This is a genomic window from Microbacterium sp. NPDC055455 (assembly GCF_053619935.1).
Window position 1 is genome coordinate 55,997 of record NZ_JBSHLB010000009.1, and the last position, 45,384, is coordinate 101,380.

Consider the following 45,384-nt stretch of genomic DNA (forward strand, 5'->3'; position numbering starts at 1 on the left):
CCCGTGCCGGGGCGATGCTGCGTGTGACGGTCCGCACCACCGTCTCACTCCCTCTGGTGCCGCCGGTGCTCGGCCTGGATCGCATCGCCGCGGTTCCCGTCGAGGCGTCGGCCGCCCACAAGGTCTCGCGTTTCTGGAGCGGAGGATGACCGGCCGGTGGCGGGCGGCCCTCGCGATTCGCCGTCGGGCCGGCGACCCCGACGACGAGGGCAGCGTGCTCCTGCTGACGCTGGGCTACGGCGTGCTCGCCATCGCGGTGATCCTCGTGTGCACGGCCGCCACCAGCCTGTATCTCGCGCAGAAGCAGCTGGATGCGGTGGCGGATGCCGCGGTCCTCGCCGCTGCGGACGGCTTCGAGCTGTCGGTGGTCGATGGTGAACCCGTCGCGCTGCTCGACGACGACGGCGTGCGTCGCGAGGCCCAGCTGATGATGGATCAGATCGGCGGGAGTGCGCGGCTGGTGTCGGCGTCGACCCCGGACGGCGTGTCCGCGCGGGTCACCGTGGCCGGGGTGTGGCATCCGCCCCTCATCGCCCCGTTCGTGCCGGACGGCCTCGGGCTGGAGGCCACGGCGACCAGCCGCACGGCGCTCCGCTGACGCGGCGACCCCGGGGCCTCACTCGTCGGCGGTCGCGCCGGCACGCGCGGCCAGCGCGACGGCCTCCACTCGGGAGTGGACCCCCAGCTTGGCCAGGAGGTTCTGCATGTGCGCGCCGACGGTCTTGATGCTGATGCCCATCGCGGCAGCGACCTGCTTTTGACTCAATCCTTCGGTGGTGAGGGTGAGCACTTCGCGCTCTCGACGGCTCAGAGCCGACAGACGGCGGAGGTCGGCGGTGGCGTTGCGCGCGGGTTTCGTGCGCTCGATCAGCCGGCGGACGCGCGCCAGAAACTCCTCGGCGTCCATCGACTCCGCGGCGTAGTCGTCGGCGCCGACCAGGAGCCCTGCCACGACGTCGGCCGGCGTGATGCGGTCGGCCGAGACGAGCACGGCCGGCATGTCGGGTCCGTAGCGATCACGAAGCTCGCGAAGGAAGCTGCACCCCCCGTCCTCGACCTCGAGGATCGCCACGGCGGGCGCCTGCCCGTTCAGCCAGGCAGCCGCGTCCAGAGCCCTCGCGAACGCGGCGGACTGCAGCCCCAGTCTGTGCAGCAGATGCACATAGTCGTCACGCACGTGATCCCCAGCGACCACCAGCGCGAACACCTTTTCATCTTCCTCGCCCACGATTCCTCCCCGAATCGCGCGCCTCTCGCTTGAGACAGACCACCCTAGGGGGTTTCCCCAAACCCGGGTGCGGGTTCACCCGATGGTCGTATCCCCACGCACTTCCTAGCGTAAGGCCCGTAATGGCCTGGGGAAAGGGGACGTCCATGTCCAGGAACAAGCGCCGCGGCATACTCGCGGCCGGAGCGACGAGCTGTCTCGTCTTGGCGATGTTGATCGGTGGCGCAAGTCCTGCGACCGCCGCCGACGGTCCATGGGATATCACCGGCATGCCCACGGATCCCCTCGGCGGGACCATTCCCGACGCCGGTGTCGCCAACAACCTCGATGACGACGAAGGGAATGTTCAGGAGTTGGGACCGCTCAACTCGAACACGACGAAGATCGGCGTGATCCACAAGGACGCCGTGCCGACCCTGGGCACCACGAACCCGAACGCACAGGTGGACCTGCGCCAGGCGTGGCTCGACATCAAGCGTGAGGGCGGCAAGGACTGGCTCTACTTCGCGTGGGAGCGGGACAAGAGCACGGGCAGCGGCTTCATCGCCTACGAGTTCATGCGGAACGCCGCCCCAGCGGCATGCGCCTACGAGACGGCCACCCAGCAGCAGCTGATCGACACCTGCAACCCCTGGGCCAATCGACAGGGAGGCGCGGCAGCGACGGCAACCACGCCCGCCGTTCCCGGCGACTTCATGATCCTCTGGGATCAGCAGGGAGGCGGGCTCGACATGGTGCTCCGGGTCTGGAGCGGCACAGCGCCGAACCTGGTGCTCGGTCCCCCGGTCGCTCTCACCGCCGCGGTGTCGCAAGCCGCCATCAGTGAGGACGGATTCTTCGGCGAAGCGGCGGTCAACCTGACCGACACCATCTTCGGTGGGGTGCTCCAGTGCCTGTCGTTCGCGAACAGCATTCCCAGCACCGTGACCGGCAACTCGGACACCGCCGACTACAAGGACACCATCCTTGAGACGATCCCGCCGATCAGCAACTGCACGACGACCACGATGACCACCCCCATGCTCGCTGATGGCGAGACGCCGGTTCCGGCCACAGGAGCGTCGATCGGGACCAACGGCGTCCTGGCGGTGACCGACTCGGCAACCGTGTCGTTGGTCGGTGCAACCAGCGGCACGCCCGGAGGAACCGTGGCGTTCTCGCTGTGCAAGCTCGACACGGGAACCTGTACGTCCGGGGGCACGTCGATCGGGTCCACGGCCGTCACGGCTACTTCGTACCCGTTCACGGTCGTATCGCCGACCGCATATGTGACCTCCGCCGGTCGATACTGCTGGCGGGCGGTCTATGACGACGGCAACGCGACCAACGGCATCTCCGGATCGAGCGACTCGAGTGCGGGAGAGTGCTTCGTCGTCAACCCGGTCACGCCGACGTTGACCACGAGCGCCGGTGCCGATGTGGTGCTGGGCAACGCGGTCACCGACACCGCGACGTTGTCGGGCACGGCACTTCAGCCGATGAACCCGGTCATCCAGACCGTGCAACCATCGACGACGGTGCCGCCGCGGACAGCAGCGGGCGGCAAGATCACCTTCACCCTCTACACGAAGACGGCCACGAGCTGCGTCGCGGTGGCGGGCAGCGCGACGGAGGTGACGGTCAACGGCGACAGCTCGCCGACCAACGTCTACAGCGTCTCGTTCACGCCGACAGTCGCCGGCACCTACCAGTGGGGAGCGGTCTACTCCGACAGCACGACGAACACCAACGGCACCAGCCACAACAACGGCACGTGCAACGTCTCGGCTGAGGAGGTTGTGGTGAACACCGTCCCGTCGACGATGACCACGGCACAGCGGTGGGTCCCGAACGACTCGGCCACGATCAAGGCGGCTGCGGGCGGCAACCTTGCAGGCAACGCGAGGTTCACGCTGTACAACTCGTCCGACTGCACGGGAACGATCGTCTACGGTCCGGTCGACGTCCCGGTCAGCGGTCCGGGAACCGGGAACGGAACCACGGTGTCGACGTCGAACTCGACAGCTGTGACCGCCAGCGGGTCGTACTCGTGGAGTGTCAGCTATGACAGCACGAACCTGGCGCAGGATGACATCGCCGCCAGCTGCAAGGAGGTCTCGTCGCTGACCATCAACAACAACTTCGTCCAGCCGTAATGCCGGACTGACGAGGTTGCACAGGCCGATCGGCCCCGCTCGTCGGAGCGGGGCCGATCGTCGTGTCAGGGTGCTGCTGGGTGATGCCGTGTCAGCGGGCGCCCTTGGCCGGCGTGGCCTCGAACGCGCGCTCGATCTCCTGCGAGAACGTGTTGCCCTCGGCATCCTTCGCGGTCACCCGCAGGTCGACCCAGCCGCCCCTGTCTGGCACCGGCACCTGGGCGGTGTAGCCGCTGACCCAGGCGCGGGACTCGACGAAGATGCCACCGTCGTGGTCGACGGCGCCGGTCGGGGCATCCGTCTCCGCGGCGGTGAGCGTCACCGGCACCCACTCGCCGCCGGACGTGCGCGCTTCGAGCGTCGCCTCGGTGATCGCGCCGGCCGGAGCCGTGCCCGCCACATGCCCGAGCTCGAGCCCCAGGGGGATGGCGGACCCCTTGCGGCGACCCTCGCCGACGAGGTTGCCTTCGTTGACGTCGACTGCGTAGTACGCCTGGATCATCGGCAGCAGCCGGTAGTCCCAGTCGCCCTGCTGCGTGGACGCACGGAACGTCCAGTCGCTGACCGTCTTCGTCGACCCCGCGAGGTGCGAGCCGTCGTGCGTGGCGGTGTTCACCACACGCCAGTCGTGCTCGCCGTCGGGCAGGTCGAAGACGTTCCCTCCCTGGTGCTCCACCTGGCGGAAGAGCTCCCCGTCGAGGTAGACGTCGGTCAGCTGCTGCACCGTCGACGGCTCGAGCCACGTGTCGAACGCGCCGGTGTGTGCGGAGTCACCGCCGTCGGCCCAGCTCGGAATGTTGATCTGCCCGTAGTCCGACGCGAGGTATGGCACCCAGTAGCCCGTGGCGATGTACGGCCGCACGACGCCGCCGTAGTACTCCGCCTCGGTGCGCTCACCCGGCTCGTAGGTGCGCTTGATGTCGCGCATCGTCCATCCGACCGAGGTGATCATCGCGTCCTGGTACCAGCGCAGTCCGTCGGTACTGACCCATTCCGCCCGCTCGGTGCCGCGCTGGGTGCGCATCGGGAAGCCGCTGCTGAACTCCGCGCCGGGCACGAAGTCGAAGCGGAACTCGCCGATCTCTTCGGGCTGGCCGTGGAAGCGGGTGTCGATCCGCGCCAGGTCGTCCTCGGTGTGCGCGTACGCGAGGTCGGACGGTATCTCGCCGTCGGCGAACTCGGCGATGTCGTAGACGACGTCGGATGTCGGGACGCCGACCGCCGACACGGTCACCTTCTTCGACGCCATGCGGGCCAGCAGGTCGCGACCCTCGACGCCGCTGATCCCCGCGACCGGAATGGAGACGTCGGCGGTGTAGTCCTCCGAGCCGACCCATTCGTTGAACTCGCCGTCTCCGTCATTCACGACGATGAGGAGCCTGGCACCGGCGGCGGCCGCGTTGGCCGCGCGCTGGGATGCCGGAACCTCTGCGGAGCGGGTCACGACGGCGACCTTCCCCGACACGTCCACGGCGGCGAACTCCTGCGCGCTGCCCCTGCCCGCATCCACGGCCTGAGCCTTGAACGAGCCGTCGAGCAGCGTCGACCCGATCTGCTCGATGAGGTCGAGCGACTCCTTGCCGGCCTCGAGCGCGAGGAGCGGCCTCTGCAGGCGCCAGCGCGTCGTGAAGCCGAAATCGGCGTCCTCGACGCTCATCGGCTGCGCCCACAGCTCGTCGATCCACACCGGCATCGTGGCGCTCGCCGCGAAGTCGTCGACCGACACGTCCATGCGGCGGAACACCGGTGCGAGACCGTCCTGCCCGACGTCGACCGTGATCTGCTCGGCGGTGCGCGCGTCGAGCGCAACCGTGCGGTCCTGGTCGAGCGCGAGGGTGGGCTTCCCGACGAGCACGCTTGCGATCGTGTCCGGCGTGCGGCTGAGCTGCATGAACGACATGACGGTGTAGTCGCCCTTCATGAGGCGCAGCGTCGTCTCACCGTCGACGGGCACGGGCTCCGCCCACTGGGTCGCCGGGTCCCACAGCATCGCGTACGCCGTGGTGGGGTTGCCGTCGAAATCGGTCGCCGTGAGGGTGAGGTCGTAGCGCTCGGCCTCGGCGATCGTCCCGAGGGCGGTGCGGGTGACAGGCTCGCCGTCCACCGAACCGACGAGGACGCCCGACAGCTGGGTGCCCGCGGGAACCTTCGCGGGGTCCACCGTCATCGTCGCGGAACGGGTCTGGCCGGCCGGGATCGTGATCGTCTCGGTGTCGAGCGTGAGCGCGCCGAATGCGATGCCGGTCGACAGGGGCTGAGGGACGCCGCTTCCGCCCGGCGTGGTGTCGGAGAGAGTCGCCGTGAGCGAGACCGTGATCTCGGCATCCGTCCGGTTCGTGTAGTCGACGACACGCGTGACGGGGGTCGGCTCATGGCCCCACATGAGCATGCCGAAGTCGCCGGATCCGGACGCGACGACGGGCGCTTCGAGCGCGGCGTCGACGTCGATGACGCCCGAGCCGCCCTGATACGGCGTGTAGCCGACGTCGACCGCCGTGCTGGCCAGGGCCGCCTTGAGCTGCTCGGTCGTGTAGTCCGGGTTCGCGCCGAGGAGGAGGGCGGCCGCACCTGCGACGTGCGGCGTGGCCATGGAGGTGCCGCTCATCGAGATGTAGGCGCCGTCGCCGGCGCTGTCGGCCGAGCGGGCGGCGGTGACGTCATTGCCGGGGCCGGTGACGTCGGGCTTGAGCGCACCCGAGCGCGACAGCGGCCCCTGGCTCGTGAACCACGAGGGCGCGCCCGAAGGGTCGTCGACCGAGCCGACCGTGAACGCCTCGGCGGCGGATCCCGGCGCGCCGATCGTCTCGGCCGCTCCGGCGTTGCCGGCGGCGACGACGAACAGAGCACCGGTCTCCTCGGCGATGCGGTCGAGCGACTCGGCCATCAGGTCCTTGCCGTCGGATGGTGCGGGCGAGCCGAGGCTCATGGAGACGATCGGCGCGTTCTGCCCGGCCCACTCCATCGCCTCGATGATCCACGAGTCCTGACCCCAGCCGCTGGCATCGAGCACCTTGCCGACGAGCAGGTCCGCGCCGTCGGCGACCCCGCGGTGGGTGCCGCCGCTCGCTGCGCCCGTGCCGGCGATCGTGGAGGCGACGTGTGTGCCGTGGCCGTTCGAGTCTGCGGCGACCTCCTCGCCGGGCACGAAGCTCTTCGACGTGTCGAGCACGCGGCCCTGGAGATCGGGGTGGGTGTCGTCGTACCCGGTGTCGAGCACCGCCACGGTGACGCCCTCTCCGGTGTAGCCGTCCGCCCACGCTTCGGGCGCGTCGATGTAGCCGACGCTGCCATCGAGCGTCGCCTGCACCTTGCCGTCGAGGTGGATGGCCTCGATGCCGCCCGCGAGGGCGGGCGCCGTGGAGAAGCTCCGGGCGCTCGGCGCGGTCAGCGACTCCCACGCGCTCGCCGCCTCCTGGTGGCCGAGGGTGGCTGCCGTGCCGCCGATGCTCTCCAGCTCCGCTTGCACCTCGAGTCCCGGAACGGGAGCGGCGAAGGTGCGGACCGAGGACGCATCCTGCTCGACGATGACCGGGGTGGCGTCGACCGAAGCGTCGTCGTACCCGTACTCCACGAGGAGCGAGACGTTGAACAGATCCTGGTCGAGGGCGCCCGAGGCGAGATAGGGAAGCGCCGCATCGGGGATGACGTGCAGGTCGCCGGCGGCCTCGTACGTGCGGACCCCCGCACCGTCGACGGCCGTGTCGACGGAGACCGCGTGGGTGCCGTCCGACAGGTCGGTGACAGTGACGCGGTCGCCCGTGATGAGGGTGACCGTACGGCTGCTGCCGGCGGACGCGGCCGAGGCGGGGGGAACCTCGGCCGCTGGGGATGCGGTCGCCGGCAGGCCGGTGAGACCGACGCCGGCGATCGTGATCGCGACGCCGCTCGTGGCGGCGACGATCGGATGCAGGCGACGGCCGGAGGGCTGGGGTCGTGACATGCGCGAGCCTCTCGGTGTGCGGGGATTGACATCCCCACCTTCTCGGGCGGCGCGCGTAAAGTGGTGGCGGAGAAATGCCATGGCCATCATCCGCCAAGCTCGGCGGGTGACGATGGACAGCATGGGGAAGGCGACCGTGCTCGACGCGCTCGGCCTCGATGAGGCTCACACCGCGGTATATCGATGGGTGCTCCAGCAGCCTTCGGCGTCTGCTGCCGACATCGCGGGGGCGCTGGGCCTGTCGTTGCCGCGCACCGGGCCGATCGTCGCCGAGCTCGAGCGGCTCGGGCTGCTGGCGCGCCAGGCCGCCAGCCGTGACCGCTTCGTGGCGTCCCCGCCGTCGATCTCGCTGCGCCCGCTGCTGCTCGAGCGCGAGCGCGGGCTCACCCGCGCGCACCAGGCGCTCGTCGAGCTGAGCGATCTCTACCGTCATTCGGTCGAGAGGCGCAGTGTCGCCGACGTGATCGATGTCGTCATCGGCGATGACGCCGTGCGGCAGCGGGTCGCGCAGCTACAGGCGGCGTCGGTCGAGCAGGTGCGGGTGCTCGTGCTCAACGAGATCGCCCTGATCAGCGGCGAGGAGAACATCGAGGAGGACAGGGCGCTGGCGCGCGGCGTGCGCTATCGCGTGATCGTCGAGAGCGCGGTCCTCGAGCGCCCCGGCTTCCTCACGGCGGCGCGCGAGATGGCATCGATCGGCGAAGAGATCCGGGTGCTCCCGACGCTGCCGACGCGCATGTTCATCGCCGACGACCAGATGGCGCTCGTGCCCATGCACTCGCAGGACGAAGACCGCGGATTCGGCGCGCTTCTGATCCACCCGAGCGGCCTGCTCGACCTCGTGACGTCGATCTTCGAGGAGTACTGGAAGGCCGCGGCGCCGTTCCTCCCTGTCGCGGCGCCGCCTGCCGCGAGCGAGGCGGTCGACCGTGACCTTCTCCACCTGCTCCTCCTGGGGGTGACGGATGCCGCGGCCGCGACGCAGCTCGGCATCTCGCTGCGCACCGTCCAGCGCCGGGTGGCCGAGCTCATGGACCTCGCCGGCGTGACGACGCGCATGCAGCTCGGTGCCGAGGCGGTGCGCCGCAGCTGGGTGTGATCACCGGCCGGGCTACCAGCCGTGCTCGTTGAACCAGTCGCGTCGACGCCGGGTCTCGGCATCCGTCTCCCCGGTGTCGGTCGTCTCGTGCTCCACAAGCCGGCCGTCGCCGGCGAGGTCGACGAAGCGGAGGCACACCGCGCAGAGCCCGCGGCCGTCGGGGAAGCCGTCGGCGAGTTCTGCGGCGGGCTCGCCCGGCTCGCCGGATCCCGGGCACCGCGGCGGGTCGGCGGCGGCATCCGTCCACATGATCGTGCGGTGCCGGTGCAGGCCGGGATGGTCGAGCGGGCGCGTGCAGCGCCGGCCTTGGTTGCGGCTGCGGCAGAACGCGACGACGTCGGTCATGCGGTCGCCCGCGGGACGTGGCGGGGAACCCAGCGCAGGAATGCCAAGGCGCCGAGAAGGCCGATCCCGCCCATGACGCCGGTCGCGACACTGAGCGATGCCGCGGCGGCGATGCCCGAGACGAGCAGCGGGGCGACGGCGCCACCCGCGTCGGTGAGCGTGCGCCACGAGCCGAGGAAGGCCGCCGGCTCGGTCTTCGGTGCCACGTCGGCGCCGAGCGTGAGCAGGATCCCGCTGGACAGACCGTTGCCGACGCCCAGCACCGCGGCGAACATCGCGAACCACATCGCGGCGTCCGGGAGGTCGTGCGTGAAGGCGAGCGCGACGAAGCCCGCGCCCATGAGCAGCATCGCCGGGAGGGCGGCCCACAGGCGCCCGAAGCGGTCCATCACCTGACCGCTGGCGTAGAACAGCGCGAAGTCGATCGCTCCCGAGATGCCGACGACGAGGGCGATCGTCTGCGCGTCCAGGCCGATCGACACGCCCCACAGCGGCAGGACGACCTGGCGTGCGGAGCGGACGGACGAGAGGGATGCCGCGGCCAGCCCGAGCGTGGAGAGCACACGGCGGTGGCGCCACATGGTGCGCAGCACGCCCGTGCCCGGCCCTGGCGTGCTGCCCGAGCCACCGGTGCGCCGGATCGGGATCGAGCCCGTGACGGGTTCGCCGGTGTCCTCGGTGTCCATGCGCCCGTCGCCCGCGCCGGGCGCTCCGGGGACGAGGAACTTCTTCTCGGGGTCGGGACCCAGCAGCACCAGGAGGATCGTGCCGACGAGGCATCCGCCGAAGAACCAGATTGCGGCGCGCTCGTCGCCGAGCAGCGCCAGCAGCGCGGCGGCGACGAACGGGCCGATGAACATGCCGAGCCGGAAGGTGCCGCCCAGCAGCGACAGGGCGCGCGCCCGGAAGGCGAGCGGCACGCGGGTGGTCATGAAGGAATGTCGTGCGAGTCCGAACGCGGCGGCGCAGAACCCGATGACGAACACCGCGGTCGCGAACAGGCCCAGCGAGGGAGCGAGCGCCATGCCGGCGACACCGGCGAGGGAGAGGAACCCGGCGATAGCCATCGTGAGACGCTCGCCGATGCGGGCGACGGCCCAGCCGGCGGGGAGATTGCCGCACAGTTGCCCGACGACGAGCGCCGAGGCGACGAGGGCGGCGGTGGCGACATCCGCGCCCAGCTGAGCGGCGATCACGGGGATGAGCGGGATGACGGCGCCCTCGCCGAGCGCGAACAGCACCGTGGGGCCGTAGATCATCGGGCCGAACCGCCACAGCACGTCGCGGGCAGTGGGGGCGCCTGCGTGATCGGTCATCGCTTCCACGTTAGTCTGGAGTGTCATGCTCGACTTCGATCCCTCCGCCGACATCCAGGCCCTGCGCTCCACGTTCGCCGACATCAAGGCCGTGGTCGACGTCGAGGCACTCACCGCCGACATCGCCCGCCTCAGCGAGGAGGCCGGCGCGCCCGACCTGTGGGACGACGTCGAGAAGGCCCAGAAGGTCACCAGCGCCCTCAGCCACCGCCAGGCCGAGCTCAAGCGCGTCACCGACGTGGAGCGGCGCCTCGACGACCTCGACGTGCTCGTGGAACTCGCCAACGAGATGGACGACGAGGACTCCGCCGAGGAGGCGCGTCACGAGATCGCCGAGCTCGAGGACATCGTCAGCCAGCTCGAGGTGCAGACGCTCCTGGACGGCGAGTACGACGAGCGCTCCGCGGTCGTCACGATCCGCTCCGGCGCGGGCGGCGACGACGCCACGGACTTCGCCGAGATGCTCATGCGCATGTACCTGCGCTGGGCGGAGCGCCACAAGTACCCCGTCAAGGTGATGGACACGTCGTACGCCGAGGGCGCGGGCATCAAGTCGGCGACGTTCGAGGTCGACGCGCCCTATGCCTATGGGACGCTGTCGGTCGAGGCCGGCACGCACCGCCTCGCGCGCATCAGCCCGTTCGGCTCGGCCGACAAGCGCCAGACGTCGTTCGCCGCGGTCGAGGTCATCCCGGTGATGGAGGAGGCCGTCGAGGTCGACATCCCCGAGGGTGAGATCCGCGTCGACGTCTTCCGCTCGTCCGGTCCCGGCGGCCAGTCGGTCAACACGACGGACTCCGCCGTCCGGCTCACGCACCTCCCCACGGGCATCGTGGTGTCGATGCAGAACGAGAAGTCGCAGATCCAGAACCGCGCTGCCGCCATGCGCGTGCTGCAGACCCGCCTGCTCCTGCTCAAGCGCGAGGAGGAGGCGGCGAAGAAGAAGGAGCTCGCCGGCACCATCACCGCGAGCTGGGGCGACCAGATGCGGTCGTACTTCCTCTACGGGCAGCAGCTCGTGAAGGACCTCCGCACCGGCTACGAGGTCGGCAACCCCGCGATCGTCTTCGACGGCGATCTCGACGGGTTCATCTCGGCGGGCATCCGCTGGCGCAAGCGCAAGGACGACGACGACTGACTCCGCCGGGCACGGGTGACCGCACCGGACGGGCCGACCCGCGCCGGTCGCGGCATCCGCGTCAGAACGGTGCGGCAGGCTCGGCGGCCGATGCGCGGAAGACGGGCACACGCCGCTCGGGCGTGACGAGGTAGCGTCGCCCGGCAGGGGAGGTCCACTGCAGCGCGCCCCCGCCTTCTGCGACCTGTTCGACCCGCCAGCCGCCGTGATGCTTGATCGTATGGTGGCCCTTGCAGAGGGGAGCCAGGTTGTCGAGCGAGGTCTCGCCGCCGTGCTCCCACGCCACGGTGTGATCGATCTCGCATCTGGAGGCCGGGATCCCGCATCCGGGAGCCATGCATCTGTCGGCTCGCCACCGGACCAGCCGCCTCAGCCCCGGCGGCGGACGGTATTGGTCGCGACCGACGGAGAGCACCGCGCCGGTCTCGGGGTGGGTGAGAACCCGCATCCAGCCGTCGGCGCCCCCGCACAGCTCTCGCGCGCGCGACAGCGTGATCGGCCCGACGCCCTCGACCACCGCCGGCGCGTCGGGGGAGTCCCCCGGGCCGGATGCCGCATCCAGCAGTGCGAGAGCCGGCACGGTGACGGTGACGGCGGCCCGGATGCCGCGCGCCTCCGGCACGAGCGCCGCGGTGTCGCCGTCGACGAGCAGGTCGCCGAGCACGTCGGCACGCCGCTGATCGAGCGTGCGCTCCTCATCGGCCGCCGCGCCCAGCACTCTGGCCATGGCCGTGATCCGGCCCTGGATCGCGCGTGCCTCCACTGCAGGGATGAAGGCGTGCAGCCACGCCATCCCGTCGTCGGCGGGCTCGACCACCACGCGGCGCTGTCGAAGAGCGGCCTCGTGACGTTCCGCGAGCGTCGCCGAGCGCTCGCTCTCGATCATTCTGCTGAGCTGTCTGCGGAACGCGCCGACGGGGAGCTCCTCGGCCAACTGTGCCGCGCGCTCGGTGAGTCTGGCGCGCACATCGGGCTCGACGCCGTCGAGCGCGTCGACCAGGATCTCGGCATGCCGCTCGCTGATCCTGGCGCGGTGGAGGGCTTCGAGCACCGCCGGGTACCGGTGCACGAGTGCCTGGGCCATGCCCAGAAGGTGCGCCGCAGCGGCCTCGGTGACGCGCAGCGCCGCCGCGAGCTCCAGCCGCACCGACCTCTCGACGACGGCGGCGATCGCGTCGCCGTAGCGCTCGTCGGCGAGTGCGCGACGCCGCAGGGCGTCGACGCGGACGAAGCGCTCCGAGGCGAAGACCGCCATCATGTCGTCCACCTCGGTCACGAGGTCGAGCTCGTCGGGCACGGCCGCGGCGGCGCCGGCCCACGCGTCTTCATCGACCGGCACGTCGTCCACATGCTCGACGCCCGCGTGCGGGTCGGCGTCGGCCGCGCCGTCCGGTTCCGAGGTGGTCATGCTGTGATATTAGAACATACCTACGACATTCCGTCGGGCGGGCGAGCGGCGCGTGATCCGATGACAGAAGGGGGAGTCCGCGGACGGCGGATGCCTCAGCCTCGGGTGTCGCTGGACCGCACCGGGGGTCATCCGCATAGGCTCGTTAGGCCATGATCCGGTTCGAGAACGTCACGAAGCGCTTTCGCGGCACTGCGAAGCCTGCCCTGAGCGATGTCGACTTCGAAGTGCAGCGCGGGGAATTCGTCTTCCTCGTCGGCGCCTCGGGATCGGGGAAGTCGTCGTGCCTGCGGCTGATCCTCCGCGAAGAGACGCCGAGCGAAGGGCGGGTCGTCGTGCTCGGCCGCGACCTGCGCACGCTGTCGAACCGCAAGGTGCCGTACTTCCGCCGCCATGTCGGCGCCGTGTTCCAGGACTTCCGGCTACTGCCCACCAAGACGGTCTTCCAGAACGTCGCCTTCACCCTGCAGGTGATCGGCTCCTCACGCGGCTTCATCCAGCAGGCCGTGCCCGAGGTGCTCGCCCTCGTCGGACTCGCCGGCAAGGAGAAGCGGTTCCCTCACGAGCTCTCGGGTGGTGAGCAGCAGCGCGTCGCGATCGCCCGCGCCCTGGTCAACCGTCCGCAGATCCTGCTCGCGGACGAGCCCACCGGCAACCTCGACCCCGCGACCTCCATCGACATCATGCAGCTGCTCGCCCGCATCAACGCCGGCGGCACGACGGTGGTCATGGCCACCCACGAGGCCGGCTTCGTCGACCAGATGCAGCGTCGCGTGATCGAGCTCCGCCACGGCGAGATCGTGCGCGACGAGCGGCACGGCGGCTACGGCGACCGCTCGAATCTGCCCAGCCTCACGCCGGAGCCCGAGCGCGGCGCGGCCGCCGTGGCCGCCCTCACCGCGGTGCTCGAGGTCCAGCGCGAGGCCTCGCTCGCCGCCGCGGCGGGCCTCGACCCGACTCTCGTGCGCGGTGACGACGAGCAGGCGAGAGAGACGGATGCCGTGTCTCCCGGTGTCGCCAGCGCGGCCGTCGCGGCCGCCACGGCCGCGACCGCGGCGGCGCTCGCGGCGGACGAGCTGCGGAAGGCCCAGGCGCTCGAGCATGCGGTCGAGGAGCCCGTGGGCGAGGACGCCGCGGCCGGGGAGGCATCCGCTCCTCCCGCCGCGGCCGTGCCGTCGCAGACGCAGACGATGCCCGTCATCGACCAGATCGAGGTGGCGGAGCTGGGGCTCGCCGACCGGCTCGGACTCGGCGAAACCGATCCCGACGACGAAGTGGGGCCCACCTCATGAGGTTCGGACTCATCATGTCGGAGGCGTTCACCGGCCTCCGGCGGAACGTCTCGATGGTCATCTCGGTGATCCTCGTCACGTTCGTGTCGCTGACGTTCGTCGGCGCCGCCATCCTCATGCAGATGCAGATCGTGACGATGCGCGACTTCTGGGTGGACCGCGCGCAGGTCGCGATCTACATGTGCACCGAGATCTCCACGAACGAGGCGACGTGCGCGGACGGGGAGGCGACGCCCGAGCAGATCGAGGAGGTCCGCGGCAAGCTCGAGGGCAGCGCGCTGTCGCCCCTCATCCGCGACATGGTGTTCCTCGACCATCAGCAGGCCTACGAGGAGCTGCTCGACCTGGTGGGGGAGGAGGACGCCAGCGTCGTCACCCCCGAGCAGGTGAACGAGACCTTCCGCATCACGCTCGTCGATCCGGCGCAGTCGGCCGTCATCATCGAGGCGTTCACGGGCACTGCGGGGGTCGAGCAGGTGCAGGACCAGCTGCAGTACCTCGAGCCGCTCTTCTCCGCACTGACGGTGGCGACCTACATCGCTGTCGGCATCGCGGCTCTGATGCTCATCGCGGCCGTCCTCCTCATCGCCACGACGATCCGGCTCTCGGCGTATGCGCGAAGACGGGAGCTCGGCATCATGCGCCTGGTCGGGGCGTCCAACCGGTTCATCCAGACGCCGTTCATCCTCGAGGGCGTGTTCGCAGCGCTGCTGGGATCCGTCCTGGCCAGTGCGGCCGTCATCGCGGGGGTGCACTTCGGCGTGGACAACTATCTGCGCAACCGGGTCGACTTCGTCACGACTTGGGTCGATCTGGCGGATGCCTGGCTCGTGGTGCCCGTTCTCATCCTGGTCGGCATCGGGCTCGCGGCCCTGTCGGCGGGATTCGCGATCCGGCGGTGGCTCCGCGCGTGATCGCGCGGCTCGCTCCGGGGTAGACTGAAAGGCTGCCGTGCGGCCGTCGGTCCTCAGGGACCGCCCGCGGGGCACACTTCGACACGCTCAGCAACCGGCGCATACGCCCAGCAACCGATAAGGAGTCGCCATGCCCAAAGAACGCGGGGAGAAGGTCGTGGCGACCAATCGCCGTGCCCGCCACGAGTACGCCATCGAGAAGACCTACGAGGCGGGCCTCGTGCTGACCGGCACCGAGGTGAAGTCACTGCGCGAAGGCCGCGCGAACCTCACCGACGGCTACGCCTACATCGACGGCGGCGAGGCGTTCCTCGACGCGGTGCACATCCCGGAGTACTCGCAGGGCCACTGGACGAACCACTCCGCCAAGCGCACGCGAAAGCTGCTGCTCCACAAGGACGAGATCATCAAGCTGTCGCACGCCGTCTCCGCGGGCGGCTACACGCTGGTGCCCCTCAAGCTGTACTTCTCGGACGGCCGCGCCAAGGTCGAGATCGCGGTGGCGAAGGGCAAGCGCGAGTTCGAGAAGCGCCAGACGATCCGCGAGCGCGAGGACAAGCGAGAGGCCGAGCGCGCGATGCGCACCCGGAACCGCCTGGGGGACTAGTCCCGGGCCTCACCGTGCGGCGAACCGCGCCTCCACAGCGGCCGAGATGACGATGTCCTCAGGCTGCAGCTGCACGGCGGGGCCGCCGCCCGCGGCATCCGCGGCGAACGACGCCTTCGCGACCATCATGCGCGGCGCCGGCGTCATCTCGGGGCGTTCCTGGCGGTCGAGCAGGCCGACGTCGGCGAGTTCGAGCGCGGCGACGTCGGACAGCCCGAGAGCGCCGGCGTAGGCCGCGGCTCGCGCCACGGCGACCCCGACCGCCTCCGTCGCCACGGAGCGCTCCACGGAGGTCCGGGTCTCAGGGGTCAGCTTCCACTCGATCCAGCCGAGCTGCACTCCCTCGCGCTCGGCGACCTCGCCGGCCCACCAGGAGAGGACGGCGAAGTCGGTGAACGTCACCGAGAAGTCGACGGTGGCGTAGTGCACCGGAGCGAGCCGGCGGCCCTCGTTGTTCCACGGACGCTCGGACCACACCGAGACGCGCTGGCTCGTCCACTCGGCGACGGTGCCGGCGGCCTTGCGCGCCGCCAGGTCGTCGCGTACCGGCTCGGTGAGCGCCGACATCCGCTCCACGACGGCCCCCCTCTCGGGTCCCTCGGCGCGGATGGTCAGGTGCGCGATCGCGCGTTCGGGGGCGATGCGGGTCTCGTGCTCCCCGCGGACGGTGATGACGACGTCGCTCATGACGCCGACTCTACGCACCGCCGCGCCATCGGCCGAGAAATCTTCATTCACCTGCATCCAAACCGGCGTGCCGGCGGGAATCACCTGTCAATGGGCGGCGAACCGGTCGCCCCGACGAAGGAGGACCACCGTGCGAAACAAGATTCTCGCGGGCATCGCCGCCGGGGCCGTCGCAGCCCTCGGTCTGATGGTCGCACCCGCCACCGCCGCCACCGCCGACGGGGCCCAGCTCTCGGTGCTTCACGGCATCCCCGACACGCCCGTGGACGTGTACGTCAACGGGGAGCTCACGATCGACGACTTCCAGCCGGGCGACCTCGCGGGCCCGCTGGACCTGCCCGCCGGATCGTACGAGGTCGCGCTGACGGCGACGGACGCCACCGACGACAGCTCGCCGGTGCTCGGACCAGTCACCCTGACGCTCGAAGGCGGCAAGAACTACACCGCCGTGGCCCACTTGAACGAGGGCGGCGACCCGACCGTGACGCCGTTCACCAACGACACCGCCGCCACCGCGGCGGGTGAAGGTCGCCTGACCGTTCGCCACGTCGCCGCGGCGCCCGCTGTGGATGTGCTCGCGGGCGGCTCTCCGGTGATCGAGGATCTGACGAACCCGAATGAGGCCACGCTGAACCTGCCGGCCGGCACCATCTCGGCATCCGTCGCCGCCGCCGGCACCACCGATCCCGTCCTCGGGCCGACCGACGTCGCGGTCGAGGAGGGCGCCCTCACGATCGTGTACGCGTGGGGAAGCCTCGAGGACGACAACCTGGCCGTCGCTGTCCAGACGATCTCGGGTCTGCACTCGGCTCCTGACGGGGTCCCCTCGGGCAGCGGCGGCCAGCTCGCCGAGCGCGACGCGATGATGCAGTCCCTGTTCGTCTTCGCCGGGCTGGCGATCGCGGCCGCGGCTGCGGCATCCGTCGTCGCCGTCCGCGCCCGCGCGAACCGCTGAGGACGGCCGACGTGGCGAGGGCGACCGCGGGAGCGCTGACGGCTCTGGCGGTCGTCCTCGCGCTGGCGGGGTGCGGCTCGGCCGATGCCGAGTCCGCCCCGCCACCGGCGGCATCGACGGTGACGGCGACTCCCACGCCGATCCCCACTCCCGCCGTCGACGTGCCGATCGCGGCGGCCACCCAGGCGCCCGTGCGGGATCCCCAGCCGCCGGCGCGGGTGGTCGTCGCCTCCGCCGACGTCGATGTGCCGGTCGTCCCGGTCGGCGTCGAGACCGGGGGCTTCATGGAGCTCCCCGTCGATCCGGCCATCGCCGGGTGGTACCGGTTCGGGTCGGACCCCGCCAGCGCCGACGGCAACGTCGTGATCTCGGCGCATGTGGATGCTCCTTCGTACCCGATCGGGCCGTTCAGCCGCCTGCGAGACCTGGCAGCCGGGGAGGTCGTGGAGGTGACGGATGCCGCGGGCTCCGTGCACCGCTATTCCGTCGAGTCGGTCACCTACTACCCGAAGGCCGACCTTCCGGTGGACGATCTGTTCGCCCGCTCCGGCACGAGAGCGCTCGTGCTCATCACGTGCGGGGGCGCGTTCGACCCCACGAGCGGGCGGTACGCCGATAACGTGGTCGCCATCGCGACCCCGATCCCCTGAGCCGGCGACGTCGCCGACCGCGATGAGGATGAGAGGACACAGCGTGGAAGAGGCGCACGAGCGGGAGCTGAGCGATCGCTTCCGCAACGGCGACGAGCGAGCGCTCGAAGAGATCTACCGGCGGTGGTCGCCGGTCGTGTTCACGATGGCGCTGCGCTTCGTCGGCGACCGCGGCGACGCCGAGGACGTCACGCAGAAGGCGTTCGTCTCGGCGTGGACGTCGCGCCGGTCGTACGACCCCGCCAAGGCGAAGCTGTCGACGTGGCTGATCGCGATCACGCGGCGCCGCATCGCCGACACGCTGGAGGCGCGCGCCCGCGTGCGGGCGCTGCAGCAGGAGCTGCAGCGCTTCACCACGCCCGAGGACGTCGTCGGCGCCGAGATCGACCTCGGCGACCGTCTGCTCCTCGCGGACGAGATCGACCGGCTGGAGCCGGATGCGCGCCGCGTGGTGCGGCTCGCCTTCTACGACGACCTCACACACGAGCAGATATCCGAGAGGCTGGGCATGCCGCTCGGTACCGTGAAGAGCCATATCCGGCGAAGTCTCACCCGCCTGCGCAGTCGATTGGAGGTCGGCCATGTCGCATCTTGATCCCGACCGTCTCTCGCTGATCGCACTCGGCGAGACCGCCACGGCGGAGGAGCGCGCGCACCTCGATGTGTGCGACGAGTGCGCGCTCGAACTGGCCGAACTCGAGTACACCGTCGTGGTGGGCCGGTCCACCGTCGCGCTGGGAGACCTGCAGGCGCCGCCCGAGCGGGTCTGGGACCGCATCGCCGCCGAGGTGAAGCTCGGCGCCGCGGAGGGCCCCGCACCGGATGCGGATGACGGGATGCCGGGGGCCGCGGGCGCGGCATCCGCTCTCGTCGAGGACGCGCCCCGCGCGCCGGACGCCGAGAGGCCGGCCACCCGCAGACGCGGCATCCGTCTCCTGTTCGCGCTCGCGGCCAGCCTCGCTCTCATCGTCGCCGTGGTCGGCACCTGGAACTTCGTGCGTCAGCCCGAGCCGGTCGAGCTCGCCTCCGCGACACTCGACGCGTTCCCCGCCCATCCGGGTGCCTCGGGCTCCGCGGTGGTGGTGGAGAAGCCCGACGGCGAACGGCAGGTCGAGGTGGACCTCGACGACGGCGAGCAGGGCGACGGATTCCGCGAGGTCTGGCTGATCAAAGCCGACGCCTCCGCGCTCGTCAGCCTGGGTGTGCTGAAGGGCAGCACCGGCGTGTTCGAGGTTCCCGACGACATCGACCTGCGCGAGTACGTGCTCGTCGACATCTCACTGGAGCCGGAGGACGGCGATCCCGACCACTCCGGGGACTCGATCGTGCGAGGTGAGCTCGGGTTCGCGTGACGGTCGGGGCGCGCACGACCGCAGGGCGGCGTGGCCGCCGCGACTGCCACATGCTCGGCCGCGGCGCAAGCCGCTCCGCACGACCGCCACTGCGGCCTATCGTCGTGCACACGGCAGACCCACGACGACAGGAGCATGGCGATGTCCCGCAACGTGAGGGTGCTCAAGTGCACGCCGGAGGACGTGTTCGAGGTGCTGGGCGACGGCTGGCTGTACCCCGCATGGGTCGTCGGCGCGTCCCGCATGCGAGAGGTCGACGAGCGGTGGCCGCAGGCGGGGTCCGAGGTGCATCACTCGTTCGGCATCTGGCCGGTGCTCCTCGACGACAAGACGGTCGTCGAGGAGTACGTGCCGTCGCAGAAGATGGTGATGCGGGCTCGCGGCTGGCCGATCGGTGAGGCGCGCGTGACGATCGACGTCAAGCCCCGCGGCGAGGAGTGCGTCGTGCGCATCCAGGAAGAGGCGGTCGCCGGTCCCGGGCGGCTGGTGCCGGCGCCGCTGCTCGACATCCCGCTGCACTGGCGCAACGAGGAGACGCTGCATCGGCTGGCGTATCTCGCGGAAGGCCGGGCGACGCGACGCACCTCGGCGTCGACGGCCGAGAAGGAGATGGCAGCGTCGGGGGAGGAGTCGCACGACGCCTCCTCGACGGCCTCGGCCGCGAAACCGGCGGCCGCGAAGCCGACCGCCGCGAAACCGACCGCTGCGAAGTCGTCCAGCGCGACGGCGACCGCCGCGAAGCCGAATGCTGCGAAGCCGACCGCCAGGAAGCCGGCAGCCGCGAAGACTCCGGATGCGGAGGCGTCATCGCCGTGAGCACGCGCGCCCGGCCGGGAGGCGAGGAACTCGATGCCGTGATCGTCGGCGCGGGGCCCAACGGCCTCGCGGCCGCCGTGACTCTCGCTCGCGCAGGACTGCGTGTGCGCGTGTTCGAGCGCGCCGATCAGGCGGGAGGCGGCGCCGCGACCCGCGAGCTCACGATTCCGGGCTTCCTGCACGACGTGTGCTCCGCGGTGCACCCGATGGCGTTCGAGTCGCGGTTCTTCCGCGAGTTCGGCCTGCGCGACCGCGTGGAGTTCGTCACTCCCGAGATCTCGTTCGGCCATCCGCTGGACGGCGGGCGCGCCGGCATCGCGTACCGTGACCTCGCCCGCACGCGCGACAACCTCGGCAGCGACGGCCGCGCCTACGAGCAGCTCATGCGCGGGCTGGTCGCGCGCGCGACCGAGGTCGCCGAATTCACCGGGTCGGCACTGCTGCAGGTGCCGCAGGATCCCGCGACCGCCGTGGCGTTCGGCCTCCGCGCCCTCGAGCAGGGGACACCCGCGTGGAACGCCCGCTTCCGGCAGGACGTCGCTCCCGCCTTGCTCACCGGTGTCGCCGCGCACACGATCCTGCCGCAGCCGAGCGTCGCCGCGGCGGGCGCCGGCCTGGCGCTCACGGCGTACGCACACGCCCGCGGCTGGCCCATCCCCGTCGGCGGCAGCCAGGCGATCATCGACGCGATGGTCGGCGACCTGCGTGCACACGGCGGTGAGGTGGTGCTCGACCACGAGGTCACCTCCTTGGCGGCGCTGCCCGCCGCCCGCGTGACCGTGCTGGACGTCACACCCAAGGCGCTCATGCGGATGGCGGGGGATGCCATGCCCGAGAAGTACCGCAGGGCGCTGCGGCGCTTCCGGTACGGCGACGGCGTGGCGAAGGTGGACTTCGCCCTGAGCGAGCCCGTGCCGTGGTCGCATCCCGAGCTGCGCCACGCCGGCACGGTGCACGTCGGCGGAACGCGCGCCGAGGTGGCGGGGGCCGAGAATGAGGTCAACCGCGGGCGGATGCCGGTGCGGCCGTACGTGCTCGTGTCGCAGCCGACGCTGTTCGACGCCACCCGCGCCCCGGCCGGGATGCACACGCTGTGGACGTACACGCATGTTCCCGCGGGCAGCCCCGTCGACCGGAAGGAAGCGGTCATCCGGCAGATCGAGCGCTTCGCTCCTGGCTTCCGCGACACGATCGTCGCCGCGAGCTCGCGCAGCGCCCGTGAGGTCGAGCGGCACAACCCGAACTACCCCGGGGGCGACATCGCCGCGGGTGCACCGACCTTCCCGCAGATCCTCGGCCGCCCGGTGTTCAGCCCCGACCCGTGGCGCACGCCCATGCCCGGGGTCTACCTCGCCTCGGCGTCGACCGCACCCGGACCCGGCGTGCACGGGCTGCCCGGGTGGTTCGCCGCCCTCAGCGCGCTCCGCCACGACTTCGGCACGCGTGCCTTGCCCGACCTGTCGCCCCGCACCCGCGGCAGCTGAGGCGGACAGCGCGAGTGAAGGTCGTCCCCGGCACCGGCGGGAGCGGCCGCACCGTACGCGGCTGTGGAGAGGGGCCGGGAATGGCGGGGGCGTGGCATCCGTTGTAGACTGATGTGCTCGGATGCTTCGGCACCCGGGTGTTGGCAACTCCACAGTGTGACAGCGGCCCTTCGCGAGAAGGAACCACCTCGATTCGAGGACACGGGGATGATCGGTTTCGACATCGCCTGCGAATCTGCGTGAAGCGGGCCGAGGATGCAGGGTTATCTCGTAAACGCTCCTTGCAAACCAATAACTGCCGAAAAGAAGCAGTCCGCGTTCGCCCTCGCTGCCTGAGCAGCGAGCCCGACGCCGTCAATCCGTGACTGATCCCGTCACGGGTATTGGCGTCATCTAGGGATCTTGCTGCGTGACGTCGCCTGAGCGCCACGCGGGACTCTTATCAGGATGGGCTCGTCGACTTAGGTGTCTGTGACAAAGGTCGGAGCCGAGTAGAACGTCTTCACAGACTGCGCCCGGAGAAACCGCAGTTACTCAGCGATGGACGGGGGTTCGATTCCCCCCATCTCCACCAACCGCTGTCACCGGAATCGAAGGCCCAGGCCCTCGCGATACGTCGCGGGGGCCTGGGCCTTTCCGCGCTCCGAGCGAGGTGCTGTGCGCGGCCCTGCGACGGGTGTATCGTGCGGCTGTGCGCCCCGGCGTGGGGCCGGTGCGCGCGGTCGGTGGGGACTGGGGGTTCGCCATGGCTACGAAGCTGCCGTCGTCCGGAGCGATGCCGGAAGGCCAGCACGCGGGGTGCGACACGTCGGGCCTGATTCTCGTGCACCGGATCTTCCGCTGGCTGTACACGCAGCTGCCGATGCTGGTGCGTGAGGTGCAGGCCGGCGATGTGGAGCGCGCGGCGATCGTCGGTCGGTACGCGAACCTGGACTTCTTCGCGCTGCACATGCATCACGAGACCGAGGACATCGCCCTGTGGGACAGGCTGACGTCCCGCGACCCCGGATGCACTCTGCACGTCGATCAGATGCGCGCCCAGCACGCCGACGTGGCGGCCCAGCTCGCGCGCATCGAGCCGCAGCTGGAGCCGTGGGTCGCCACCGCCGACCCGCGCCTGGGTGCGGCCCTCGCGGCCGACATCGAGGTGCTCCGCGACACGCTGCACGCGCATCTCGCGCAGGAGGAGGACGACATCCTCCCGGTCGCGGGCGCCGTGCTCTCGCAGCAGGAGTGGGACTGGATGGAGGAGCACACCCGCGAGAACCTCGCCGCGCATCGCAAGGAGCTCGGCAAGGACATCATGGCGCTTCAGGTGGGGCTGCTGATCGCGAGCGTCCCGGAGGCGGAGAGGGACGAGTGGATGCACAAGAACATCCCGGCGCCGATCCGACTGCTGTATCTCCTGCTGATGAAGCGCAAGTACGACCGGGCGATGAGGGAGCTGTACCCCGACCGGCCGGTGCCCGCGATGGTGTGAGCGCCATGTGGCGACGCGTCTTCCTCGACGTCCACCTTCCCTTCCCGCCCGAGCGGGTGTTCGCGTACGTCGCCGACCCTGCGCGGTGGCCCGAGTTCGCGCCGGCGGTGGCGTTCCGCCAGCGCATCGGCGACGGGCCGCCGGACGTGGGCAGTCGATGGTGGGCGATCGACCGCATCCTCGGCCCCTTCACCGTGCGGTTCGCTGATGAGCTGGAGGCGATCGATCCACCGCGCAGGGTGGTCTGGCACTCCACCTCGCCGTGGAACTCGCGGGTGGAGTACGTCTGCGTCGCGCAGAGTGGAGGGACGCGGGTGCTCGCCGACTACGAGGGCGACGTCGCCGGCTGGCTGCGGCTGGTGGCCTTGCTGCCCACCTTCGTGCTGGCGAGGATCCTGATGCGGGACTTCCGGGGGCTCGCGCGGGTGCTGGCGGCCGAGGACCGCGACGTTCGGGCAGACGGCGTCGCCACCGCTGCGCGCTGAGCGTCCGCGGTCCCATTGTGGGGAGGCGGGAGGCCTTTACGCGTCGGGCACCCCTGCTGTCCAGTCCCACGCGGCAGCGCACGGGGATGGCAGGCTGGTGGGCACGACCGAAAGGACAGGCGATGAAGCAGCGGACTCTGGCGGGACGGCAGGTTTCGGCGATCGGCCTCGGGGCGATGCCGCTGTCGATGAACAACGACAAGCAGTATCCGTCGTTCGAGGACGCGGTGGCCACGGTGCACGCCGCCCTCGACGCGGGCGTCACGCTCATCGACACCGCCGACGTCTATGCGCCGGCGTGGGACGAGATGGGACACAACGAGCGGATCGTCGCCGAGGCGCTGCGTACGTGGGACGGCGACTCGACCGGCATCTTCGTCGCGACGAAGGGCGGCATCACCCGCAGTGAGGGCGAGGTCTGGGGGCGCGACGGGTCGGAGGCGTACCTGCGGTCCGCCGTCGAGACGTCCCTCGAGATCCTCGGTGTCGACCGGATCGAGCTGTACCAGTACCACCGCCCGGATCGCTCGCGCGTCTACGGGGACGTCATCGCGTCGCTGGCGAAGCTGCAGGAGGACGGCCTCGTGCGCGCAGTGGGTATCTCGAACGCGAGCGTGGAGGAGATCCAGATCGCACTCGATGTGCTCGGGGAGGGGAACCTCGCCAGCGTGCAGAACGAGTTCTCGCCGAAGCATCCCGGCAGCATCGACGAGCTGCGGTTCTGCGCGGACCACGCTGTCGCCTTCCTCCCGTGGAGCCCGCTGGGCGGCACCGGCGGAGGGGCGAGGCGGGTCGGCGAGCGGTTCTCCGTCTTCGGCGACGTCGCCCAGGCGCACGGCGTCAGCCCGCAACAGGTCGTGCTGGCCTGGGAACTCGCCCTCGGCGACCACGTCATCCCCATCCCCGGGGCGCGGCGCGCCGCTTCCATCACCGACTCGGCGCAGGCCGCGGAGCTCGAGCTCAGCGCGGACGAGGTCACCCGGCTGTCGGCGTCGGTCGGCATCTTCGACGACTGAGATGCGGCGAGAGGATGCCTCCGACCGGCCAGGATTCGGGCTCGGCGGCGGGGTGCCTTAGGCTCCCGTCATGCCCTCCGACCTCGCCGTGCGGATCGTCATTCCGTGGCGTCCCGCGCCGTCCCGCCTCGATGCCTTCCACCGTGTGACGGCCTGGTATGAAGCGCATTTCCCGGAGGCGATCGTTCGGACCGTCGACACGGGTGAGGACCCGTTCGTGCTCGCCGCCTGCCGCAACCGCGCGATGGCCGACGCCGCCGAGGACGAGGTCGTCGTGATCGGCGACGCCGACACGATCCCCGAACCCGATGCGCTGCGTGCGGCGATCCGCGCCGCGCGCACCAGCGACAGGGTGCATCTGCCCTACACCGAGTACCGGTGGCTGGGTCGCGCGGGCTCGGCGCAGTACGCCGAAGGCAGGGCGCTCGAGGACTGCGATCACGACCACGTGGTCGGCGCGTGCTCGGGCGTGTACGTCGCCACGCCGCGCACCTGGGCGCGGCACGGCGGGCAGGACGAGCGATTCCGGGGCTGGGGCTTCGAGGACGCCGCGTGGTACCTCGCGCACGAGACCCTCCTCGGAGCCCCGCCGGAGCGCCACCCGGGACGCGTGTACGCGCTGCACCACGTCGGCGAGACGCGGGCCGGCATCCAGTACGACGCGAACGCCGCCCGCATGGAGCGCTACCGGTCGGCCGCCGGCGACCCGGTCGCCATGGCCCAGCTGGTCGGGCTGGCGGACGTGGCCGGCGAAGCGGACATCGAGGAGAGCGCCGCGTAGGCGAGCGTCGGACCCGGCCGCTCGTGCTGGGCCGCCGCTTCTGTACGCAGCGCCTCACGCCCCTGCCAGTCTCCATCTGCGAGTGCGGCGACGGCCTCGGCCAGCTCGTCCACCGTCGCGGTGTTCGGCGCCAGCGACAGGCCCGCACCGGAGCTCTCCACGGCGGCCGCCCCGGCGAACTGGTCGGTCGAGAACGGCAGCACCAGGAGCGGCACGCCCTGCCCGACCGCCTCGGTGACGGAGTTGTTGCCGCCATGGGTGACGGCGAGCGCGGCAGCGCCCAGCAGGCGCACCTGCGGCAGGTACTCACGCACCAGCCAGCCATCGGGCAGCTGCCCGAGCTGGCCCGCCGGGGTGGAGCCCGTCGCGATCGCCGCGCGAAGGCCCGTCCGCGCGATCGCGGCGGCGACCCGTGCCAGGACGTCGCCGCGCACCGACAGGAAGCTCCCGAAGCTCACGTAGACGAACGGCGTGCCGGCGCGGAGGAACTCGTCGACGTCGTGATCGTGTCGCTCGTCGCGCCGGGTCGAGCCGAGGAAGACGTGCGGCGGCAGCGCACGCCCGTCTCCCGCGGCGAGGAGCGCGGGGTAGTTGTACAGCACGACGTCGCCGTGGAGGGCGAACGCATCGGTCACGGCATCCGCTCCGGGGTCGAGCGCGCGAGCCGCCGTGTTCCACTGACCCGCGAAGCGATCGGACACCTCGACGCACAGGCGGCGCAGCTCTGCCAGCTCGGCCGGCTCCGGCTGGAACGTCCGCGGCCAGGCCGACGGGAAGCCGTACACCTCGCCTGGGCCCGGAAGCGCGGACGGGTGGCCCAGCACGACGTCGCCGTAGTCGATGCCGGCGGTGTGGAGGGCCAGGCGCGCGCTGAACGCGAGGTGGTCGACGAGGATCGCGTCGGGACGCACCCGATCGACGACCTCGAGCGTGGCCCTCGCCCGCTCTTCGGGCTGCCACATCAGGTCGGTCAGACGCTCGCGGGCCTGGTAGGCCAGCGTCGGCACCATGCCGTGCCGGGTCGCCTCGAAGAAGCCCTCGAGGGATGCCGCCTCGGCGGCGTCCTGCTCCCTCGTGCGCATGACGCCGGCGTTGGCCCCGCGGCCGAGCGGAAGGTCGACGCGGTCGAAGCCGAAGTCGGCGACGATCGGCGCCGTGGCCGGTCCGGTGGCGACGACGACGTGCTCACCGGCGTCGCGCCAGGCCGTGGCCAGTGCCGCGAGGGGCAGCAGGTGCGAGGCGTAGTCGGGGCTGACGACGAGGAGGGTCATGCGGGCATCCTCGCCGCCCGTGCGAGCTCTGCCTCCTGAGCGACGACCGAGGCGTAGATGGGGGCCAGGGTGGCGGCCATCGCCTGGATCGTGAATCCCTCGGCGACGACGTCCCGCGATCGCCGGGCGCGATGCTCATCGTCGTCCGCCGCGCGATCCAGAGCCGCCGCGACGGCGTCCGTCAAGCGGTCCTGGTCCCACGTCGCCGTGAGGAAGCCGGTGTCGCCGTGGTCGACGTATGTGGCAGGCCCGCCGCCGTCGGGGGCGACCACGACCAGTCCGGTCGCCATCGCCTCGAGCACCGCGAGGCCGAACTCCTCCTTGATGCTCGCGCACACGTAGGCGCCGCCCGCGGCCGCGAGACCCGGCATCCCGAATCTCGCGGCGGCGATCCAGCGCGCGGCGACGTCGTTCGCGCGGTGGCCGGCGAGGATCAGTCCCCGCCGCGCACGCTGGTGCGGAGGGACCACGTCGGCGACGAGGTCGAGCTGCTCCTGCTCGTCGCGCGAGGGCTCGTCGAGGTCGCCGCCGATGACGAGCAGGTTCGCGCGCTCGCTGAGTGACGACTCCGCCCACGCGCCGACGAGCGTCGCCACGCCCTTCACGCGGTGGAGGCGCCCCACGGTGACCAGCAGTGGAAGGCCGCGCCGGTCCTCCGCCAGGTCGCCCAGAAGCGCGGCGAGGTCGCCGAACGCCGCGCCCGCTGCGGCGGCGCCTTCGATGCCGGCGACTCGGGCTTCGGCCACGGCCTGGTCGATCACCTCGAGGTCGACCCCCTCTGCAACCACCGTGTGCCGCTCGCTGCGGGCGTTCATGTCGATGCCGACCAGTTCGCGCATCTCCTGCACCAGATCGGGCCGCGGGAAGAAGACGGTGTGCGACGCGGAGGCGGCGAGGGTCTGCACCAGGCGCGCCCGGAACCAGAAGTGCTCGCGAAGATCCGTCTCACCGAAGCCCTCGCGGGTGAGTGTGCCGGCATCCTCCAGCGACCGGATGACGCTGTGCGGGTCGGGCGCGACCGTGAACACGGTGGGGATGCCGAGCTCGCGGGCCACGTCCGCCGCTGCGAGGCTGCCGACGTCGGCCATGCGCAGGTGCACGACGTCCACGCCGCCTGCCGCACGCAGGACACGGCGGATGCCGCGGCGCGCCGTCACCCGATACGGCCAGGCCGCGGCAGAAGCCACGGGACGGGCAGCGAGAGGGATGCGGCCGTAGACGTGGCCCCTCGATGTCCCGGCCACCCGGAGCAGGTCCTCGGCGCTGTGCTCGAGCGGTCCGCGCGACAGCGTGAGCGCCCGCTGGACGGGACTCGCCTCATCGACCGTCAGCGCGTCGCCCAGCCGCACGAGCAGGGTGGCGATGCCGCCGTTGTCACCGGCGCCGACCGCCGACAGCGAAGGGTCGATGTCGGCGTGGAGGAACAGCTGCGCGACGGTGAGCCCGCGCGCACCGCGGTGAGCGGCAGGTGCCGGGTCGAGGTCGATGAGGGCGAGCCGTGCCGCCGCCGCCAAGCGGCCCCCGGCGGCCACCACCGTGCCGAGGTCGTCGTCGAGTCCCGCGGTGTCACGCCGCTGACCCAGCGCGGCGATCGCCGCCTCGCGGGCCTCGTCCGACTCGCGGGGATCGAGGGCGACCTCGCGGAGGAGCCGGGTGGCGATGGGCTGGCGGATGAGGCCGAGGGTCTCGACCAGGGTCGCCCGGGACGAGGCATCCGTCATGCCCAGCAGCGCGGACTCGATCGCGATCGCGAGGGCCTCGCCCGCGGCGCCCGACCACTTCTCGATGGTGTGCTGCGCGAGCATCCCCGAGAAGCCGCCCTCGGCGACCAGGCCGAGCAGGCGGCCCACCGCCTCGGGCCGGGGCAGGCTCTGGCCGAGCGCCCAGGCGGCGTGCTCGCGGATGAAGGCCCGGGGGTCCGACAGCAGGCCGACGAGCCGGCGGAGCGCTTCTTCGTCGTGCATCTCCGCCAGCGCGTGCACCGAGGCGATCGCGGCGATGTCGTCGCTGCGGGCGAGCGCGGTCAGCAGCACACGCAGGGTGCGCACGCTGGGATCGCGTCCGGCCTCGAACGCCACGTCGTCGGCGGCCCGGAGCGCCTCGACGATCGTCGGCGCGTGGAGAACCTCATCCATCGCGGTCTGGACGCCCACGTGTCACCTGCCTCCCCGCGCAGGGCGGGTCTGCGCTGTCCACAGCGTATGCCGCCGGCCGGGCGGCAAGGCATGCTTGACAACGAGCCCGGATCGGTGCTCGTCACCGACGCCGCGGCACCGCGACCGGCGCGTCCTTCCTGAACGGAGAGCTATGACCGTGCTCACCATCGGCGACATCGGCGTGGTGTCGGGGATGATGCACATCGGCGATGAGGCGATGTTCGAGGCGGCGCGCGACGAGCTCGCCGCGCGCGGGGTCGACATCGTGGGGGTGTCCTCGGCACCCGCCGAGTCCGAACGCCGCTACGGCGTGGCCATGGTGCCCCGCCTCGGGTTCGCGGGCATGGATCGTGCCGCCTCGCAGGCGCGGCTGGAGGAGTTGACGGATGCCGCGGCCGGCCGGGGTCGTCTGGCAGCAGGTGACTCCGCCGAGAGGGTGCTCGCTGCTCTGGATCGCGTCTCGGGCGTCCTGAACGCGGGCGGGGGCAACCTCGCCTCGCGGTGGCCGGTGCACATCTACGAACGCAGCGCGCTGGTCGCGATGGCGCGCGCCCGCGGTCTGCCGGTGGTGGTGACCGGACAGACGTTCGGGCCCGACCTCGAGCACGGCGACGAGGAGCGGGTCGCGAGCCTCGTGCGCGCGGCGGCACTGACGAGCGTGCGCGAATCGGTGTCGGGTGCGCTCGTGCGGTCGTGGGGCCTGCCGGTCGTGGAGGGGGTCGATGACGCGTCGTTCCTCGGCTGGCGGAGTCCGGCGGCGACCGGCGGGACCTCCGGGGCGGTGGTCGTCAGCCTCTCGGGCTGGTTCGCCGGCCGCTCCGCCCCCGACGTCGAGCAGCGGATGGCGGAGCTGGTCGACCACGCCGCGCGCACGGTGGGGCCGGTGGTCTTCCACGGGCACTTCGGCCCCTGGGGGCCGGGGGAGGAGCCGGCCGGCGACGCCGCGCTGCACGAGCGTGTGAGGGCGCGCATGACCGAAACCAGCAGGGTGCTGCCGACGGGCGACTCGGTGCCGGCGGCGGCGCTCGCGCGCTCGGCCCGCCTGCTCATCACGAGCCGCTACCACCCGGCCGTGTTCGCTGCACCCGCCGGAGTGCCGGTGGTGGCGCTCGCGGCCGACGACTACACGCGCATCAAGCTGTCGGGGGCCCTCGCCCACTGGGGCCAGAGCGAGGTGCAAGACCTCGACGCGCTTCCGGCCTCAGCGGTTGACCGTGCGGATGCCGGGCGGGATGCCACGTCCGCGGCCGCGCGCGAGCGCCTCGAGGGGCTCCGCTCGGCGGCCGCCCGGTGGTGGGACGACGTCGCTGGGGTGCTCGCCGGGTGATGCGCTGCCGGCGACGCAGCGCCGTGCCGGGGATGCCAGACTGGCGCGATGACCGCGCCCGCACCGCCCCTGCAGATCGTCCGGATCATCCTGCGGGTCGTGCTCGGCGGATTCCTGGTCTTCATGGGGCTGTCGCACCTGTTCTGGGCCCGCCGCGGCTTCCAGGTGGCGGTGCCGGACTGGGCGGCGCGCGTCAGCGGCCTGGACAAGGACGCGATCGTGGTGGCCTCGGGCGCTGTGGAGGTGCTGCTGGGCGCGGCTCTGGTGTCGCTCCCTCGGGAACGACGCCGCGTCGGTGCGGCGGTCGCGGGGTTCTTCGTCGCGGTCTTCCCCGGCAACGTCCACCACTGGCGCACCGGGACGCCGGTGCCTCTGATGCGCTCCGATCGCGCGAGGTTCGTCCGGCTGTTCCTGCAGCCCGTGCTCATCGCGTGGGCCCTGTGGAGCGCCGGTCCGTGGCGGGCGGGGCGCTGACCGCCTGGCCGGCAGACGTGGCGGGGGCTCTCCGGGTCCTCAGCGTCCCGCGGTGATCTGCTGCGAGCCGATCACCGACAGCAGCTGCAGTCGTTCGTAGCTCTCGGTGCCGGGCGCGGCGGTGAGTACGAGGAGCGTCTGGCCCTGCTCGGGATCGATGAGGAACTGGCACTGCATCTCCATCACGCCGACCTCGGGATGCTGCAGCCGCTTCTCACGGGGATGGGTGCCGCGCACCTCGTGCTCCTGCCAGAGCGCGGCGAACTCCGCACTGGTCGCCAGCAGATCGTCGACCATCACACCCGCGCGCGACCGAGCGCCGAACTTCGCGTACGCCGTGCGGATGTCGGCTGCGAATGCACGGGACAGGCCGTGGTGATCTTCCGCGGGGTACACGTCGCGGGCAGACGGGTCCACGAACCACCGGTAGCCGACGCTGCGCATGCTGCCCTCGAAGCGCGTCTCGTCGCCGAACAGCGCTCGTGCCGCGGGCGTCTGCGCGAGCGTCTCGCCCAGTTCGGTCATCACCTGCGCGGGAGTGTAGGCGAGCCGGTCGAGGATCCGCATGAGGCCGGGGGAGACGTGCTCGCTGCGCAGCGCACGAGCGGGCGCGGTGTGGCCGGCGAGGCGGAAGAGGTGGTCTCGTTCATCCAGCGTCAGCCGCAGGCCGCAGGCCGCGGGCGATGGCGGCGAGCATCTGCTCGGAGGGCTGGGGCCCTCGGGCCTGCTCGAGACGGCTGTAGTAGTCGGTGGACATGTCGCACAGCGCCGCGACCTCTTCGCGACGCAGGCCGGCGGTGCGCCTGCGGGCGCCGCGTCGCAGGCCCACGTCCTCGGGCTGCAGCGCCGCCCGGCGGCGGCGCAGGAAGTCGGCGAGCTGAACCCTGTCCATCACCCGAGTCTCCGGCATCCGTCGCCCCGCAGCCAGGGATCCGCGGTCCCTCCCTGCGCCGAGCCGCGGCGGCGTCAGCTCACGCGCCCGCTCCCCGCGGCCGGGGAGCGGGCGGCGGCGGCACTCTCTTCGCGGCGATGATCGCACCGCGGGGGATGCGCTCGACCCCGCGCTTGCCGTCGACGACGACGGTCTCGGAATCGGCGCTCAGCAGCGGCCCGAGGGCGTCGGTCGCCTGGCCCGTCGGGAGCAGGTAGCGCACGACGACGCGGTGGCCGGGTTCGGGAAGCTCGATCATGAGGGTTCTCAGACGATGCCCTGGGTGCGGATGTCCGTCTCCAGGCTCTTGCCGTTGAGGTCGAGGTAGATGCGCCGCTCGGTGATCGAGACGGTCATCGTGTTGCGCCGCTCGAGCTCGGCGGCCGCGGCGTCGACGAACCCCGGATCGAAGCTGTGGAGGCGGATCTCCTCCGCGCGATGGATCCGCTTGCCGGCCCACGGCGCCGCGACCTTCGCCGGATCGCGATGCGTGTACACCGCGACGCGCGCGGCCTGCATGCTGCCGGAGTGGAGCCGCGCGGCATCCGGCGCACCCACCTCCACCCATGCGGTGAGCGCCCCGGTGAGGTCGCGGGCGAGCACCGCCGGCTCGTCGGTCGCCGAGATGCCCTCGCTGAACGCGATGCCGTCCTCGTACTCCAGGCAGTACGCCAGCACGCGCGTCATCAGGAAGGCGTCGGTCTCGGACGGATGCCGCGCCACACGCACCGACAGATCCTCGTAGACGCCCCGGTCGACGTCGGCCAACTGGATCGCAAAGGTGTACATCGTCGCGCCGACCGCCATAGCGTCCGAGCCTACGCGGTGACGTCGTGACGTCGTGACAGCGTGACGGCCTGACGCCCGTCCCGCAGCTCACGGCGCGACGATTCAGGCGCGCCGCAGCGCCCGCCGGCTCAGTCCCGCGGCCACTCGATGAGCAGAAGGCCCTGCTTGGTGTCGGCGACGGTGACCTGGCCCTCGGCGAAGAGGTACGTGATGCCGTACCCGTTCTCGTCGGGGGCGATGACCGTGTTCGAGCTCTCGGTGACGTAGACCCCCGAGGCGTCCTCTTCTCGGATCCACCCCTGCGAGACGAGCTCGGTCTGCGCGTCGGCGGCCGCGTCGTCGGCGAGGAGCGCCCAGCCGAACATCTGCCCGTGGTCTCCGGCGGGTCCGCTGAAGTCGGCCCACATGCACTGGATGCCGCCTTCGATCTCGGTGCTGCCGATGTAGAGCGGCGACTGCTGCGAGCTCCAGCCGATGCTCTGGAAATCGGCCACGACGGATTCGCCGATGAGCGTCTCGCAGGTCGGAGCCTCGCTCGACGCCGGCTCGGGCTCGCCGGTGGTGGTGGGCTCGGGCGCGTCGCTGGTCGGTGTCGCGGCGTTGCCCGTCTCCTGCGGTGCAGGCTCCTCGGGCGAGCCCGTGCAGGCGGTGAGCACCACCGCGGTGAGGACGAGCGCGGCGGCGGTGCCGAGGATCCGGGGCGCAGGCATGAAGGGTCTCCGTTGGGGGATGGGAGGGCGGAAGGACGTCAGGCGGAGTGGAGCAGATCGAGGAACGCGGAGTGGAGCACGCGGTTGGTCGCCAAGGAGGAGCGCTCGGAGAGGGAGTCGTTGCCGTCGTAGGACGTGAACCTCCCGCCCGCTTCGGTCACGATCGGCACGAGCGCCGCGATGTCGTACTCCTTGACGCCGAACTCGGCGACGAACTCGAGGCGTCCCTCGGCCAGGAGCATGTAGGGCCAGGCGTCACCGTAGCCGCGGTCCCGCCAGACCGACGACGTCAGACGCTCGAGCGCATCGAGCCTTCCGGCCTCACGCCACTGTCCGATGCTCTGGAAGCTGACGCTCGACTCGGCGACGGCGTCGACCCTCGACACCGCGAGGCGCCGCCGCTCGCCCGCCGGGGTGTTCGTCCACGCGCCCAGGCCCGTGGCCGCCCACCACCGGCGGCCGATCGCCGGCTGGCTCGCGACGCCGACGCGCGGTACGCCGTCGACGACGAGGGCGATCAGCGTGGTCCACATCGGGATGCCCTTGAGGTAGTTCGCCGTGCCGTCGATCGGATCGACGATCCACTGGCGGTTCGAGTCGCCGCTGATGCCGTACTCCTCGCCGAAGACGCCGTCGTCGGGCCGTTCGGTCTCGAGGAGTGCGCGGATGGCCCGCTCGGTGGCCAGATCCGCCTCGGTCACATGGCTGGCATCCGCCTTCAGCCGGATGTCGAGATCCGCGGCATCGAAACGGGACATGGATGCCGCGTCCGCCGCGTCGGCGAGGCGCAGCGCAAGGTCGAGGTCCGGCGAGAGATCCCCCTCGAAAGGCGTGTCGAACGACGGCGGCACGAGGGGGGAGGTCACGCGGTCCAGGATACCCGGGGGCCTTCCGCGTTCGATTTCACGTTGCGCGATCGTGATGGTAGCGTTGACCCTCGGTTCGCCACGTTGCGAATCGAGCACCTCTAGCTCAATCGGCAGAGCAACTGACTCTTAATCAGTGGGTTCTGGGTTCGAGTCCCAGGGGGTGCACCATCAAGAAGGGCGGTCCGCGAGGACCGCCCTTCTGCTGTCTCCGCGCTCTTCCGACTTGACCCGCACGGCGTCGTCCGCATAGATTGCAGGAACCTGAATCGGGTCTCATGTATGAGGCGGAGGCCTGATTCCGAATCCTTCCAATGGGGAAAGGCACGCACATGCGGGTTACGAAGAAGTTGCTCCTGGGCTCCGTGGTCGTCACGGCAGCGATCGCCCTGGCGGCCTGCGCGCCGACCGCGGAGACGCCGTCGGGCGAGGCGACCGACGGCGGTGGTCCCGCCGAGGTCACGGTCGGCATCGTCACGAGCGAGTCGGGGCCGCTCGCCGGCTACGGCAAGCAATACCTCGATGCGTTCGAGGCAGGTCTCGACTATGCGACCGACGGCACCGGCGAGATCGACGGCACGACCATCACCATCGAGAACCGCGATGACGCCGGAGACCCCGACAAGGCCGTCACCGCCGTCAAGGAGCTGATCGGCGAGGGCGTCAACATCATCGCCGGCACCGCATCCTCGGGCGTCGCCCTCGCCGTCGCCGAGCAGGCGCAGCAGAACAAGGTGCTCTACATCTCGGGACCGGCCGCGGCTGATGCGATCACCGGCATCAACGACTACACGTTCCGTTCCGGCCGGCAGAGCGCGCAGGACGTCGCGACCGCGGGCACGTTCCTCGACGACATCGAGGGCAAGACGGTCGCTGTGTTCGCGCAGGACAACGCGTTCGGTCAGGGCAACGTCGCGGCCGTGGACGCCATCCTGGGCGGCAAGGGCGCGACGGTGAGCCCCGTGCTCGTCGCCGAGGACGTCACCGAGTTCACGCCGTTCGCGCAGCAGGTGCTCGCGGCTGCTCCCGACCTCGTCTTCGTGGCGTGGGCCGGCGCCACCTCGGGCGCGATGTGGCAGGCGATGAGCCAGCAGGGCGTGCTCGACGAGATCCCGGTGGTCACCGGACTCGGCGATGCCGCGACGTTCGGGGCCTACGGCGAGGCATCCGAGAAGATCAACTTCCTCAACCACTACTTCCCCGGTGGCCCGGACAACGACGTGAACACCGCGATGGTGGAGGCGATCGAGGAAGCCGGCGGAACGCCCGACCTCTTCAGCCCCGACGGGTTCAACGCGGCGATCATGATCGTCCACGCGATCCAGGAGGGCAAGGGCGACGTCGACGCGATGGTCTCGGCGCTGGAGGGCTTCGAGTTCGAGGGACCCAAGGGCGCCATGACCGTCCGTGAGGGCGACCACGCCCTCATCCAGGAGATGTACCAGGTGAAGCTCGTCGCCGACGGCGGCACCTTCGTGCCCGAGCTCATCGACACCGTCGCCGCCGACGAGGTCGCGCCGGCCGAGGCCGAGTGAGCCGGGGCGGCACCGCACGATGAGCACTCCCATCCCGCCCGCGCCCGACGCGGGTGCCGTTCGCCGCGGCTCTCCGCTGAAGGTCGAAGGCCTCGGCCTGCAGATCGGCGGCGCGACGATCCTCGAAGGCGTCGACCTCGACGTCGAGGCCGGCTCCCTCGTCGGAGTCATCGGCCCGAACGGCGCCGGCAAGACCACGCTCTTCAACGTGATCTCCGGGCTCATGAAGCCCACCGCCGGCCGTGTCGTGCTCGACGACCGCGACATCACGACGGCGTCGGTGCCCGCACGGGCGCGGGCGGGACTGGGGCGCACCTTCCAGACCTCGAGCCTCTTCCCGAAGCTGTCCGTGCTCGAGAACGTGCGCCTGGCCGCCCAGGTGTCGCTCGGCGGCTCGGGATCGCTGGTGCGATTCCCTCGGCGAACGGATGCCGCCACCGCGCTGGCTGTGGAGAAGCTCGACATCGTCGGGCTCGGCCACATGCGCGAAGCCATGGCGGGCGACATCTCGCACGGCGACAAGCGCAAGCTCGAGATCGCGGTGCTGCTGGCCACCGAGTCGAGCATCGTGCTGCTCGACGAGCCGATGGCCGGTGTCGCGTCCGGAGACGTGCCCGGCCTCGTGGAGAACATCCGCGTCATGCAGCGCGAGAAGGGCTGCACGCTGCTCATGGTCGAGCACCACATCGATGTGCTCATGGGACTGGTCGAGAAGGTGGCGGTGATGTACTTCGGCACGATCATCGCGTACGACACCCCGCAGCGGATCATGGACAACCCGCTGGTGCAGAGCGCGTACCTCGGCTCCGGCTCCACCGGAACGGAGGCCGCATGACCGCCGAGCCGATCCTCACGGTGCGGAACATGCGCTGCACCATCGCCGGCCAGCAGGTCGTCGAGGATGTGTCCTTCGACGTGCCGGCCACCGGAATCACCGCCGTCCTCGGGCGCAACGGCGTGGGCAAGACGTCGACGCTGCGCGGCATCCTGGGTCTCATCTCGCGGCGCGGCGAGGTCCGCCTCGCCGGGGAGCGCATCGACGGCCTGCCCACGCACCGCATCGTCCGGCGCGGTGTGGGCTATGTGCCGGAGGACCGCGAGGTCTTCTCCAGGCTCACGGTCGCCGAGAACCTGGCGCTGGCGGAGCGGCAGCGCAGCCCCCGGCACCAGTTCGTCGCCGAACTCTTCCCGGATCTGGTCGCACGTCGCGACCAGCAGGCGGGCACGCTCTCGGGCGGGCAGCAGCAGATGGTGTCGGTCGCGCGGGCGCTGCTCAACGACAACAGGCTGCTCCTCGTCGACGAGCCGACCAAGGGCCTCGCCCCGAAGATCGTCACGGAGGTCGCCGACGCACTCGAGGAAGCCTCGAAGACCGTGCCGATCCTCCTCGTCGAGCAGAACCTCGAGGTCGTGCGCCGCCTCGCCGACGACGCCGTCGTGATCGCCGGCGGCCGGGTCGCCCACGTCGGCAAGGCACGCGCGATCCTCGACGACGACGACCTGACCCGCCGCCTCCTGGGCGTCCACGTGGAGCACGCCGTATGAGCACCCTCGTCCTGACCCTGATCACCGGCGTCGGCCTCGGCGCCCTCTACTTCCTCGTCGCGAGCGGGCTCAGCCTGATCTACGGCCTGATGCACGTGCTGAACTTCGCCCACGGCGCCTTCCTCACGCTGAGCGCCTTCATGGGCTTCATGGTCGCCCAGGCTCTGGGCACCGACTCGTGGGGATCGTTCCTGCTGTCGGTGCTCGTCGGCGCGGCGGTGGGCGCGGTGTTCGCGACGCTGACGGAGCTCGTGCTCATCCGCCCGCTGTACGAGCGGCACATCGAGCAGGTGCTGGTCACCGTGGGCCTCTCCTTCGCCGCCGTGGCGCTGTTCGAGGGGATCTGGGGCACCGACCCGATCCACATCTCGGGTCCGGCGTGGCTGAAGCAGACGACGGAGGTGCTCGGCGCCCGCATCCCCAACACGTACTGGGTGCTCATGATCGCGGCCGTACTCGTGCTCGCCGCCCTGGTGCTCTTCCTGCAGAAGACGCGCTACGGCATGATCATCCGGGCCGGCGTCGAGAACCGCTCGATGGTCACCGCGCTGGGCATCGACGTGCGGCGCTCGTTCACCCTCGTCTTCGCGATCGGCGGTGCGGCCGCCGGCATCGGCGGCGTGCTGGCCATGCACTACTCGACGTTCGTGTCGGCCCACCTGGGCCAGACGCTCCTCATCTTCGCGTTCATCGTCACCGTGGTGGGCGGCCTCGGATCGCTGACCGGTGCGGCCGTGGCATCCGTCCTCGTCGCCGTCCTGCAGCAGTTCGCGAACTTCTATCTCGGCGGGACCGGCGACTTCATCGTCGTGATCCTGCTGGCGCTCGTGCTGCTGGTGCGCCCGAGCGGACTCCTGGGGAGGAAGGCATGACCCGTCGACAGCCTCAGGGACCGGGGCAGGGCTTCGCCCTCCGTCGCTTCGCCCCCGCGATCATGGGCGCGGTGCTGGTCGCCTTCATGGCGATGCTTCCGCTGCTCAACCTCTCGCTTCCCGGCATCCTGCCCACGCCGACCTACATGCCGGGCACGCTCGCGCTGCTGTCGCTGTGCATGGTGTTCGCGGCGCTCGCACTGTCCTACAACCTGCTGCTGGGATCGGGCGGGATGCTGTCGTTCGGTCACGCGCTCTACTTCGGCGCCGGCGCCTACGGACTCGGCATCGCCCTCGAGCACTTCGGCGTGCCGCTGTGGCCGGGCATCTTCGTCGCGCTCATCGGCGGCATGGTCATCGCGCTCGTGACCGGTGCGGTGTCGATGCGGGTGTCGGGCATCCCGTTCGCCATGGTGACCCTGGCCTTCGCGCAGGCGGGCTCGGTGCTCGTGCGCCGCAACTCCCAGGTGACGGGGGGCGAGGAGGGCCTGAGCCTAAACACCGAGCAGGTGCCGGACTTCCTCATCGGCGTGATCAATACCCGCAACCTGTACTGGTTCACGCTCGTCGTGCTCGTCGTGGTCTATCTCGTGACACTGTGGGTCGACACCTCGCGTCTGGGCCACCTCGCACGCGCGACCCGTGAGAACGAGCAGCGGGTGCGCGTGCTGGGGCTCTCGCCCTACCGCGTGCGGCTCATCGTGTTCGTCATCGCCGCGGCGCTGGCGGCGCTGGCCGGCGTGGCGTACATGCTGCTGCAGTCGGGCACCGTGCCGCGCGCCGTCTCGGCCGATCTCACCATCACCGTGCTGGTCATGGTCGTGCTGGGTGGCGTCGGGTTCCGGTGGGGTGCCATCGTCGGGGGTGTGCTGTACACGCTCCTCGATCAGCGGCTCACCGTGCTGGCCGGATCCGAAGCGATCGCGGACCTCCCTGACTGGCTGCGCGTGCCGCTGTCGGAGCCGCTGTTCCTCCTCGGCGTGCTCTTCATCGTCGTGGTGATGTTCCTGCCGGGCGGTATCGCCGGCACGATCGACGCCGCCGCCAAGCGCCGCCGCGGCGAGCGGGTGCGCACCTCGCTGCGGAGCCTCGACGACGCCGAGCAGGCGACGGAGGCGGCCGAGGCGCCCGCCGAGGTGCGCTCATGACCTGGGGCCTCGATGCGCACGTCGAGGACGAGCCGCACACCATCGGCCGCTGGATCACCGATCGGGCCGGGCGCTCACCGGAGCGCATCGCGGTGGACGACAGGGGCGTGACGACCGACTACGCGACGCTCGCCGCCCGGGCCGGCGAGCTCGCCGAGAACCTCCGGCGATCGGGCTACGGCCCGGGCGACCGCATCGCGACGGTGTCGGGGAACTCGACCGACCACGTCGTCGCCTTCTTCGCGTGCGCGATCGCGGGGATCGCCTTCGTGCCGCTGTCGTGGCGGCTCACTCCGCGCGAGCTCGCCGACGTCCTCACCCGATCCGCGCCGGCGCTCGTGCTGATCGAGGACGAGCACGCCGCGCTCGCCGGCGAGGCGCTGCGGCTCGCGGACCGGACCGGTCCCACCGCGGCCCTGGGCACCACCGGGATCGAGACATCCGTCCCTCGCGCACGGCACCCGCGCACGCACCGGCCGGTACGCGACGACGACCCGCTGCTCGTCATCTTCACGTCGGGCAGCGAGGCTGCTCCCAAGGGCGTGGTCCTGACGCACGCCAACTGCTTCTGGAACAACCTGGCCCTCTCGCAGGCGCTCCCGCTCGCGCAGGACGACGTCGTGCTGGCGATGCTGCCGCAGTTCCACGTCGCCGCGTGGAACTGCCAGCCGCTGCTGGCCTGGTGGGTCGGGGCGACCGTCGTGCTGGAGCGCTCGTTCCAGCCCGCCCGGGTGCTGCAGCTCATCGCCGACCGCCGCATCACCGCCATGATGGGCGTGCCCACGCAGTACGCGCTGCTGGCCGCCGATCGGGAGTGGGAGTCGACGGATGCCTCGTCGCTCCGGCTGGCCCTCGTGGGGGGCGCCACCGTGCCGGTGCCGCTGCAGGAAGCCTGGGCGTCCCGCGGCGTCCCGCTCACGCAGGGGTACGGGCTGACCGAGGCGGGTCCGAACGCCCTGCACCTCCCGGCCGCAGAGGCCGCGGCCGCGCCGGGCGCCGTCGGGCGGCCGTACCCGTACGTGTCGGTGAGGATCGTCGATCCCGCCACCGGCCTGACCCTGGAGGGCGAGGCCACCGGCGAGCTGTGGGTGCGCGGACCCAGCGTCTTCCCGGGCTACCTCGGCGACGCCGCCGCCACCTCGCGCGCGCGGGACGGCGAGTGGCTGCGCACGGGCGACCTCGTCTCGCGCGACGGGGACGGTGTGTTCCGGATCGTCGACCGGCTGAAGGACATCTTCATCTCGGGCGGCGAGAACGTCGCGCCGGCCGAGGTGGAGTACGCGCTGTGCCTGCATCCGCTCGTCGCGGCGGCCGCCGTCGTCGGCGTTCCGGACCCGGTGTGGGGCGAACGCGGGATCGCGTTCGTCGTGCCGGCCGCCGGTGCGGCGCTGGCGGAGGACGAGCTCCTCACGCACGCGCGGCGCAACCTCGCTGCGTTCAAGGTGCCGGTGCGTGTCGTCCTGGTGGACGCGCTGCCGCGTTCGACGATCGACAAGCTCGCCCGCTCCCGGCTGCGCGAGTGGGCTCTCGGGTCGGCGCCGGGCCCGGGGGATCGACAGGCGGCAGGGCCCGCGGCGTTCGGGGCGCGAGGGACGGGGGAGTCCGCATGAGCATGTCCGACGAGATGGTCGACGGGGGGGAGCTGGTCTCGTCCGCGACCGGGCGCCCCCTCACCAAGCGCGGAGAGGCGACCCGCCGTCGCCTCCTCGAGGCGGCGGAGCTGGTGTTCGCGGACCAGGGCTACCACGAGGCATCCATCGTCAAGATCACCGAGCGGGCGGGCATCGGCCTGGGCACCTTCTACCTCTACTTCGACAGCAAGCAGTCGATCTTCGAGGCTCTCGTGCTCGACCTGAACCGTCGCGTGCGCCATTCGATGTCCGAGGCCATGACGGGAGCGGCGTCGCGGCTGGAGGCGGAGCGCGCGGGCTTCGCCGGCTTCTTCCGGTTCACCGCGGAGCACCCCGCGCTGTACCGGGTGGTGCGCGAGGCGGAGTTCGTGTCGCCCGCGGTGCTGCGCACCCACTACACGCGCATCGTCGAGGGCTACGAAGCCGGACTCCGTGCGGCCCAGGAGGCCGGCGACGTCGACCGGCAGCTCGACCCCGAGACCACGGCCTGGGCCCTGATGGGCATGGGCGAGCTGATCGGCATGCGGTTCCTGCTGTGGGAGCGCGACGCCGAGGGCAGGCCGCCTGCCGAGCTCGACCCCGCGGTCTTCGCCGGCATGACCCGCATCATCGACAACGCGCTGGCTCCTCGCGGCGCCGACGAGAAGAAGGAAGGCTGATGGCAGACAAGGATCTCGCCGGCAGGCGGGCGCTGGTGACCGGCGGTGCGAGCGGCATCGGTCTGGCGTGCGCGCACGAGCTCGCTTCGCGAGGCGCTCATGTCACCGTCGCCGATCGCGATGCCCAGGCCGCGACGGATGCCGCCACCGCGGTGGGCGGCGAATCCTGGGTGGCGGACCTCTCCGACACCGCGGCGCTCGAGGATCTCGCGCTGGACGTCGACATCCTCGTCAACAACGCCGGGATCCAGCGGGTGTCGCCGATCACCGAGTTCGATCCCGACACGTTCCGCCTGCTGCTGCGGCTCATGCTCGAGTCGCCGTTCCTGCTGATCCGCGCCGCGCTTCCCGGGATGTACGAGCGCGGGTGGGGACGGGTCATCAACATCTCCAGCGCCCACGGCCTCCGCGCGAGCCCGTTCAAGTCGGCCTATGTCGCAGCCAAGCACGGCTTGGAAGGACTGTCGAAGGTCACCGCCCTCGAGGGCGCCCCGCACGGTGTGACGAGCAACTGCATCAACCCGGCATACGTGCGCACCCCGCTGGTGGAGAAGCAGATCGCGGATCAGGCGAAGGTGCACGGGATCCCGGCCGAAGAGGTGGTCGAGAAGATCATGCTCACCGAGAGCGCCATCAAGCGCCTCGTCGAGGCGGACGAGGTCGCCTCACTGGCCGGATGGCTCGCGTCCGACCGGGCGGGGATGGTCACCGGCGCCTCGTACACGATGGACGGCGGATGGACGGCTCGATGAACCACGACAGGATCCCCGGTGGCGGCGCCGTCCCGGCGGCGGCGCCCGTGGCCGCACACGAATACCGTGAGGTCGACGTCCCCGTCGACGGCGGACTGCTGCACGCCGGCGTGTGGGAGCCGATCGACACGCCGGCGCACGACGCGGCCGGGGTGCAGACGGTGCTTCTCGTGCACGGCGTCACCGCGTCGCACCTGGCCTGGCCGTTCGTCGTGGAGCGGCTGCCGGGCGTGCGCGTCGTCGCCCCCGACCTCCGCGGCCGCGGTCGCAGCAACGGGCTCGCGGGCGCTGCCGGGATGGCCGCGCACGCGGCGGACCTCGCGTCGCTGCTCGACGCCCTCGGGATCTCGCGGACAGTGGTCGTCGGACACTCGATGGGCGGGTTCGTCTCGGTGGTCTTCGCCCACCGGCACCCCGAGCGCGTCTCGCGCGTCGTGCTCGTCGACGGCGGGCTGCCGCTGGACGTGCCTCAGGGCCTCAGCGCCGACCAGCTGGTCGCCGGCATCCTCGGCCCGACGGCGGCGCGGCTGTCGATGAGGTTCGCCGGGCCGGGGGAGTACCTGGAGTTCTGGCGGCGGCATCCGGCGTTCGGCGAGGACTGGACGCCCGAGCTCGAGCGCTACCTGGCCTACGACCTCGTCGAGGACGGAGCCGGCGCGTACCGGCCGGCGACGAGCTACGCGACCACCGCGGATGACACCGTCGACATGAACACCGGCGCCGCGCTGCCCGCGGCGCTGGCCGGGCTGCGGCATCCGACGCGTTTGATCACGGTGCCGCTCGGCCTGCAGAACGAGCCGCCGGGCCTCTACGCCCCCGAGCACCTGGAGCGCCTGCTCGCGTCGTACCCGGGCGTCGCGCACGAGCGGGTGGCGGGGTTCAACCACTACACGATCGTGATGTCGCCGGCCGGGGCCGACGTCGTGGCCGCCGCCGTGCGGGAGGAGCTCGCCGCGCTGGTGTGACGCCGTCAGCGGGAGGCGGCGATGCGGGTCGTCAGCTGATGGGCGTGGGCCAAGAGCGTGCGGCCCAGCTCCGGAAGCCTGTCGGCCCCGAAGCGGAACTGCACGCCCGTCAGGCTCAGCGCCCACTGCGGGTGGCCCTCGCGCGTGAAGACAGCCGCGCCGATGCCGTACGAGCCCTCGACGATGAGGCCGGGGTTGACCGCGTAGCCGCGCTCCTGCGTCTCGCGCAGCCTGGTCCGAAGCCGTCGCTCGCCGTGCGCCGCGCCCCACTGCTCAGGCAGCTCGGGGTGTCGCTCGAAGTAGGCGTCCACATCGTGGGGCGGCAGGAAGGACAGGATCGCCAGCCCGGCGGAGGCCACCCCGAGCGGGAAGCGCACGCCCTCCGACAGCACGAACGAGCGGATCGGGAAGCTGCCCTCCTCCCGGAGGAGGCACACGGTCTCATCGCCGCGTCGCACCGAGAGGAACGCGCTCTCCTCGGTGCGAACGGCAAGGGATCGTACGATGTCGCGCGCGATGGCGGTGATGTCGTAGCGGGATGCCGCCACGGTGCCCATCAGGAACAGCTCCGGTCCCGGCATCCAGCGTCCGGTGCGCTCGTCCTGGTCGACGAGCCCTTCGTGCCGCAGCGCGGTCAGCAGGCGATGCGCGGTGGGCCGGGTCAGCTCCGCGCGTCGTGCGAGCTCGGCGACCGCCATGCCCTCGCCGCCCCCTGCGGTCACCAGGCGCAGGAGTTGCGCCGCGCGGGCGATCGACTGCGCCCCCGGGACGGAGCGCTTGGGCATGCTGTCCACGATATGGACGCTACGCGCCGTATCGGCCACATGGCAAGCGGCGCCTCGCGCGCCGGGGTCGGGCGCGGCAGGATCGAGGGCACGAGCGATGCGAAGGAGCAGCATGATCGACAAGACCTGGGGCTCGGCGGCCGAGGCCGTCGCCGACATCCCCGACGGCGCCTCTCTCGCGGTCGGAGGCTTCGGGCTCTCCGGCAACCCGATCGCCCTCATCGAGGCGCTGCTGGCGCAGGGGACGAGCGACCTCAGCATCGTCAGCAACAACTGCGGCGTCGACGACTGGGGGCTCGGCATCCTGCTGAACGCCAAGCGCATCCGCAAGATGACCTCGTCGTACGTCGGCGAGAACAAGGAGTTCGAGCGGCAGTTCCTCTCCGGTGAGCTCGAGCTCGAGCTCACGCCCCAGGGCACCCTCGCCGAGAAGCTCCGGGCGGGAGGCTCAGGGATCGCGGCGTTCTACACGCAGACCGGCGTGGGCACGCAGGTCGCCGAGGGCGGGCTGCCGCGCCGCTACGACGGCGACGGCGGCATCGCCGTGGCATCCCCCGCGAAGGACGTCCGCACGTTCGAGACCTCGGGTGAGCCGCGCGAGTACGTGCTCGAAGAGGCGATCGTGACCGACTACGCGCTCGTGCACGCACTCAAGGGCGACCGGCACGGAAACCTCGTCTTCAACAAGGCGGCACGCAACTTCAACCCGCTGGCCGCGATGGCCGGCCGCGTCTGCATCGCACAGGTCGAGGAGCTCGTCGAGCCCGGCGAACTCGACCCCGACAGCATCCACCTGCCCGGCATCTATGTGCACCGCATCATCGAGGTGGGCACCGACATCGAGAAGCGCATCGAGCGCCGCACCGTTCGAGAAGGGAACTGACATGGCACTGACTCGTCAAGAGATGGCCGCCCGCGCGGCGCTCGAGCTCGCTGACGGCGCATACGTCAACCTCGGGATTGGACTGCCGACGCTCGTGCCGAACTACGTCCCCGACGGCGTCACGGTCGTGCTGCAGTCCGAGAACGGGATCCTCGGGGTCGGGCCGTATCCGACGGAGGACAACGTCGATCCCGACCTCATCAACGCCGGCAAGGAGACCGTGACGACGCTGCCGGGCACGGCGTTCTTCGACTCGGCGATGAGCTTCGGCATGATCCGCGGCGGCAAGATCGACGCCGCGATCCTCGGCGCCATGCAGGTCTCGGCGAAGGGCGACCTCGCGAACTGGATGATCCCCGGCAAGATGGTCAAGGGCCCGGGCGGCGCGATGGATCTCGTGCACGGCGCGGGCAAGGTCATCGTGCTCATGGAGCACGTCGCGCGGGACGGCTCCGCCAAGATCGTCGACGACTGCTCGCTGCCCCTCACGGGCCGCGGCGTAGTCGACCGCATCATCACGGACCTCGCCGTCATCGACGTGACCGATGATGGTCTCGTGCTCATCGAGACCGCCCCGGGCGTCACGGTCGACGAGGTCGTCGCCGCGACCGAGCCGGAGCTCACCATCGCGATCGAAAGGACACCCGCATGAACACCGACGACATCGTCATCGTCGCCGCCGCGCGCACGCCGCAGGGGCGCCTCAAGGGCCAGCTCGCCTCGCTGACCGCACCGCAGCTGGGCTCGCTCGCGATCAAGGGCGCGCTCGACAAGAGCGGCATCCCGGCCGGGGCCGTCGACGCCGTGATCGTCGGGCAGGTGCTGGCCGCCGGGTCGGGGCAGAATGCCGCGCGCCAGGCCGCCGTCGGCGCCGGTATCGGCTGGGACGTGCACGCCGGCAGCGTCAACAAGGTCTGCCTCTCGGGGCTCACGGCCATCATCGACGCGGCGCGGATG

At 71.2% G+C, this 45,384-nt stretch carries 45 protein-coding genes, 1 tRNA gene, 1 other RNA gene and 1 pseudogene (1 of these 48 running past the window's edge); 34 read left to right on the forward strand and 14 right to left on the reverse strand.

Features of this window, described 5'->3' with window-relative positions:
• Both ACWGUG_RS17565 and ACWGUG_RS17570 read left to right on the forward strand, forming a co-directional pair.
• A protein-coding gene (locus ACWGUG_RS17565; protein ID WP_336396819.1) for a TadE family protein crosses the window boundary here: on the forward strand, positions 1–149 show its end. Its footprint begins 307 nt before the window's first position; 149 of the gene's 456 nt are visible here — the last part of the coding sequence; its start codon lies off the left edge, out of view; the stop codon is at positions 147–149.
• Positions 146–598, forward strand: a complete 453-nt coding sequence (locus tag ACWGUG_RS17570; RefSeq protein ID WP_452325371.1) for a pilus assembly protein TadG-related protein — start codon at positions 146–148, stop codon at positions 596–598. Before ACWGUG_RS17565 ends, ACWGUG_RS17570 begins: the two co-directional genes overlap by 4 nt.
• Positions 599–616: 18 nt before the next feature.
• Here ACWGUG_RS17570 and ACWGUG_RS17575 read toward each other — a convergent pair whose 3' ends face one another.
• Positions 617–1,228, reverse strand: coding sequence for a LuxR C-terminal-related transcriptional regulator (locus ACWGUG_RS17575; protein ID WP_452325372.1), 612 nt, complete (start codon positions 1,226–1,228; stop codon positions 617–619).
• 269 nt (positions 1,229–1,497) lie between these two features.
• Between ACWGUG_RS17575 and ACWGUG_RS17580 the strand changes: the two genes are divergently transcribed.
• On the forward strand, positions 1,498–3,363 hold the full coding sequence (locus tag ACWGUG_RS17580) for a hemagglutinin (RefSeq protein WP_452325373.1): 1,866 nt from the start codon (positions 1,498–1,500) through the stop codon (positions 3,361–3,363).
• A 91-nt stretch (positions 3,364–3,454) separates the two neighbouring features.
• Here ACWGUG_RS17580 and ACWGUG_RS17585 read toward each other — a convergent pair whose 3' ends face one another.
• Positions 3,455–7,303 carry a S8 family serine peptidase gene (locus tag ACWGUG_RS17585; RefSeq protein WP_452325374.1) on the reverse strand — a complete coding sequence of 1,283 codons (3,849 nt, stop codon included), beginning with the start codon at positions 7,301–7,303 and terminating at the stop codon, positions 3,455–3,457.
• Between the two features lie 121 nt (positions 7,304–7,424).
• Here ACWGUG_RS17585 and ACWGUG_RS17590 point away from each other — a divergent pair, with 121 nt between their 5' ends.
• Positions 7,425–8,402 carry a transcriptional regulator TrmB gene (locus tag ACWGUG_RS17590; protein ID WP_452325375.1) on the forward strand — a complete coding sequence of 326 codons (978 nt, stop codon included), beginning with the start codon at positions 7,425–7,427 and terminating at the stop codon, positions 8,400–8,402.
• 12 nt (positions 8,403–8,414) lie between these two features.
• On the opposite strand, the gene ACWGUG_RS17595 is transcribed toward ACWGUG_RS17590, so the two are convergent.
• Together ACWGUG_RS17595 and ACWGUG_RS17600 are read right to left on the reverse strand one after the other, a co-directional pair.
• On the reverse strand, positions 8,415–8,747 hold the full coding sequence (locus tag ACWGUG_RS17595; RefSeq protein ID WP_452325376.1) for a hypothetical protein: 333 nt from the start codon (positions 8,745–8,747) through the stop codon (positions 8,415–8,417).
• On the reverse strand, positions 8,744–10,063 hold the full coding sequence (locus ACWGUG_RS17600; protein ID WP_452325377.1) for an MFS transporter: 1,320 nt from the start codon (positions 10,061–10,063) through the stop codon (positions 8,744–8,746). Before ACWGUG_RS17600 ends, ACWGUG_RS17595 begins: the two co-directional genes overlap by 4 nt.
• 25 nt (positions 10,064–10,088) lie before the next feature.
• Between ACWGUG_RS17600 and prfB the strand changes: the two genes are divergently transcribed.
• On the forward strand, positions 10,089–11,201 hold the full coding sequence (prfB, locus tag ACWGUG_RS17605; protein WP_336396825.1) for a peptide chain release factor 2: 1,113 nt from the start codon (positions 10,089–10,091) through the stop codon (positions 11,199–11,201).
• A 61-nt stretch (positions 11,202–11,262) separates the two neighbouring features.
• Here prfB and ACWGUG_RS17610 read toward each other — a convergent pair whose 3' ends face one another.
• Positions 11,263–12,609, reverse strand: a complete 1,347-nt coding sequence (locus tag ACWGUG_RS17610; protein ID WP_452325378.1) for a DUF222 domain-containing protein — start codon at positions 12,607–12,609, stop codon at positions 11,263–11,265.
• Positions 12,610–12,761: 152 nt separating this feature from the next.
• Here ACWGUG_RS17610 and ftsE point away from each other — a divergent pair, with 152 nt between their 5' ends.
• From ftsE to smpB, 3 genes are all read left to right on the forward strand, one after another.
• A complete protein-coding gene (ftsE, locus tag ACWGUG_RS17615) occupies positions 12,762–13,901 on the forward strand; it encodes a cell division ATP-binding protein FtsE (RefSeq protein WP_452325379.1) in 1,140 nt (379 codons plus the stop codon).
• Positions 13,898–14,815 carry a permease-like cell division protein FtsX gene (ftsX, locus tag ACWGUG_RS17620; RefSeq protein WP_336396828.1) on the forward strand — a complete coding sequence of 306 codons (918 nt, stop codon included), beginning with the start codon at positions 13,898–13,900 and terminating at the stop codon, positions 14,813–14,815. The genes ftsE and ftsX overlap by 4 nt, the downstream gene beginning before the upstream one ends.
• A gap of 130 nt (positions 14,816–14,945) precedes the next feature.
• Positions 14,946–15,422, forward strand: a complete 477-nt coding sequence (gene smpB / locus ACWGUG_RS17625) for an SsrA-binding protein SmpB (RefSeq protein ID WP_336396829.1) — start codon at positions 14,946–14,948, stop codon at positions 15,420–15,422.
• A 9-nt stretch (positions 15,423–15,431) separates the two neighbouring features.
• On the opposite strand, the gene ACWGUG_RS17630 is transcribed toward smpB, so the two are convergent.
• A complete protein-coding gene (locus tag ACWGUG_RS17630; protein ID WP_336396830.1) occupies positions 15,432–16,109 on the reverse strand; it encodes an SIMPL domain-containing protein in 678 nt (225 codons plus the stop codon).
• A gap of 130 nt (positions 16,110–16,239) precedes the next feature.
• Between ACWGUG_RS17630 and ACWGUG_RS17635 the strand changes: the two genes are divergently transcribed.
• The 11 genes from ACWGUG_RS17635 (at position 16,240) to ACWGUG_RS17685 (ending at position 25,128) form a co-directional block, all read left to right on the forward strand.
• On the forward strand, positions 16,240–17,064 hold the full coding sequence (locus ACWGUG_RS17635) for a DUF4397 domain-containing protein (RefSeq protein ID WP_336396831.1): 825 nt from the start codon (positions 16,240–16,242) through the stop codon (positions 17,062–17,064).
• Between the two features lie 11 nt (positions 17,065–17,075).
• Positions 17,076–17,714 carry a class F sortase gene (locus ACWGUG_RS17640; protein ID WP_378883210.1) on the forward strand — a complete coding sequence of 213 codons (639 nt, stop codon included), beginning with the start codon at positions 17,076–17,078 and terminating at the stop codon, positions 17,712–17,714.
• A 43-nt stretch (positions 17,715–17,757) separates the two neighbouring features.
• Entirely contained in the window at positions 17,758–18,309 is a 552-nt protein-coding gene (locus tag ACWGUG_RS17645; protein ID WP_336396833.1) for an RNA polymerase sigma factor, read from the forward strand.
• Positions 18,296–19,066, forward strand: a complete 771-nt coding sequence (locus tag ACWGUG_RS17650; protein WP_452325380.1) for an anti-sigma factor — start codon at positions 18,296–18,298, stop codon at positions 19,064–19,066. Before ACWGUG_RS17645 ends, ACWGUG_RS17650 begins: the two co-directional genes overlap by 14 nt.
• Positions 19,067–19,207: 141 nt before the next feature.
• Positions 19,208–19,882: an SRPBCC family protein gene (locus tag ACWGUG_RS17655; protein ID WP_452325381.1), complete on the forward strand. Its 675-nt coding sequence runs from the start codon at positions 19,208–19,210 to the stop codon at positions 19,880–19,882.
• Positions 19,879–21,366 (forward strand): phytoene desaturase family protein, encoded by a 1,488-nt coding sequence (locus ACWGUG_RS17660; protein WP_452325382.1) that lies wholly within the window; start codon positions 19,879–19,881, stop codon positions 21,364–21,366. Before ACWGUG_RS17655 ends, ACWGUG_RS17660 begins: the two co-directional genes overlap by 4 nt.
• Positions 21,367–21,569: 203 nt before the next feature.
• Positions 21,570–21,940, forward strand: a transfer-messenger RNA (tmRNA) gene (ssrA, locus tag ACWGUG_RS17665).
• A 171-nt stretch (positions 21,941–22,111) separates the two neighbouring features.
• Positions 22,112–22,846 carry a hemerythrin domain-containing protein gene (locus ACWGUG_RS17670; protein WP_336396841.1) on the forward strand — a complete coding sequence of 245 codons (735 nt, stop codon included), beginning with the start codon at positions 22,112–22,114 and terminating at the stop codon, positions 22,844–22,846.
• Positions 22,847–22,851: 5 nt separating this feature from the next.
• Positions 22,852–23,331, forward strand: a complete 480-nt coding sequence (locus ACWGUG_RS17675) for an SRPBCC family protein (protein ID WP_452325383.1) — start codon at positions 22,852–22,854, stop codon at positions 23,329–23,331.
• 122 nt (positions 23,332–23,453) lie between these two features.
• Positions 23,454–24,347, forward strand: coding sequence for an aldo/keto reductase (locus tag ACWGUG_RS17680; protein WP_452325384.1), 894 nt, complete (start codon positions 23,454–23,456; stop codon positions 24,345–24,347).
• A 70-nt stretch (positions 24,348–24,417) separates the two neighbouring features.
• Complete coding sequence (locus ACWGUG_RS17685) at positions 24,418–25,128, forward strand: hypothetical protein (RefSeq protein ID WP_452325385.1); 711 nt, start codon at positions 24,418–24,420, stop codon at positions 25,126–25,128.
• On the opposite strand, the gene ACWGUG_RS17690 is transcribed toward ACWGUG_RS17685, so the two are convergent.
• Positions 25,032–26,399: a glycosyltransferase gene (locus ACWGUG_RS17690; protein ID WP_452325386.1), complete on the reverse strand. Its 1,368-nt coding sequence runs from the start codon at positions 26,397–26,399 to the stop codon at positions 25,032–25,034. The two genes, ACWGUG_RS17685 and ACWGUG_RS17690, sit on opposite strands and share 97 nt — an antisense overlap.
• Positions 26,396–28,552, reverse strand: coding sequence for a glycosyltransferase (locus ACWGUG_RS17695; protein ID WP_452325387.1), 2,157 nt, complete (start codon positions 28,550–28,552; stop codon positions 26,396–26,398). The genes ACWGUG_RS17690 and ACWGUG_RS17695 overlap by 4 nt, the downstream gene beginning before the upstream one ends.
• 154 nt (positions 28,553–28,706) lie before the next feature.
• On the opposite strand from ACWGUG_RS17695, the gene ACWGUG_RS17700 reads away from it, so the two are divergent.
• Together ACWGUG_RS17700 and ACWGUG_RS17705 are read left to right on the forward strand one after the other, a co-directional pair.
• Complete coding sequence (locus ACWGUG_RS17700) at positions 28,707–29,882, forward strand: polysaccharide pyruvyl transferase family protein (protein ID WP_452325388.1); 1,176 nt, start codon at positions 28,707–28,709, stop codon at positions 29,880–29,882.
• Between the two features lie 48 nt (positions 29,883–29,930).
• A complete protein-coding gene (locus ACWGUG_RS17705) occupies positions 29,931–30,356 on the forward strand; it encodes a DoxX family protein (RefSeq protein WP_452325389.1) in 426 nt (141 codons plus the stop codon).
• 39 nt (positions 30,357–30,395) lie between these two features.
• Here ACWGUG_RS17705 and ACWGUG_RS17710 read toward each other — a convergent pair.
• From ACWGUG_RS17710 to ACWGUG_RS17730, 5 genes and pseudogenes are all read right to left on the reverse strand, one after another.
• Positions 30,396–31,248 (reverse strand): annotated as a pseudogene (locus tag ACWGUG_RS17710) (helix-turn-helix transcriptional regulator).
• Positions 31,249–31,327: 79 nt separating this feature from the next.
• Positions 31,328–31,546, reverse strand: coding sequence for a putative acetyltransferase (locus ACWGUG_RS17715; protein WP_336396849.1), 219 nt, complete (start codon positions 31,544–31,546; stop codon positions 31,328–31,330).
• A gap of 8 nt (positions 31,547–31,554) precedes the next feature.
• Complete coding sequence (locus tag ACWGUG_RS17720) at positions 31,555–32,094, reverse strand: YaeQ family protein (RefSeq protein ID WP_452325390.1); 540 nt, start codon at positions 32,092–32,094, stop codon at positions 31,555–31,557.
• Between the two features lie 110 nt (positions 32,095–32,204).
• Positions 32,205–32,786, reverse strand: coding sequence for a hypothetical protein (locus ACWGUG_RS17725; RefSeq protein WP_452325391.1), 582 nt, complete (start codon positions 32,784–32,786; stop codon positions 32,205–32,207).
• A gap of 38 nt (positions 32,787–32,824) precedes the next feature.
• Entirely contained in the window at positions 32,825–33,652 is an 828-nt protein-coding gene (locus tag ACWGUG_RS17730; protein WP_452325392.1) for an inositol monophosphatase family protein, read from the reverse strand.
• Positions 33,653–33,747: 95 nt separating this feature from the next.
• Between ACWGUG_RS17730 and ACWGUG_RS17735 the strand changes: the two genes are divergently transcribed.
• The 10 genes from ACWGUG_RS17735 (at position 33,748) to ACWGUG_RS17780 (ending at position 42,759) form a co-directional block, all read left to right on the forward strand.
• Positions 33,748–33,823 (forward strand) — tRNA-Lys (locus ACWGUG_RS17735).
• Between the two features lie 161 nt (positions 33,824–33,984).
• Entirely contained in the window at positions 33,985–35,187 is a 1,203-nt protein-coding gene (locus ACWGUG_RS17740) for a substrate-binding domain-containing protein (RefSeq protein ID WP_336396856.1), read from the forward strand.
• Positions 35,188–35,206: 19 nt separating this feature from the next.
• Entirely contained in the window at positions 35,207–36,022 is an 816-nt protein-coding gene (locus tag ACWGUG_RS17745; protein ID WP_452325393.1) for an ABC transporter ATP-binding protein, read from the forward strand.
• The gene (locus ACWGUG_RS17750; protein WP_452325394.1) at positions 36,019–36,732 is read left to right on the forward strand and encodes an ABC transporter ATP-binding protein; all 714 of its coding nucleotides are present in this window, start codon (positions 36,019–36,021) and stop codon (positions 36,730–36,732) included. The genes ACWGUG_RS17745 and ACWGUG_RS17750 overlap by 4 nt, the downstream gene beginning before the upstream one ends.
• Positions 36,729–37,604 carry a branched-chain amino acid ABC transporter permease gene (locus ACWGUG_RS17755; protein WP_336396859.1) on the forward strand — a complete coding sequence of 292 codons (876 nt, stop codon included), beginning with the start codon at positions 36,729–36,731 and terminating at the stop codon, positions 37,602–37,604. Before ACWGUG_RS17750 ends, ACWGUG_RS17755 begins: the two co-directional genes overlap by 4 nt.
• 62 nt (positions 37,605–37,666) lie before the next feature.
• Positions 37,667–38,752, forward strand: a complete 1,086-nt coding sequence (locus tag ACWGUG_RS17760) for a branched-chain amino acid ABC transporter permease (RefSeq protein ID WP_336397127.1) — start codon at positions 37,667–37,669, stop codon at positions 38,750–38,752.
• The gene (locus ACWGUG_RS17765) at positions 38,749–40,362 is read left to right on the forward strand and encodes a class I adenylate-forming enzyme family protein (protein WP_452325395.1); all 1,614 of its coding nucleotides are present in this window, start codon (positions 38,749–38,751) and stop codon (positions 40,360–40,362) included. Before ACWGUG_RS17760 ends, ACWGUG_RS17765 begins: the two co-directional genes overlap by 4 nt.
• Positions 40,359–41,042, forward strand: coding sequence for a TetR/AcrR family transcriptional regulator (locus ACWGUG_RS17770; protein ID WP_452325396.1), 684 nt, complete (start codon positions 40,359–40,361; stop codon positions 41,040–41,042). The genes ACWGUG_RS17765 and ACWGUG_RS17770 overlap by 4 nt, the downstream gene beginning before the upstream one ends.
• Positions 41,042–41,794, forward strand: a complete 753-nt coding sequence (locus tag ACWGUG_RS17775) for a 3-hydroxybutyrate dehydrogenase (RefSeq protein WP_452325397.1) — start codon at positions 41,042–41,044, stop codon at positions 41,792–41,794. Before ACWGUG_RS17770 ends, ACWGUG_RS17775 begins: the two co-directional genes overlap by 1 nt.
• Entirely contained in the window at positions 41,791–42,759 is a 969-nt protein-coding gene (locus ACWGUG_RS17780) for an alpha/beta fold hydrolase (protein WP_452325398.1), read from the forward strand. The genes ACWGUG_RS17775 and ACWGUG_RS17780 overlap by 4 nt, the downstream gene beginning before the upstream one ends.
• Positions 42,760–42,764: 5 nt before the next feature.
• Here the strand turns inward: ACWGUG_RS17780 and ACWGUG_RS17785 are convergent, their stop codons facing one another.
• Positions 42,765–43,544 (reverse strand): IclR family transcriptional regulator, encoded by a 780-nt coding sequence (locus ACWGUG_RS17785; protein ID WP_452325399.1) that lies wholly within the window; start codon positions 43,542–43,544, stop codon positions 42,765–42,767.
• A 112-nt stretch (positions 43,545–43,656) separates the two neighbouring features.
• Here ACWGUG_RS17785 and ACWGUG_RS17790 point away from each other — a divergent pair, with 112 nt between their 5' ends.
• The 3 genes from ACWGUG_RS17790 to ACWGUG_RS17800 all read left to right on the forward strand — a co-directional run.
• On the forward strand, positions 43,657–44,427 hold the full coding sequence (locus ACWGUG_RS17790; protein ID WP_452325400.1) for a CoA transferase subunit A: 771 nt from the start codon (positions 43,657–43,659) through the stop codon (positions 44,425–44,427).
• A gap of 1 nt (position 44,428) precedes the next feature.
• Positions 44,429–45,079 (forward strand): CoA transferase subunit B, encoded by a 651-nt coding sequence (locus ACWGUG_RS17795; protein ID WP_376131490.1) that lies wholly within the window; start codon positions 44,429–44,431, stop codon positions 45,077–45,079.
• Positions 45,076–45,384: thiolase family protein (locus ACWGUG_RS17800; RefSeq protein ID WP_452325401.1), on the forward strand; the 309-nt coding region annotated here is incomplete at its 3' end. The genes ACWGUG_RS17795 and ACWGUG_RS17800, both read left to right, overlap by 4 nt.

Bases quoted from the DNA above. Each gene is read 5' to 3' on its own strand.
- ACWGUG_RS17630 (WP_336396830.1), bottom strand. From the start codon at position 16,109: ATGAGCGACGTCGTCATCACCGTCCGCGGGGAGCACGAGACCCGCATC.
- ACWGUG_RS17675 (WP_452325383.1), top strand. From the start codon at position 22,852: ATGTGGCGACGCGTCTTCCTCGACGTCCACCTTCCCTTCCCGCCCGAG.
- ACWGUG_RS17750 (WP_452325394.1), top strand. From the start codon at position 36,019: ATGACCGCCGAGCCGATCCTCACGGTGCGGAACATGCGCTGCACCATC.
- ACWGUG_RS17715 (WP_336396849.1), bottom strand. From the start codon at position 31,546: ATGATCGAGCTTCCCGAACCCGGCCACCGCGTCGTCGTGCGCTACCTG.
- ACWGUG_RS17740 (WP_336396856.1), top strand. From the start codon at position 33,985: ATGCGGGTTACGAAGAAGTTGCTCCTGGGCTCCGTGGTCGTCACGGCA.
- ACWGUG_RS17770 (WP_452325396.1), top strand. From the start codon at position 40,359: ATGAGCATGTCCGACGAGATGGTCGACGGGGGGGAGCTGGTCTCGTCC.
- ACWGUG_RS17650 (WP_452325380.1), top strand. From the start codon at position 18,296: ATGTCGCATCTTGATCCCGACCGTCTCTCGCTGATCGCACTCGGCGAG.
- ACWGUG_RS17785 (WP_452325399.1), bottom strand. From the start codon at position 43,544: ATGCCCAAGCGCTCCGTCCCGGGGGCGCAGTCGATCGCCCGCGCGGCG.
- ACWGUG_RS17685 (WP_452325385.1), top strand. From the start codon at position 24,418: ATGCCCTCCGACCTCGCCGTGCGGATCGTCATTCCGTGGCGTCCCGCG.
- ftsX (WP_336396828.1), top strand. From the start codon at position 13,898: ATGAGGTTCGGACTCATCATGTCGGAGGCGTTCACCGGCCTCCGGCGG.
- ACWGUG_RS17690 (WP_452325386.1), bottom strand. From the start codon at position 26,399: ATGACCCTCCTCGTCGTCAGCCCCGACTACGCCTCGCACCTGCTGCCC.
- ACWGUG_RS17720 (WP_452325390.1), bottom strand. From the start codon at position 32,094: ATGGCGGTCGGCGCGACGATGTACACCTTTGCGATCCAGTTGGCCGAC.
- ACWGUG_RS17725 (WP_452325391.1), bottom strand. From the start codon at position 32,786: ATGCCTGCGCCCCGGATCCTCGGCACCGCCGCCGCGCTCGTCCTCACC.
- ACWGUG_RS17585 (WP_452325374.1), bottom strand. From the start codon at position 7,303: ATGTCACGACCCCAGCCCTCCGGCCGTCGCCTGCATCCGATCGTCGCC.
- ACWGUG_RS17610 (WP_452325378.1), bottom strand. From the start codon at position 12,609: ATGACCACCTCGGAACCGGACGGCGCGGCCGACGCCGACCCGCACGCG.
- ACWGUG_RS17670 (WP_336396841.1), top strand. From the start codon at position 22,112: ATGGCTACGAAGCTGCCGTCGTCCGGAGCGATGCCGGAAGGCCAGCAC.
- ACWGUG_RS17790 (WP_452325400.1), top strand. From the start codon at position 43,657: ATGATCGACAAGACCTGGGGCTCGGCGGCCGAGGCCGTCGCCGACATC.
- smpB (WP_336396829.1), top strand. From the start codon at position 14,946: ATGCCCAAAGAACGCGGGGAGAAGGTCGTGGCGACCAATCGCCGTGCC.
- ACWGUG_RS17580 (WP_452325373.1), top strand. From the start codon at position 1,498: ATGCCCACGGATCCCCTCGGCGGGACCATTCCCGACGCCGGTGTCGCC.
- ACWGUG_RS17760 (WP_336397127.1), top strand. From the start codon at position 37,667: ATGGGCGCGGTGCTGGTCGCCTTCATGGCGATGCTTCCGCTGCTCAAC.
- ACWGUG_RS17745 (WP_452325393.1), top strand. From the start codon at position 35,207: ATGAGCACTCCCATCCCGCCCGCGCCCGACGCGGGTGCCGTTCGCCGC.
- ACWGUG_RS17595 (WP_452325376.1), bottom strand. From the start codon at position 8,747: ATGACCGACGTCGTCGCGTTCTGCCGCAGCCGCAACCAAGGCCGGCGC.
- ACWGUG_RS17680 (WP_452325384.1), top strand. From the start codon at position 23,454: ATGAAGCAGCGGACTCTGGCGGGACGGCAGGTTTCGGCGATCGGCCTC.
- ACWGUG_RS17600 (WP_452325377.1), bottom strand. From the start codon at position 10,063: ATGACCGATCACGCAGGCGCCCCCACTGCCCGCGACGTGCTGTGGCGG.
- ACWGUG_RS17655 (WP_452325381.1), top strand. From the start codon at position 19,208: ATGTCCCGCAACGTGAGGGTGCTCAAGTGCACGCCGGAGGACGTGTTC.
- prfB (WP_336396825.1), top strand. From the start codon at position 10,089: ATGCTCGACTTCGATCCCTCCGCCGACATCCAGGCCCTGCGCTCCACG.
- ACWGUG_RS17755 (WP_336396859.1), top strand. From the start codon at position 36,729: ATGAGCACCCTCGTCCTGACCCTGATCACCGGCGTCGGCCTCGGCGCC.
- ACWGUG_RS17590 (WP_452325375.1), top strand. From the start codon at position 7,425: ATGGGGAAGGCGACCGTGCTCGACGCGCTCGGCCTCGATGAGGCTCAC.
- ACWGUG_RS17700 (WP_452325388.1), top strand. From the start codon at position 28,707: ATGACCGTGCTCACCATCGGCGACATCGGCGTGGTGTCGGGGATGATG.
- ACWGUG_RS17705 (WP_452325389.1), top strand. From the start codon at position 29,931: ATGACCGCGCCCGCACCGCCCCTGCAGATCGTCCGGATCATCCTGCGG.
- ACWGUG_RS17780 (WP_452325398.1), top strand. From the start codon at position 41,791: ATGAACCACGACAGGATCCCCGGTGGCGGCGCCGTCCCGGCGGCGGCG.
- ACWGUG_RS17775 (WP_452325397.1), top strand. From the start codon at position 41,042: ATGGCAGACAAGGATCTCGCCGGCAGGCGGGCGCTGGTGACCGGCGGT.
- ACWGUG_RS17765 (WP_452325395.1), top strand. From the start codon at position 38,749: ATGACCTGGGGCCTCGATGCGCACGTCGAGGACGAGCCGCACACCATC.
- ACWGUG_RS17795 (WP_376131490.1), top strand. From the start codon at position 44,429: ATGGCACTGACTCGTCAAGAGATGGCCGCCCGCGCGGCGCTCGAGCTC.
- ftsE (WP_452325379.1), top strand. From the start codon at position 12,762: ATGATCCGGTTCGAGAACGTCACGAAGCGCTTTCGCGGCACTGCGAAG.
- ACWGUG_RS17570 (WP_452325371.1), top strand. From the start codon at position 146: ATGACCGGCCGGTGGCGGGCGGCCCTCGCGATTCGCCGTCGGGCCGGC.